At 48.6% G+C, this 57,671-nt stretch carries 51 protein-coding genes and 4 tRNA genes (1 of these 55 running past the window's edge); 35 read left to right on the top strand and 20 right to left on the bottom strand.

Going from position 1 to position 57,671, the window contains the following annotated elements; translation table 11 throughout:
- The first annotated feature begins 491 nt into the window (after positions 1 to 491).
- From CLV25_RS02760 to CLV25_RS02790, 8 genes are all read left to right on the top strand, one after another.
- A complete protein-coding gene (locus CLV25_RS02760; protein ID WP_131838114.1) occupies positions 492 to 1,061 on the top strand; it encodes an RNA polymerase sigma-70 factor in 570 nt (189 codons plus the stop codon).
- Positions 1,062 to 1,073: 12 nt separating this feature from the next.
- A complete protein-coding gene (locus CLV25_RS02765; protein WP_131838115.1) occupies positions 1,074 to 2,075 on the top strand; it encodes a FecR family protein in 1,002 nt (333 codons plus the stop codon).
- Positions 2,063 to 4,048: a peptidase associated/transthyretin-like domain-containing protein gene (locus CLV25_RS02770; protein ID WP_131838116.1), complete on the top strand. Its 1,986-nt coding sequence runs from the start codon at positions 2,063 to 2,065 to the stop codon at positions 4,046 to 4,048. Before CLV25_RS02765 ends, CLV25_RS02770 begins: the two co-directional genes overlap by 13 nt.
- A gap of 77 nt (positions 4,049 to 4,125) precedes the next feature.
- A complete protein-coding gene (locus CLV25_RS02775) occupies positions 4,126 to 5,172 on the top strand; it encodes a hypothetical protein (protein ID WP_131838117.1) in 1,047 nt (348 codons plus the stop codon).
- Complete coding sequence (locus tag CLV25_RS02780; RefSeq protein WP_131838118.1) at positions 5,129 to 7,369, top strand: hypothetical protein; 2,241 nt, start codon at positions 5,129 to 5,131, stop codon at positions 7,367 to 7,369. Before CLV25_RS02775 ends, CLV25_RS02780 begins: the two co-directional genes overlap by 44 nt.
- A gap of 310 nt (positions 7,370 to 7,679) precedes the next feature.
- The gene (locus tag CLV25_RS16105; protein WP_262709456.1) at positions 7,680 to 7,814 is read left to right on the top strand and encodes a hypothetical protein; all 135 of its coding nucleotides are present in this window, start codon (positions 7,680 to 7,682) and stop codon (positions 7,812 to 7,814) included.
- Positions 7,815 to 7,910: 96 nt separating this feature from the next.
- Positions 7,911 to 9,092 (top strand): hypothetical protein, encoded by a 1,182-nt coding sequence (locus CLV25_RS02785; RefSeq protein ID WP_131838119.1) that lies wholly within the window; start codon positions 7,911 to 7,913, stop codon positions 9,090 to 9,092.
- Positions 9,093 to 9,565: 473 nt separating this feature from the next.
- Positions 9,566 to 11,902: a TonB-dependent receptor gene (locus tag CLV25_RS02790; RefSeq protein ID WP_131838120.1), complete on the top strand. Its 2,337-nt coding sequence runs from the start codon at positions 9,566 to 9,568 to the stop codon at positions 11,900 to 11,902.
- Positions 11,903 to 12,116: 214 nt separating this feature from the next.
- Here the strand turns inward: CLV25_RS02790 and CLV25_RS02795 are convergent, their stop codons facing one another.
- Positions 12,117 to 12,518 (bottom strand): hypothetical protein, encoded by a 402-nt coding sequence (locus tag CLV25_RS02795; protein WP_131838121.1) that lies wholly within the window; start codon positions 12,516 to 12,518, stop codon positions 12,117 to 12,119.
- A 526-nt stretch (positions 12,519 to 13,044) separates the two neighbouring features.
- Positions 13,045 to 13,221: a hypothetical protein gene (locus tag CLV25_RS15885; RefSeq protein ID WP_165876966.1), complete on the bottom strand. Its 177-nt coding sequence runs from the start codon at positions 13,219 to 13,221 to the stop codon at positions 13,045 to 13,047.
- An 86-nt stretch (positions 13,222 to 13,307) separates the two neighbouring features.
- Between CLV25_RS15885 and CLV25_RS02800 the strand changes: the two genes are divergently transcribed.
- From CLV25_RS02800 to CLV25_RS02815, 4 genes are all read left to right on the top strand, one after another.
- Entirely contained in the window at positions 13,308 to 14,036 is a 729-nt protein-coding gene (locus CLV25_RS02800; RefSeq protein ID WP_131838122.1) for a DUF6261 family protein, read from the top strand.
- A gap of 136 nt (positions 14,037 to 14,172) precedes the next feature.
- Positions 14,173 to 14,448 carry a hypothetical protein gene (locus CLV25_RS02805; protein ID WP_131838123.1) on the top strand — a complete coding sequence of 92 codons (276 nt, stop codon included), beginning with the start codon at positions 14,173 to 14,175 and terminating at the stop codon, positions 14,446 to 14,448.
- Positions 14,448 to 14,885 (top strand): hypothetical protein, encoded by a 438-nt coding sequence (locus CLV25_RS02810; protein WP_131838124.1) that lies wholly within the window; start codon positions 14,448 to 14,450, stop codon positions 14,883 to 14,885. The genes CLV25_RS02805 and CLV25_RS02810 overlap by 1 nt, the downstream gene beginning before the upstream one ends.
- Before the next feature lie 375 nt (positions 14,886 to 15,260).
- A complete protein-coding gene (locus CLV25_RS02815) occupies positions 15,261 to 15,710 on the top strand; it encodes a cupin domain-containing protein (RefSeq protein ID WP_131838125.1) in 450 nt (149 codons plus the stop codon).
- Between the two features lie 85 nt (positions 15,711 to 15,795).
- Here the strand turns inward: CLV25_RS02815 and CLV25_RS02820 are convergent, their stop codons facing one another.
- Positions 15,796 to 16,146: a winged helix-turn-helix transcriptional regulator gene (locus CLV25_RS02820; RefSeq protein ID WP_131838126.1), complete on the bottom strand. Its 351-nt coding sequence runs from the start codon at positions 16,144 to 16,146 to the stop codon at positions 15,796 to 15,798.
- Between the two features lie 111 nt (positions 16,147 to 16,257).
- Positions 16,258 to 16,330: transfer RNA gene (locus CLV25_RS02825), tRNA-Gln, on the bottom strand.
- 129 nt (positions 16,331 to 16,459) lie between these two features.
- On the opposite strand from CLV25_RS02825, the gene CLV25_RS02830 reads away from it, so the two are divergent.
- Positions 16,460 to 16,759: a hypothetical protein gene (locus tag CLV25_RS02830; protein ID WP_131838127.1), complete on the top strand. Its 300-nt coding sequence runs from the start codon at positions 16,460 to 16,462 to the stop codon at positions 16,757 to 16,759.
- Between the two features lie 73 nt (positions 16,760 to 16,832).
- Here CLV25_RS02830 and CLV25_RS02835 read toward each other — a convergent pair whose 3' ends face one another.
- The gene (locus CLV25_RS02835) at positions 16,833 to 18,527 is read right to left on the bottom strand and encodes a glutamine--tRNA ligase/YqeY domain fusion protein (RefSeq protein ID WP_131838128.1); all 1,695 of its coding nucleotides are present in this window, start codon (positions 18,525 to 18,527) and stop codon (positions 16,833 to 16,835) included.
- A 178-nt stretch (positions 18,528 to 18,705) separates the two neighbouring features.
- Between CLV25_RS02835 and folB the strand changes: the two genes are divergently transcribed.
- From folB to CLV25_RS02850, 3 genes are all read left to right on the top strand, one after another.
- Complete coding sequence (folB, locus tag CLV25_RS02840) at positions 18,706 to 19,059, top strand: dihydroneopterin aldolase (RefSeq protein WP_131838129.1); 354 nt, start codon at positions 18,706 to 18,708, stop codon at positions 19,057 to 19,059.
- An 8-nt stretch (positions 19,060 to 19,067) separates the two neighbouring features.
- Positions 19,068 to 19,283, top strand: a complete 216-nt coding sequence (locus CLV25_RS16155; RefSeq protein ID WP_131838130.1) for a cysteine-rich CWC family protein — start codon at positions 19,068 to 19,070, stop codon at positions 19,281 to 19,283.
- Positions 19,284 to 19,311: 28 nt separating this feature from the next.
- Positions 19,312 to 19,382, top strand: a tRNA-Cys gene (locus tag CLV25_RS02850).
- A gap of 81 nt (positions 19,383 to 19,463) precedes the next feature.
- Here the strand turns inward: CLV25_RS02850 and CLV25_RS02855 are convergent.
- Together CLV25_RS02855 and metK are read right to left on the bottom strand one after the other, a co-directional pair.
- Positions 19,464 to 20,264, bottom strand: coding sequence for a DUF2971 domain-containing protein (locus CLV25_RS02855; RefSeq protein ID WP_131838131.1), 801 nt, complete (start codon positions 20,262 to 20,264; stop codon positions 19,464 to 19,466).
- Between the two features lie 150 nt (positions 20,265 to 20,414).
- Positions 20,415 to 21,671 carry a methionine adenosyltransferase gene (metK, locus tag CLV25_RS02860; protein WP_131838132.1) on the bottom strand — a complete coding sequence of 419 codons (1,257 nt, stop codon included), beginning with the start codon at positions 21,669 to 21,671 and terminating at the stop codon, positions 20,415 to 20,417.
- Between the two features lie 325 nt (positions 21,672 to 21,996).
- Here metK and CLV25_RS02865 point away from each other — a divergent pair, with 325 nt between their 5' ends.
- From CLV25_RS02865 to CLV25_RS02900, 8 genes are all read left to right on the top strand, one after another.
- Entirely contained in the window at positions 21,997 to 23,301 is a 1,305-nt protein-coding gene (locus tag CLV25_RS02865) for a DUF5074 domain-containing protein (RefSeq protein ID WP_131838133.1), read from the top strand.
- Position 23,302: 1 nt separating this feature from the next.
- Positions 23,303 to 23,902 (top strand): amidohydrolase family protein, encoded by a 600-nt coding sequence (locus CLV25_RS02870; protein WP_131838134.1) that lies wholly within the window; start codon positions 23,303 to 23,305, stop codon positions 23,900 to 23,902.
- A gap of 15 nt (positions 23,903 to 23,917) precedes the next feature.
- Positions 23,918 to 24,694 (top strand): radical SAM protein, encoded by a 777-nt coding sequence (locus CLV25_RS02875; RefSeq protein ID WP_131838135.1) that lies wholly within the window; start codon positions 23,918 to 23,920, stop codon positions 24,692 to 24,694.
- Between the two features lie 248 nt (positions 24,695 to 24,942).
- On the top strand, positions 24,943 to 25,686 hold the full coding sequence (locus CLV25_RS02880) for a glycosyltransferase family protein (protein ID WP_131838136.1): 744 nt from the start codon (positions 24,943 to 24,945) through the stop codon (positions 25,684 to 25,686).
- Between the two features lie 129 nt (positions 25,687 to 25,815).
- Positions 25,816 to 26,463, top strand: coding sequence for an alpha/beta hydrolase (locus tag CLV25_RS02885; RefSeq protein ID WP_131838137.1), 648 nt, complete (start codon positions 25,816 to 25,818; stop codon positions 26,461 to 26,463).
- Positions 26,464 to 26,809: 346 nt separating this feature from the next.
- A complete protein-coding gene (locus CLV25_RS02890) occupies positions 26,810 to 27,559 on the top strand; it encodes a DUF6261 family protein (protein WP_131838138.1) in 750 nt (249 codons plus the stop codon).
- Between the two features lie 200 nt (positions 27,560 to 27,759).
- Positions 27,760 to 28,500, top strand: coding sequence for an outer membrane beta-barrel protein (locus tag CLV25_RS02895; RefSeq protein WP_131838139.1), 741 nt, complete (start codon positions 27,760 to 27,762; stop codon positions 28,498 to 28,500).
- Between the two features lie 25 nt (positions 28,501 to 28,525).
- Positions 28,526 to 28,960 (top strand): hypothetical protein, encoded by a 435-nt coding sequence (locus CLV25_RS02900; RefSeq protein ID WP_131838140.1) that lies wholly within the window; start codon positions 28,526 to 28,528, stop codon positions 28,958 to 28,960.
- A gap of 81 nt (positions 28,961 to 29,041) precedes the next feature.
- Here CLV25_RS02900 and CLV25_RS02905 read toward each other — a convergent pair whose 3' ends face one another.
- The 4 genes from CLV25_RS02905 to CLV25_RS02920 all read right to left on the bottom strand — a co-directional run bounded on the left by CLV25_RS02905 (position 29,042) and on the right by CLV25_RS02920 (position 33,916).
- Positions 29,042 to 29,641: a hypothetical protein gene (locus tag CLV25_RS02905; protein ID WP_207895578.1), complete on the bottom strand. Its 600-nt coding sequence runs from the start codon at positions 29,639 to 29,641 to the stop codon at positions 29,042 to 29,044.
- A gap of 13 nt (positions 29,642 to 29,654) precedes the next feature.
- Positions 29,655 to 31,094, bottom strand: a complete 1,440-nt coding sequence (gene rpoN, locus CLV25_RS02910) for an RNA polymerase factor sigma-54 (RefSeq protein ID WP_131838142.1) — start codon at positions 31,092 to 31,094, stop codon at positions 29,655 to 29,657.
- A 26-nt stretch (positions 31,095 to 31,120) separates the two neighbouring features.
- A complete protein-coding gene (asnS, locus tag CLV25_RS02915; RefSeq protein ID WP_131838143.1) occupies positions 31,121 to 32,518 on the bottom strand; it encodes an asparagine--tRNA ligase in 1,398 nt (465 codons plus the stop codon).
- A gap of 129 nt (positions 32,519 to 32,647) precedes the next feature.
- Positions 32,648 to 33,916: a PDZ domain-containing protein gene (locus tag CLV25_RS02920; protein ID WP_131838144.1), complete on the bottom strand. Its 1,269-nt coding sequence runs from the start codon at positions 33,914 to 33,916 to the stop codon at positions 32,648 to 32,650.
- A 149-nt stretch (positions 33,917 to 34,065) separates the two neighbouring features.
- Here CLV25_RS02920 and CLV25_RS02925 point away from each other — a divergent pair, with 149 nt between their 5' ends.
- Positions 34,066 to 34,308 (top strand): hypothetical protein, encoded by a 243-nt coding sequence (locus tag CLV25_RS02925; RefSeq protein WP_131838145.1) that lies wholly within the window; start codon positions 34,066 to 34,068, stop codon positions 34,306 to 34,308.
- Between the two features lie 9 nt (positions 34,309 to 34,317).
- Here CLV25_RS02925 and gltX read toward each other — a convergent pair whose 3' ends face one another.
- The 4 genes from gltX to rnr all read right to left on the bottom strand — a co-directional run bounded on the left by gltX (position 34,318) and on the right by rnr (position 41,080).
- Positions 34,318 to 35,847, bottom strand: a complete 1,530-nt coding sequence (gene gltX / locus CLV25_RS02930; RefSeq protein ID WP_131838146.1) for a glutamate--tRNA ligase — start codon at positions 35,845 to 35,847, stop codon at positions 34,318 to 34,320.
- A 144-nt stretch (positions 35,848 to 35,991) separates the two neighbouring features.
- Entirely contained in the window at positions 35,992 to 36,576 is a 585-nt protein-coding gene (locus tag CLV25_RS02935; RefSeq protein WP_131838147.1) for a hypothetical protein, read from the bottom strand.
- A 252-nt stretch (positions 36,577 to 36,828) separates the two neighbouring features.
- Positions 36,829 to 37,791, bottom strand: coding sequence for an NAD-dependent epimerase/dehydratase family protein (locus CLV25_RS02940; RefSeq protein WP_131838148.1), 963 nt, complete (start codon positions 37,789 to 37,791; stop codon positions 36,829 to 36,831).
- Between the two features lie 934 nt (positions 37,792 to 38,725).
- Positions 38,726 to 41,080, bottom strand: a complete 2,355-nt coding sequence (gene rnr / locus CLV25_RS02945; RefSeq protein WP_131838149.1) for a ribonuclease R — start codon at positions 41,078 to 41,080, stop codon at positions 38,726 to 38,728.
- A 690-nt stretch (positions 41,081 to 41,770) separates the two neighbouring features.
- Between rnr and CLV25_RS02950 the strand changes: the two genes are divergently transcribed.
- Both CLV25_RS02950 and cysS read left to right on the top strand, forming a co-directional pair.
- Positions 41,771 to 42,121 carry a helix-turn-helix domain-containing protein gene (locus CLV25_RS02950; protein WP_131838150.1) on the top strand — a complete coding sequence of 117 codons (351 nt, stop codon included), beginning with the start codon at positions 41,771 to 41,773 and terminating at the stop codon, positions 42,119 to 42,121.
- 340 nt (positions 42,122 to 42,461) lie between these two features.
- Positions 42,462 to 43,934 carry a cysteine--tRNA ligase gene (cysS, locus tag CLV25_RS02955; RefSeq protein ID WP_131838151.1) on the top strand — a complete coding sequence of 491 codons (1,473 nt, stop codon included), beginning with the start codon at positions 42,462 to 42,464 and terminating at the stop codon, positions 43,932 to 43,934.
- A 750-nt stretch (positions 43,935 to 44,684) separates the two neighbouring features.
- Here the strand turns inward: cysS and CLV25_RS02960 are convergent.
- Together CLV25_RS02960 and CLV25_RS02965 are read right to left on the bottom strand one after the other, a co-directional pair.
- Positions 44,685 to 44,757: transfer RNA gene (locus tag CLV25_RS02960), tRNA-Lys, on the bottom strand.
- 171 nt (positions 44,758 to 44,928) lie between these two features.
- Positions 44,929 to 45,001 (bottom strand) — tRNA-Lys (locus CLV25_RS02965).
- 130 nt (positions 45,002 to 45,131) lie between these two features.
- Here CLV25_RS02965 and galE point away from each other — a divergent pair.
- On the top strand, positions 45,132 to 46,169 hold the full coding sequence (gene galE, locus CLV25_RS02970; RefSeq protein WP_131838152.1) for a UDP-glucose 4-epimerase GalE: 1,038 nt from the start codon (positions 45,132 to 45,134) through the stop codon (positions 46,167 to 46,169).
- Between the two features lie 111 nt (positions 46,170 to 46,280).
- Positions 46,281 to 47,333, top strand: a complete 1,053-nt coding sequence (gene rfbB / locus CLV25_RS02975) for a dTDP-glucose 4,6-dehydratase (protein WP_131838153.1) — start codon at positions 46,281 to 46,283, stop codon at positions 47,331 to 47,333.
- Positions 47,334 to 47,377: 44 nt separating this feature from the next.
- On the opposite strand, the gene CLV25_RS02980 is transcribed toward rfbB, so the two are convergent.
- Positions 47,378 to 48,814 carry a DUF4270 family protein gene (locus CLV25_RS02980; RefSeq protein ID WP_165876967.1) on the bottom strand — a complete coding sequence of 479 codons (1,437 nt, stop codon included), beginning with the start codon at positions 48,812 to 48,814 and terminating at the stop codon, positions 47,378 to 47,380.
- Positions 48,789 to 49,601: a glycogen/starch synthase gene (locus CLV25_RS02985; RefSeq protein WP_131838155.1), complete on the bottom strand. Its 813-nt coding sequence runs from the start codon at positions 49,599 to 49,601 to the stop codon at positions 48,789 to 48,791. Before CLV25_RS02985 ends, CLV25_RS02980 begins: the two co-directional genes overlap by 26 nt.
- Before the next feature lie 166 nt (positions 49,602 to 49,767).
- On the opposite strand from CLV25_RS02985, the gene panC reads away from it, so the two are divergent.
- The 6 genes from panC to CLV25_RS03015 all read left to right on the top strand — a co-directional run bounded on the left by panC (position 49,768) and on the right by CLV25_RS03015 (position 57,231).
- Positions 49,768 to 50,610, top strand: coding sequence for a pantoate--beta-alanine ligase (panC, locus tag CLV25_RS02990; protein WP_131838156.1), 843 nt, complete (start codon positions 49,768 to 49,770; stop codon positions 50,608 to 50,610).
- A 5-nt stretch (positions 50,611 to 50,615) separates the two neighbouring features.
- Positions 50,616 to 50,966, top strand: a complete 351-nt coding sequence (gene panD / locus CLV25_RS02995; RefSeq protein WP_131838157.1) for an aspartate 1-decarboxylase — start codon at positions 50,616 to 50,618, stop codon at positions 50,964 to 50,966.
- A gap of 12 nt (positions 50,967 to 50,978) precedes the next feature.
- The gene (locus CLV25_RS03000; protein WP_131838158.1) at positions 50,979 to 52,019 is read left to right on the top strand and encodes a lysylphosphatidylglycerol synthase transmembrane domain-containing protein; all 1,041 of its coding nucleotides are present in this window, start codon (positions 50,979 to 50,981) and stop codon (positions 52,017 to 52,019) included.
- The gene (locus CLV25_RS03005) at positions 51,997 to 52,488 is read left to right on the top strand and encodes an adenylyltransferase/cytidyltransferase family protein (protein ID WP_131838159.1); all 492 of its coding nucleotides are present in this window, start codon (positions 51,997 to 51,999) and stop codon (positions 52,486 to 52,488) included. Before CLV25_RS03000 ends, CLV25_RS03005 begins: the two co-directional genes overlap by 23 nt.
- A gap of 111 nt (positions 52,489 to 52,599) precedes the next feature.
- Positions 52,600 to 53,961, top strand: a complete 1,362-nt coding sequence (gene radA / locus CLV25_RS03010) for a DNA repair protein RadA (protein ID WP_131838160.1) — start codon at positions 52,600 to 52,602, stop codon at positions 53,959 to 53,961.
- A gap of 525 nt (positions 53,962 to 54,486) precedes the next feature.
- Positions 54,487 to 57,231 carry a M16 family metallopeptidase gene (locus CLV25_RS03015; protein WP_131838161.1) on the top strand — a complete coding sequence of 915 codons (2,745 nt, stop codon included), beginning with the start codon at positions 54,487 to 54,489 and terminating at the stop codon, positions 57,229 to 57,231.
- A gap of 373 nt (positions 57,232 to 57,604) precedes the next feature.
- Here the strand turns inward: CLV25_RS03015 and CLV25_RS03020 are convergent, their stop codons facing one another.
- Positions 57,605 to 57,671: the end of an adenosylcobalamin-dependent ribonucleoside-diphosphate reductase gene (locus CLV25_RS03020; protein ID WP_131838162.1), read on the bottom strand. The gene runs 2,504 nt beyond the window's last position; the window shows 67 of its 2,571 coding nt (coding positions 2,505-2,571); the start codon falls outside the window, past its right edge; the stop codon is at positions 57,605 to 57,607.

Consider the following 57,671-nt stretch of genomic DNA (forward strand, 5'->3'; position numbering starts at 1 on the left):
CGCTCCCGTTCCCTTCCGTGCCACTCTTCAGCGGCGCCGTTGTTCCCGATTGCGGATGCAAAAGTACGCCCTTTTTCCGAACCTGCAAGCCCTACACCATACTTTACCGCGTTAACGAACGTTGCACGCCTTAGGAAGAGGGCGTTGGAGGGGAAAGTTTTTTGTTCTGCTACCGCTTATGCCGTTTGGGATGCTGTGGATAGGCTGCTTTTGCAGATTTCTGTAGCGAATTTTGGCTATCGCCCCTACTCTATCTCCTACCTAAGCAAATATATCTGGGATTATTGCTGGATTAAATCGAGCAAATATCCTTCTATAAAGCATGAAAAGTGATGACGAAAGGTTCTCCTTTGTCACATCTTAATAAAAGCACCGTTATAAACGAAGAAAAATATTTTCATCATGAGAGGGGGGATCTTCTCTTTTAGGTGTCATAGAGGTGAATTGGAGGTAAACCGATTATTGATACTTTTGGGATTCAAACGAACTAAGTGAGCGAACAGGAGCTAATAGCAGGTATAGCCAAGGGTAGAGAGGATGCTTTTGAAGTGGTTTTCAGGGCATACTACGCGGCGCTATGCACCTATGCCAACTCGCTGCTGAAGGATCCTGCCGAAGCCGAAGAGGTGGTACAGGGAACTTTCCTTTCCCTGTGGGAGAGCCGTCAAGGGCTCGATATCCACACCTCGCTGAAGTCCTACCTCTACCGTGCGGTGCACAACACCTGTCTGAATAGGCTAAAGCACTACAAGGTACGCCAAGCTCACGGCACAGAATATAAGAGCACGAATAGCGAAGCAGTAGATGCTACTATAGAGCAGGTGCAGGGCAGCGAACTTGAGCGACAGATTGCAACGGCCATTGAGAAGCTTCCAAACCAGTGCCAGACGGTATTTAGGCTCAGCCGCCAGCAGGGATTCTCGTACGCCGAGATTGCCGAGCAGCTGGGAGTTTCGGTTAAGGCGGTTGATAAGCAGATTGTTCGGGCACTTAGAATCCTTAGAGAAGAACTACGGGACTACCTTCCAGCAATACTCATTCTCATCATGTTTAAAAACTAAACCGAAGCAGAGTTGACTGATGATAGCAAACATATCGACTACCTAATAGCCCGCTACCTGAGCGGTGAGGCATCGGCTGAAGAGCGGACGGAGGTGGAGCGCTGGTGCGCCGAATCGGAAGAGCATAAGGCTTACTTCGAGGAACTACGGTTGATCTTCGACCGTGCGGCAACGTTGGAGACAGATACCCAGTTTGACGTTGATGCTGCATGGAACCACATTGCCCCTCAGCTGAAACGATCGAAAAGGATCGACTTTAGGCAGCGATCGTGGATGACGTGGGCTTCGGTGGCTGCATCGGTAGCTATACTTATTGGCGTATGGGTAGGCATTGCCCGATATGAAATGTTGGGTAAGGATGAGCAATCCATTGAGCTAGCTGCAAATAACATTTCTAAGAAGGTGCTTCTCCCCGATAACTCTAAAGTAGAAGTAGAGCCTAACAGCCGCATCATCTACGCCGAGGGTTTTGGCAAAACCAACCGTGAGGTAACGCTGGTAGGCAACGCCTCTTTTGATGTACACCACCAGAGCGGTCCTGCCTTTACGGTTAGGGCAAGCGGAACCTTCATCAAGGATATAGGAACAGCCTTTAGGGTGAAAACGGATGGTGATACCTCTGTTGTGGAGGTGTACGTCAAAACGGGATCGGTGGTGTTCTATACAGAAAACAACCGAGGAATAATATTAAAGCAAGGAGAAACAGGTATCTACAACAAGATTACCAAGGAGTTTACCAAGACTGAGCCTGCCAAACCGGAGAATCCGCCTGCTGTTGTTAAGGCCTTCAACTTTCAGGAAACGCCTCTTAGCGAAGTGATAGATCTCCTGCAAAAGGCCTACAACGTTAGAATTTCCTTGAGCAACCCTAAGCTGGGCAGCTGCACCATCAGCGTAAGATTTGAAAACGAAGATATTGATACCATAATAGAGATCGTAGCCGAAACGCTTAACATGAAGGTTGAACGGAAGAACAAAGGCTACCTGCTAATCGGAGAAGAATGCTCGAAATAATACGCAAAGGGGTAGGATTGGCAATCCTGTCCTTTTCCTTTATTGCCACAACTACAAAGCTGCAGGCCCAGAACCAAGTTCCATCGGCGCTAGAGCGCATCGTATCGGTTAACATCTACAACGAGCCTGCAAAAGGAATGCTCGATCTGATAGGAAAACAGACCAACGTGGTTTTCTCCTACTCTCCAAAGGTATTGGAGAATAGGCCTCCCATTACCCTAGAAGCCGAAAAACAGTCCATTCGTTTGGTGCTGTTTACGGCCTTTGGCGAAACGGTGAAGATGAAGAGCCGCGGCAAGTATATTATCCTTACCGATAACAGAAACGAATTGAAACAACCCTTTGGGGATAAGCCTCAAGTAATCGAGGGGTACATCACCAACCCTAAAACAGGCGAAGCGGTAAGCAACGCCACCGTTTACGACCAGAAGCTGCTGCTGTCGGCCGTTACCGACGAGTACGGCTACTTTAAGGTGGAGGTTCCATACGGTGAACTATCCAAGCAACTACAGGTTAAGAAGCAGGGTTTTGCCGATACCACCATCGTACCAACTTCCAACAGCAGCTTCGTTCTGCTCAAGCTACCAGCTACCGCACTCGATCATCTAAAGGATATATCGAAAAAGGGAGAAACTTTTATTACAAAGACCTTCCCCAAGTGGCTGCTGTCCGATAGACAAAAAACCAACAGCCTCAACGTGGGCGATACCATCTACCGAAACTGGCAGGTATCGCTTTTACCCTACATAGGTACCAATCGCCAGCTATCGGGGAATGTTGTGAATAAGTATTCGTACAACATCTTTGCCGGCTACTCGATGGGCGTTCGCGTGATGGAGGTCAGCAGCGGCGTTAATATCGTTCGGGGTGATGCCCGCTACTTTATGGCCGGTGGTGCCAACTACGTGGGAGGGCACATGAAGGGGGTGCAGCTGGCCAACGTGTTTAACCGTACCCAATCGGTTAACGGGGTACAGGCGGCTGGCCTATTCAACTACGTAGCAGGTAACGTACAAGGCGTGCAGCTGGCAGGCGTATTCAACCATACCGTCCAAACGCTAACGGGTACACAGGTTAGCGGAGTACTCAACAAGGCCGATACGGCCATAGGAACTCAGGTAAGCGGGGTTCTGTGCAGGGCACGCTTTTTAAACGGAACTCAGGCAAGCGGAGTGGCCAACATCGCCAAGGGTACCGCCAAACCGGGTCAGGTGGCAGGGGTGGTAAACTATATCGACGGATCGATATCGGGCGTACAGCTGGCAGGTGTGGCCAATACCGCTAAACAGGTTGTTGGTATGCAGGCAAGCGGAGTGGCCAACCGAGCAGAAACCATCCGGGGTGCGCAGCTTAGCGGGATCTACAATCAAGCCGATACGGTGATAGGCATTCAATCAAGCGGAATCATAAACAGGACAAAAGTTCTAAAAGGAGCACAGTTCGGACTTGTGAACCTAACCGACTCGGGCGATGGAGTTGCCTTTGGACTATTCTGCTACAATAAAAAAGGCATACACCAGTTAGAGGTCGCGGCCGATGAGCTCTTCTACACCAACATCACCTTCCGCACGGGCAGCCGTCGTTTTCACAACCTCCTAACGGTGGGCGTTCGACCCGATAACCTAGGAAGCCATACGCTATGGACGTACGGCTACGGTTTTGGAACCAGCCTTTCGCTATACAAGGGCATGATGCTGGATGCCGACCTGTACTCCAACAACGTGATCGCAGGGGGCAACGCATCCGACGAGAATCAGCTCTACAGGATATACCTAGGCTTCGACAAAAGAATTGGTAGGAAAACATCGCTGGCCTTCGGCATTACCACCAACCTTTTTACCTACAAGGACACTCCGCTTAACAACGGTAAGATGCTTTCTGATGCCGTTCCCTACACCCTTTGGAATAAGATGGGAGATGATGGTCGAACCTTTTGCGGTTGGATTGGCGGACGGGTAGCACTGCGATTCTAGGGAATACTTTGCATCTTGTTCTAAATTCAGATTTAAATTCGGCTACCTTTGCCTTACAGTTAGTAGAATTCGGGATAATGATGAGTAAGGAGCAAAGAAACTATTGGAAATGTCTTTTAAGAAGAGTTGCTATTGCTCTTTTTACTGCCACCCTCCTTGCCTCCTGCAATAGAGAACCACGCCCCGAGGTATCCTTCTACTACTGGAAAAGCCGCTTCACTTTAGGTAAGACCGAAAGGAAAGTCCTCGAGGCCAACAACGTCCAAAAGCTGTACGTTCGCTACTTCGATATCGATATCCACCCATACATTGGCAGCGCAACGCCTATAGCCATCATCAAAGGCGACAGTTTACCCCAATGCTCCATCTTTCCGGTAGTATTTATAAAGAATAGGGTATTCGACAATGCCAGCAACCAAGAAGTGGATACGCTTTGCCGTAAAGTGGCGCAGCTGGTTGCCGACATCAACCAAAACTTTGGCATAAAACCCACAGAGATGCAGTTCGACTGCGATTGGACGGTAAAAACTAAGAATGCCTACTTCTATTTCCTAAAAAAGTACCGAGCGTTAACCGGACAAACGCTATCGGCCACCATCCGCCTTCACCAGGTGAAGTACCCCAACAGAACGGGCGTACCACCAGTTAACAAGGGCGTGCTGATGTACTACAATATGGGCAGGATTAGCTCCGATGGCCGTTGCTCCATCTACGATAGGAACGTTGCACAGAAGTATACCGGCTCGCTAGGCAGTTACCCGCTACCGCTAGACGTTGCGCTACCCATATTTACGTGGGGCATCCAAATACGGCAGAACATGGTGGTGCACCTGCTAAACAAGATGAACGAGGGGCACTTTGCCAACGATCCGCACTTTAAAAAGATGGATGACTATCGCTACCGTGTCGTAGCGCCCTGCTTTAAAGGCGGCTACTACTTTAAGCGGGGCGACGAGGTGAAGATCGAAAGCATCTCGCGCAGCAACCTCCGACAAATGGTAAAGGAAATCGCGCAAAGCCTCAAAGGCCACCCTCAAAACCTAATTTTTTACGATCTAGATTCTGTTAATATCAAGCAATATGAAGTTGAAATCTACCAAAAGCTGGCAAATCGTATGCGCTAGCCTGCTGCTTCTAGCAGCCTCGTACGGTATTGTACGCGCTTGCGCAGGTGGCGACTGGGGCGAAGCCTACACCTCGAACTACACGCCCGAGGTGTTTGTTACCGACACTACCCAAACCCCATTCTTCTACACCTGGCTTTTCTACTATCAGATAGGATTCGATACCCAGCACAACGAGCGCTTCAACGCCACCAACGTGGCCGATTGGAACAAGTACCTAAAGGGTTCGATAGATTCCCCATCGATCGACTACCTTCTAAACAGGGCTAATGATGCCTCCATAGGTAGGTTTGCTGACTTTTTCGATGGTAAGGCGCTGCCCGACTCCCTAAAGCTAAAAGTGAAGGGGTTAAGCAGGAGCAATTCTCAGCACAAAGAGTTCATCCTCTACCTAAGCTACGCCAAAAAGTGCGAACAGTACGCCGTGTTCTACAACGACTACTACTGGGAGGCCAAACGCACGCTTCCTAGCAAGGCAAAGCTGGGCGAACTCGAAAAGCAGCTGCGAACAGGCTTCGAAAAGAGTACCGACCAATTCCTAAAGGAACGATACTGGTTTCAGCTGGTACGCTACTACTTCTTCTACGATTCGGAGAAGTGTATTGCCGAGTTCGAAAATAACCGATCGATGCTTTCGCCAAGCACTATGTACTACCGAACCATGGCGTACGCCGCCGGAGCCTACTACGCTACCGGAAAGTTCAGCATTGCCAACTACTACTACAGCCTCATTTACGATGGCAGTAGCCAGCTAAAGATGGTGGCCCACTCCAGCTTCCACCCTCAAGAAGAAAGCGACTGGAAGCAAACGCTCAACCTATGCAAAAGCAAAGAGGAACGCATTACCCTCTGGCAGCTACTAGGAATAAGCTACGCCGACGAGGTACGCTCGATGAAGGAGATATACAAGCTATCGCCTCGTAGCAGTAAGCTAGACCTGCTGCTAACCCGCTTTGTAAACAAGCAAGAAACCGGAAATCCATACAGTCAAAATAGCGACTCGGTTAAGAAAGCCGTTGCACAGGATATCAGCTGGTGCCAACAGGTTGCCAACGATGGAAAAACCTCGAATCCATTTCTATGGAACGTATCGGCCGGCTACCTGTCGTTTCTAATGGGCGACTACCCAAAATCGGCTCAGTACTACCAAAAGGCTGCTAAGAGCACTCCCAACAATACCCTTGCCCAAAGCCAGCTTCGCCTGCTTTCGTTGCTTACCAACATTAAGCTGCTGCCCAAGATCACGCCATCCAACGAGCAATCGCTATTGGCCGATCTACAGTGGCTGTATGCGCTTTCGGAAAATAGCGTCGATCCTCGCTTCCGCTACTACAACGCGCAGAGTTGGGTAAAAACGGAGCTGTCAAAGAAGTATATGGAGCAGGGAGACTTCGTTAAGGCGGAATGCTTCTCAACCAGCAGCGCCTTCTACGCCAGCAACGATAACGTTGAACGGATGAAAGCCTTTTTCCAAAATCCAAAAGCGAATGCCTACGAAAAATTCTGCATGGAGATGAGCGAAAAGAAGCTAGCCGACCTGTGGGAGTACCAAGCCATACGTGCAGCCTATAGCGACAGCCTCGATAAGGCCATTACCCTGATGGAGAATGCTGGGAAAACTAGCACGCTACCCGGCAACCCATTTGTTGGACGAAAAAACGACTGCCACGACTGCGATCACGCTGCACCACAAAAGGTGACGTACACCAAAATGTCGTTCCTTAAAAGGCTAAAGGAGCATGAAGCTGCCATTGAAGCCGGAAACAACGTGCACGCCAACGCCTTTACTGTGGCCAACGCCTTCTACAACATGAGCCACTTCGGAAACGCCAGAGCCTTCTACGAAGGTAGCGTTATAGGTGCAGGCCACTATGCCCCTTACGCCATTCCAGACGAGTTTATTGCCATGCTTACCTCCAACAAAATGGCCGTGAAGTACTACCAGATAGCTCTAAAAAGCGCAACCAACAACGAGCAAAAGGCAAAATGTCTATTTATGATGGCCAAGTGCGAGCGCAACGAGTGGTACAACTCCACCCTGTACAGCAACAAGGAAAATGAGTACCGCTACGATGCCAACCAGCCCGACTTCATCATGTGGGATAGCTTTAAGGCGCTAAAGGCCTACAAGAATACCAAGTTCTACAATGAGGTAATAAACGAATGCGGATACTTCCGTAAGCTGATTCGCGGCTAGCATTCGTTCCTATAATAGTACTGCCACTCCCGAGATACCCTCTCGGGAGTTTTTTTATCCAGAGATTTCGCTTTTAAAATCAGTCCACTCCAATTCGAAGGTTATCCCCCGCCTGCAGGGGATAACCTTTGTGCTACGAAATACGGATCCCTTTACGGCTACATCTTTTATGGACGATAGATTTATTAAAAGCGCCACCCCTGCTTTTTTATCTACCTAGGTTTACAGATAGCTTAAAATATCTGCTCCTAAAGAGGGGGAGACTCTCCCCTTAAGGTGTCTTAGGAGCAAATACCAAACACAAGTAAACATGCAACACCTATCGCTCACCCTACATCACATCGGCAAACAGATAGACTTTATAGCTTACCAGCTACACCTAACAGCCAGCGTTATCTACACCATTGCCTCCTACTATGCGGCAAAACTCTTCCTAGAATGGTAAAACAAGCCCCTCCTAAACTTTTTTTACGATGGAGGGGGGAGGATAGCCAGCAGAGTTGTCATAGAGCTATAAGAAAAAAACCAAATCAACAGGCTTATGAAGCGTAACACTCGTTTGGCCATCGTGGCCCTAGCAATTATGACGGCAAGCAGCACCAGCGCACTTGCACAATCAGCAACCAACAACCAACCCAAGGATAGCACCACCTACCGCCCATTCCAGATCTCGTTTGTGCCCATGCTCGGTACCAACGGCATCGAATCGCCCAGGATTGCCAACCGGCTTTCGGTAAACATCATTGCCGGCATCTCGAAGGGCGTTGGCGCGGCCGAGTATGCGGGCATTGCCAACATCACCAAGGGTAAGGTGTACGGGTTTCAGTACGCAGGCGTGCTGAACATGACCGAAGATGCTACCGGATGCCAAATGGCCGGCATCGTAAACCTCACCCAAGGTAATGTAACGGGATTTCAGGGAGCAGGTATTGCCAACAACACCCGCAGCGTGAAGGGCGTTCAGGCAGCAGGCATCGTTAACATCGCCAAGGGCGATGTAGAGGGCAGCCAGCTGGCCGGTATCGGCAACATGGCCAAGAACGTAACCGGGGCTCAGCTCTCCGGAATCTTCAACCTAGCCAATGGGAATGCCAAAACCCAGGTTGCCGGTATCTTCAACTCGGCCGAAAGCGTAAAGGGTGTGCAAATCTCCGGATTGGTAAACCGCGCAAAAAGCGTAGGCACCCAAATCGGGTTCGTCAACATTGCCGACAGCTGTAGCGGCGCCTCTATCGGCATCGTTAACATCGTGAAGACGGGCTACCACCAAATTGAGCTGGGTACCGACGATATGCTGATGGCCAACCTCAGCTACCGATCGGGGATTAAGAAGCTGCACACCATTGTGGGCGCCTCCATCAAGTCCGACAACTCCAGCACCGTAGTATGGGGAACCACCTTCGGGTTGGGCACCAGCGTCAACCTATCGCCCCGCACGCTGTTCGACACCGAGCTGCTCTACTCGCAGATCGTTTGCGACGATAAGTTTAGCCACGACAACAAGCTCTTCCGCGCCTACCTGGGCATCGACCGCCACCTCTTTGGTAAGCTGTCGCTGGCTGCAGGCGTTACCGCCAATGCGCTGATATACGAAACCACCAACGCCGGCAACGTAACCCGCATGAGGGAGCTCGTGCCCTACACCATGGTATCCGAAAAGGTGAACGACCGTATGCACCTAGCCGGATGGATTGGCGGACGAGTTGCCCTACGACTCAACTAGTATCACGACGCACGAACTGAAAGTCGGCGAAGCCAACCGAAGCGAAGTGATCTCAACGGAGTTAATCACAAGCTCTCACTTATAGTATTTCGCCTTTAAAAAATCCATCTTCCATGAAAGATGAAGACTTTTAAAAAAAGCAAGTCTAGCACAAAGCGTATCCCCCTTTGGAGGGGGCAGGGGGAGGAAAAAGCACGTTAAATGGTAAAAATGCGATGCTTATGATGACTATACGCTAACTAAAATCCACCCCCTACCCCCGCCAGCGGGGGATAACCTTCGAATTGAAGGTGTACAATTTTTAAAAGCGAAGTCCATAAGCGACGAATAACAAAAAATTCCATACAACCAGACCCACATAATTCCCAAATCGAGCCTATAAGGCTCACCCTTTTTAGTCTTCTCCTACTGCCGCAGATGGCAGTGGGGAAGATCTTCTCCCAACCGAATTGGTCTACAAATCACCACACATCATGAAAAAATTTATTGCACTTATAGCTGCAGCACTACTATGGGTAGGCGCCGCAGACGGCCAAGCCATTGTCCAAACCGTACGCGGTAAGGTGTTCGACATCGAAACCCAAGCCACCATTCCCGGAGCCAACATCTCCATAGCGGGCACGGCACAAGGTACAGCCAGCAGCGCCGATGGCACATTTCGCATAGCCAACGTTCCAGTTGGTAGGCACGACCTTATTGCCTCGTTTGTTGGCTACGAACCCGTAACGCTACCCAACATTCTGGTAACATCGGGTAAGGAGGTGGTCCTCAACATCGGCCTAAAGCAGTCGTCGCGCCAGATAGACGAGGTGGTTGTTAAGGCCAACCAACGAAAGGATAGAACCGTGAATACCATGGCCTCCATAAGCGCACGTACCTTTTCGGTTGAAGAGACCAGGCGCTATGCCGGAGGATTGGACGACCCGGCCCGAATGGCATCGGCATTTGCTGGGGTTACGGTGGGCAACATTCAGGATAACGCCATCATCATCCGCGGCAACTCGCCTAAGGGCGTTTCGTGGAGGGTAGAAGGGGTAGAGATTCCCAACCCCAACCACTTTGCCGGCGGAAATGTTGCCGGTGGCGGCTTTGTAAGCATCCTAAGCAGCCAGCTGCTCAGCAACTCCGATTTCTACACCGGAGCCTTCCCCGCCGAGTACGGCAACGCCCTTGCCGGGGTCTTCGACATGAAAATGCGTACCGGAAACAACGAGAAACGCGAGCATACGGCTCAGATTGGGCTAATGGGCGTCGATTTTGCCTCCGAAGGGCCCTTCGTAAAAGGGAAAAAATCGTCGTACCTCTTCAACTACCGATACGCTACGGCAGGAATTCTATCCAAGCTAAAGGTTATTCCATCCGATCAGGTTCCCATTTACCAGGATCTGTCGTTCAAGATGAGCTTCCCAACAGCCAAGGCGGGCACCTTCTCGGTGTGGGGTGTTGGAGGTATAGACAACCTAAAGGAGCCCGAAGATGCCGACTCCACCAAGTGGAAGGTCGATTTTGATAGGATGAAGTTTGACTGGAACATAAAGACCGGCGCCGCAGGGATTAACCATAAGCTTACGCGAGGCCATTCGCTGATCAGCACCTCGGTGGCGGCATCGGGCACCTCCAACATCCTCGACCAAACCCGCTTCGACGACCTGCTGATGATGCAACCCAACGCCTACATAAAAAGCAATACCGCCGCCATCACCGTAAGCTCGGTTATCAACAGCAAGCTATCGGCCAACCACACCCTACGCGCAGGGGTTACCTTTAAGGAGCAGCTCTACAATTTAGATATCAGCGGAACGGTAAAGGAGGATCCCGATACCTACCAAAATATGGTGAAGGAAAAAGGGAGCAGCCAGGTGGTGGAGGCCTACTGGCAGAGCCGCTACCAGCTATCGCCATCCATCCAAATTAACGGAGGCGTAAACGCCAGCTACTTCGCCCTCAACCAAAACTACTCGGTAGACCCCCGCTTTAGCATCAGGTGGCAGCTGGCCAATAGGCATGCCCTTACGCTGGGCGCTGGCAAGCACAGCCAGCTCGAGGAGCTTAGGTTCTACCTCACCAAGCAGCAGGGCAATGGCAGCAAGTACCCCAATAAAAACCTGGACTTCGCGCAGGCGCAGCACCTCATTCTTGGCTACGACTGGACGGTAAGCGGCAACCTGCGCCTCAAGGTGGAGGCCTACTACCAACAGCTGTCCCGAATACCGGGCATTGCCGACAGCAGCTACTCCATGATCAACTTTAAGCAGGATTGGGCCTTCTACGATAAGCTCATCAACAATACCAAAGGCCAGAATATGGGGATCGACGTCACCCTAGAGCGATTCTTCAGCGGCGGGTTCTACTACCTGGCAACGGCCTCCCTCTTCGACTCGAAGTATAAGGGCGGCGATAACATCTGGCGCAGCACCCGCTTCAACAAGGGCTACTCGCTTAACCTCCTTGCCGGAAAGGAGTACGCCATCAGCCGCAACCGCATTGTGGGCATCAACGGAAGGGTGAACTACCTGGGGGGCGAGCGCAAAACGCCCATCCTCAACGCCGAGTCGATTGCTGCCAAAAGGGTGATATACGACGAGTCGCGCGCCTTCGAGGAGCAGTACCCCGCCACCTGCTACGTAGACTTTACCGTTACCTACCGCACCAACAAGAAGCGCTACGCCGGAACGTGGGCCCTTCAGGTAAAAAACCTGCTGAGCGCCCCAATCTACAGCAGTCCGGCCTACAACTACCGCGACAAAAGGGTGGAGGAGCAAAAGGCATCCCTCATACTGCCCGTACTCAGCTACCGAATCGACTTCTAGCCAACAAAAAAGCAGCCTCTACCGGGGCTGCTTTTGCAGCTTAAAGACGATCAAAAATGATCTCCATATTCTAGTAGGATTCGAAGATTCCTATGCCGCACGAATTCCTCATAAAAAGAAGGGGGCTGTCGCAAAAGCATCGGACAGCCCCCTTTTATATTGCCATCGCTATCGGAGAACCGAACCCCCTGATGCGCACAGCCTCGCGCAACCGCTAGTGGGTGGATAGCGTTGTATCCCTCTGCGCTCTGCGCTCCCGAGCCCTCTCGCGCACCTTCTGCTTTGCGCGCTTCTCCATCTTTTGGTACTTCTCGTACTGAGCTGGATTAAGCACGGCCTTAAGCTCGGCATCCTTTGCCTCGTTGTTGGATTTTAGCTTGGCCATGTTGCGCTTTAGCTGCTCGTTTTTCTCGGCATACTTTAGGTTGATGGCCTTTACCTGCTCCACCTGTTCGGGCGAGAGCAGCAGCTGGCGGCTCATCCCCTGCGTCAGCTTTTCGGCGCGCTGCTGAGGTGTTAGCTTAGCCTTTTGGCCTGTTGTATCGGTTTGAGCAAAGGCACCTGCCGAAAGCATAACAGCAAGGCACACCAGTAAAATACCTGCAAGTTTTTTCATAACCACATCTAATCGTTTAAAGTTTTGAAGCCTATAACAGAAGTAGCATGCAGCATACTACGAGTAGTATACAACCCAACCCGAAAACACCCCATCACGGGAGCTCTGATTTGGGGCATCGATGCGCTGCCCCTCGAAGCGTTGGCGCTCCCAGCACCCCCGTTATACGCCACCTGATCGACCTGTTGATAACTTTTTTTGCAAATCCTTTGTAGGTTAAATTACGTTATTTATTTTAGGAATCGATACGAGATGCTCTTAGCCAGCACTCTGACGCTCTTTGAAAGATCAACACTTGCTTGCTCTTTACGGGATGGACATTGCTTCCCTCCCTTTCAAATCATTTTTTTAATCATACTTCCCCTATTGGGGTCGCTTCCTACTAAGTACGGAAGGTGTTTTAGGTTCCGATTAGTGCTTCCGTAGCAGTACGGAAGGTGTTTGGGGTTCCGATTAGCGCTTCCGCAGTAGTACGGAAGGTGTTTTAGGTTCCGATTAGCGCTTCCGCAGTAGTACGGAAGGTGTTTTAGGTTCCGATTAGCGCTTCCGTAGTAGTACGGAAGGTGTTTGGGGTTCCGATTAGCGCTTCCGCAGTAGTACGGAAGGTGTTTGGGGTTTCGATTAGCGCTTCCGCAGTAGTACGGAAGGTGTTTGGGGTTTCGATTAGCGCTTCCGTACCTAGAACAACCAACCTAAAGGGCAAACAGAAGGTCGATCTTAAAAGATGAAGATGTTGGACAAGAGGTTCTGTAGCTTATAACCTATTATCAACAACCAAAAAATTGTCTTATGAAAAGATTAGGTCTTAGTAAGTTTAGCGTTACCGATTCAGGTAGCATGGCAACTGTAGTGGAAGAAGAAGTGACCAATGCCAACCTTGTAGAGGCCAAGGAGTCGACCGAGTTTAAGGAGGTGGTTGCCGACCACGTAGAGTATCAGGAGAGCTTAGTACGGGTGAGCAAGAGCCAGAACACCGAGGTAAAAGTTGCCTCGGACAAGAATCTGGATGATGCCTGGGTGGGCATCCGGCAGATGGTGTGGGGGCTCACCTACTCGCCCGATCCGACGGTGGCGCAGAAGGCCCACCGCTTCTACGCCCTGCTCGACACCTACGGTGCCGGCGTGGAGGTGCTATCGGCCACCGAGGAGAGCGAGAAGATTGATGCTATTCTGGTGAAGCTCCTCGAGCCAGCCAACCAGCAGCTGGCGGTAGACCTAGGCGTTAAACCCTTTGTCGATCACCTGTCGGCCTGCGCCGAAACCTTCCGCCGCGACTGGGGCAACCTGGAAGCCGATAAGGAGGCCTTCCGCAACAGCACCTCGGCCTCCAACAGCCGCCGTAAGCTCGAGGCCAGCATCGTACGCTTCTTCGGTCTCGTGACCTACAGCGCCCAGTACGCCCCCGCCAAGCGCGAGGAGTGGGCCAAGCTCGAGAGCGCCATCTACAGCCGCTACCTCACCATCCGCCAGAAGTACACCGAACCCAAGAAGAAGGACGACACCACCCCTACCAAGTAGCAGGTAGGTAAACCTATACGGGCAGCCTGCGCAGTAACTGGTGTGGGCTGTTTTTTACAGTTTCCACAGACAGGATTTTTGGCCTCCTGTCAACCGTAAACTCAAACATTAATTTGAAACGAAAAACCGAATTCCTATGAAAGATACATACAATAAATCAATTCAACTCCAATGCATAACATGCGGAGATACTAATTTCGAGTTCAATGAAGACAAATCATGGATAAAATGCAACCGTTGTGGAAAAGAATATCTGGGAGGTTATAATGAACTTGTTGAATTAAATCAAGAGAACATTAATCAGGAATTAGAAGCCACTAAGGAACAAATAGCCAAAGATTTAAAAGAGGATATTACCAAAATGTTCAAAGATGCATTCAAAGGTAATAGGAATATTAAATTTAAAGAATAATGGACACTCTCGCAATTACAATATCATCAGCAGCATTAGCCTTTTCAATCTTCACATATTTGAAACATGACAAGAAGATTAAACAACAATCTTCTCTCTTAAATAAATATCACTTGGAGAAAATTGAAAAGGAAAAAGAAGAAGAAAAAAAAGCAATTATTGAGGCTAATGTTATATCTGGACAAAACGGTTCAAGAATTGTAAAAGTATATAATAAAGGGAAAAGTATTGCAAAAAACCTAAATGTGAAAATTCCCCAAAATGATAGTTATCACATTTTCATTAATCCTTGTCCTATAGATGTTCGACCTCAAAATGGAATCGACATTAGATTAGGAGCCTTAACTGAAAATCATCCCGATAAAATTGAAATTGAATTTGAATGGAGCGATGATTACAGTAAACACAACAATGGAAAACAAATGATTCAAATTTGATAATGCAATAAACACTTTATTGAAACAAAACCGTGTCTGTCCTAATCTATCCTAGACAGGCTATAACCTGCACCTAATTACAAACAGCCCGCACGAAAAGTAAGGGCTGTTTGTAATTGGTTACTCCCGTCAGAACCTAAGCCCCAAAAGAGATACATTCTAGGAGACCTCACCCAAATTCCACGAACAGGTACCGTAACATTTTACTTTCCATTACCATTTCACGTTTTTTAGCATTAACCTTTCGGCTGACAATCAGCAAAAGTTACTTCGAGGTTAGCCGCTTACATCGGCCTCCCTTATTTCGCGCTGCAGCAAGATGGCCTACTTTTACACCCGATAGGACAATTACTAGCTGATATAATCCGATAAAAAATGAAGACAGTTGAAAAAGTAAAAGAAGGGGCCAACTTTACGGCAACCTCCATTGGTAGCCTCAATGACCTTGGCGAGTTTAAGTACCTACACCCTGCAGGAATCGAAGTTCCCGGAAAAGTATTTGTGGGCGATGCACTGCAGTGCACCGGTACCGAAGCTTCGTTTCAGGTAATGCCCGTAGGTCAAGGTGTAGCATTTCTACATACCCATAAGGAGAATGAGGAGCTGTACGTAGTGCTCAAAGGTAGCGGCGAGTATCAGGTCGATGGCACTATCTTTCCAATTGCCGAAGGAAGCCTGGTAAGAGTTTCGCCTCAAGGAAAACGATCGTGGCGAAATACCGGAACAGAACCTATGGTAATGATGGTTGTTCAAAGCAAGCAGGGCTCCCTCAAAAACCTAGGCATTGTTGATGGTGCCAGAGTCGACGAAGAGGTAAAGTGGTAACCCTACAGCATCCGACCAACAAGGCATTCTTCTCCGTTTTTAAAACATGAAGGATGCCTTTTTATTCCATATTCCGAGCAGCGCTCTACTCTCGTCCCTCATAGGCGTTTCTACTTCTGATAATCTCCCCTCTATTCTCACGAGCCCATTCAACCATGTTCCTTATCAAGGGGATTAGGCTCTCGCCCATCGTCGTTAGCTGGTACTCTACCCGAGGAGGCACCTCGGGGTACACCTTCCTTTTCACAAGCCCATCGGCCTCCAACGTACGCAGCGTAACGGCTAGCATCCTTTGCGAGATATCCGGGATGCTCTTCCCAATAGCGCTAAAGCGCAGCACCCTGTGCCGATGAAGCTGAACCATCACCAGTATCGACCACTTATCGCCAAACCTATTTAGAATATCCCTTATCGGACAAGCATCGTCAGGATTCATCGTGAGTTGTTTATTATCTGTGCTGCAAGATCGCACAAAAATATGAATAGAAGATGACAGGTTAGAGCCTCCACCCAAAAAAGAAGGCAGCCCTTCTCAGAGCCGCCTTTGTTGTCCTATCAGGGGTCGAACCTGAACTCTTCTGATCCAGAGTCAGACGTGTTGCCAATTACACCATAGGACAGGATTGATTGTGCAAAGGTAGCAGAGGCAGCTCCCCGATGTTCCCATCCACAAGAAAAATTTAGAGTAAAGCTTGGTGGTTTGCATTTATTAGCTAACTTAGGAGGGTCATAACCTAATACTAACAAGTATGAGTACAATTCAAGTAAACAACGGCAAGGCCGAGATCCATAGGGATGGCATTGTTGTAGGCTCATTTGGACACGGGGAGATTATCTGCGCCGAGTTCAACCACGATCACTCGTTAATCCTATGCGTAACCGATCAGGGAAAAGTTGAGCTACGCAAGGAAAATGGCTCGGTGCACAAGAGCGTTGCCACCAATGCCGTATACGCCACCTTCGAGGGGCACGACATTTCGGTTACCACCATGAAGGGCAAGGTGGAGCTCCGCAAGGAAAACGGAAGCTTAATAAAGGTTGTTGGCTAGTAAATTTTGAGCGAATAAATGAAAGAGGCGAATCGCAGATGATTCGCCTCTTTCTATTTTTTTTGTGTGATGATTACTTTCCGGCAATCTTGGCCCACGAGTCCTTTAGCGTAACCGTGCGGTTGAAGATGATCTTCTCGTCGGTGCTATCGGAATCTACGCAGAAGTAGCCGATGCGCTCGAACTGGAACTTATCACCTGGCTTCTTGGTTGTCAAGTCGGGCTCAACCAGCGCCTCAACCACCTTAAGCGATTCTGGGTTTAGGAAGTCCTTGTAGTCCTCGTCCTCGGTAAGGTTGTCCATATCTTGGCGGGTGAAGAGGCGGTCGTATAGGCGAACGTCTACTTTCTTGGCGTGCTCTGCCGATACCCAGTGGATGGTTCCCTGAACCTTACGGCCATCTGGCGAGTTACCTCCGCGCGATGCAGGATCGTAGGTAGCGTGAACCTCTATGATGTTACCATCGACATCCTTAACCACATCGGTAGCCTTAATGAAGTAGGCGTAGCGCAGGCGAACCTCCTGACCGATGGCCAAACGGAAGTACTTCTTAGGAGCCACCTCCATAAAGTCGTCGCGCTCGATGAAGATTTCCCTTCCAAAAGGAATCATGCGGGTGCCAGCCTCAGCAGCTTCTGGGTTGTTCACAGCCTCCAACTCCTCGGTTTGACCCTCGGGGTAGTTGGTGATAACCACCTTCAGCGGATTGAGCACCGCCATACGACGCTCGGCGCGCTTATTCAAATCCTCGCGAACAAAAAACTCGAGCAGCGAGAAGTCGATAACGTTATCGCGCTTGGCAACACCAATACGCTCGGCAAAGTTGCGGATAGCCTCGGGGGTGTAACCACGACGGCGGATACCGCAGATGGTAGGCATGCGAGGATCGTCCCATCCTGATACGTAATTATTCTTAACCAACTCCAGCAGCTTACGCTTGCTCATAACCGTATAGGTAAGGTTCAAGCGGGCAAACTCGTACTGCTTCGATGGGAATATTTCGAGCGTATCAACAAACCAATCGTAAAGCGGACGATGCACGTCGAACTCGAGCGTACATATCGAGTGGGTAATATTTTCGATAGAGTCGCACTGGCCATGAGCCCAGTCGTACATCGGGTAGATGCACCACTTATCGCCAGTACGATGGTGGTGTGTATGGATGATACGGTATAGGATTGGGTCGCGGAAGAACATATTGGTATGCGCCATATCAATCTTGGCTCGAAGCACCTTAGCGCCATTCTCGAACTCACCATTCTTCATGCGCTCGAATAGGTCGAGGTTCTCCTCAACGCTACGGTTGCGGTAGGGGCTTTCCTTTCCAGGTACGGTTACCGTTCCACGACCAAGGCGAATTTCCTCCTGGGTTTGGTCGTCGACGTAAGCCTTTCCCTTTTTGATGAGCTCGCAGGCCCAAAGATAGAGCTGCTCGAAGTAGTCCGACGCGTAGAACTCGTTAGCCCACTCGAAACCAAGCCACTTTACATCCTCCTTAATCGAATCAACGTACTCCACATCCTCCTTAACGGGGTTGGTATCGTCGAAACGAAGGTTGGTTTGCCCGCCATACTTCTTTGCCAAACCAAAGTTAAGGCAGATAGACTTGGCATGACCAATATGTAGGTAACCGTTAGGCTCTGGAGGGAAACGGGTTAAAACTCGTCCACCATGCTTACCGCTCTTAATATCCTCTTCGATAATCTCTTCAAGAAAGTTCAGCGTCCTTTCTTCGGCACCTGAAACTTCTGGTTTATTGTCGCTCATACGTTTGTAATTTCTGATATCTAAATCGGCCTTACCGATTGAAACTACAAATATATACAAAGTGCCGCTTTACTGCTGTGCTTATCTTTAGAAATCATTCCCCTAAACCAATATAATGCCCTTCCTGCTTCTGAAAATGATGACCGAATCCATTACCTTTGCATAAAAATCGACTGAAATGCACGGAATAATTGAGATAGAGAACATGGAGTTCTACGCCTATCACGGCTGCTTCGAGGAAGAGGCCATCGTTGGCAACAAGTTTTTGGTAAACCTTACCATTGAGATGAACCCCGATGTACCCGCCCAAACCGATAGCATCAACGATGCGGTAAACTACCAGCTGGCCTACTTCATCGTAAAGCGCGAAATGGCCATCCGCTCGCACCTACTCGAGCATGTTGGCGGGAGAATCGTAGATGCCCTATACAAGGAGCTAACCGGCATTCAAAAGGTAGCCGTAAAGGTTTCGAAGATGAATCCACCTATGGGAGGTCCTATCCAAAAGGTAAGCGTAACGGTAGTTAGATAGATACTTTGATGAGCACAGAAAATAAGCAACCCAAACAAGCCATCTGCCCCAAATGCGGCGCCGAGTTTACCTGTAGCACGGCTACCGGCAGCTGCTGGTGCATGGAATTTAAGCTATCCGCAGAAGCACTTAACCAACTGAGGATAAAGTATGCCACATGCCTTTGCCCTGCCTGCCTATCGCAATTTGCCGAAAAAGATGGCCAAAGGTCTTGCAGCATTTAATTTTTTTCTATCTTTGCACTCGCAAAAGGGTTTCGTGGCCGAGTGGCTAGGCAACGGTCTGCAAAACCGTGTACAGCGGTTCGAATCCGCTCGAAACCTCAAAAAAGGCTGAATGATTCATTCGGCCTTTTTTTGTACGATACAAAAGCATATCATTTAACTTAAAAAATGACTCTGTATCTACTTCAGTTTAATACATTGTTTTAAGTGACTATGCTTAATAATTGCATTAGGAGCATATTCTTTAATTAAAGATTGAATCATTATCTCTTGAGATACAGTAGCAGAAGGACAAAGTGTTACTACCAATTTATCCAAAGCAGATTTTTTAATTCCTAGAAAATAATCATCAAAAGGTAATTCTATGTTTCTTTTTAAACTATCTACAACCATACTTGAAAATAAAGGATTAGAAATATCTATATCATACAATTTTGGAATTGCCGTCAAAACAAACCTACTCTCATCTTGGAAAGCCCATCTTTTATGTTTGTATTTTCCAACTTCTCCAAATGAGATCATAATAGCATCCCCCCTTCTTTGAACTACATTTTCAGTTCTGGTAATGATATCATCAACGTATTCTATTGGACGATAAAAAAAGTTGGAATCATTAACGAATGATATAAATATATATTGCTTGTTAAACATCTCCTCAAATGAGAGAATCGATTTTACTGTTTCATCTACAACTGATATTCTATCTGAACTTTTTATATCATACTCTTCAAAAAAATTATTTTCCAATGAAATCCTTACACCACTCTTACCATCTGCATAAAGTTTCCACAAAGGAATACTCTCTTCATCTGATTCTGTCCAACATGACACAAAAACATATTTACTTAGATTAATACCATTTGAAACAGTATTACCTTCTTCTAAATCATCTACCCTATCCAATCTATTAAAACGAATATTCCTATTTCTAAGAATTAAAGCCAAATTCTCTATTGTTGTGTAATGATGTATCATTCCCATTGCAAGTAAGATCTATTTAACACTAATTAGATAGTCCAAATCTAATATATATAATCAATATTGTATAATGTAAAAAATGACCTCTGTATAGAAATAAAAGAAGGGCGCCAATTTATTTGACACCCTTCCTCATATTGATTATGGAATCGTCTACAAACCAAACTCTTTCTTAATAGCATCAACGCTGTCAAGCTTTTCCCAGGTGAAGAACTCCACCTCCTTCTCAGCTTGGCAGTTGATTGGGCCAACAAGTACATTCTTCTTGTAGCACTTGTGCCCGAAGTGTCCGTAAGCAGCGGTTTCTTCGAAAATTGGGTTCTTCAACCCGAACTTCTCGATGATGCGAGCTGGACGAAGGTCGAATAGTTTATCAACCTTTTCGCTGATCTGAGCATCGGTTAGGTTAACCTTTGCAGTTCCGTAGGTATTTACATAGATACTTACAGGACGAGCAACGCCAATAGCGTAAGCCACCTGAACAAGTATCTCTTCGGCAACACCTGCAGCAACAAGGTTCTTGGCAATGTAGCGAGCAGCGTAAGCAGCCGAGCGGTCTACCTTCGACGAGTCTTTACCCGAGAATGCGCCACCACCGTGAGCACCCTTGCCACCGTAGGTATCTACGATGATCTTACGTCCGGTAAGACCGGTATCTCCGTGAGGACCTCCAATAACAAACTTTCCGGTTGGATTTACGTGAAGGATGATATCGTCAGTGAAGAGCTTTTGGGTACGTTCTGGAAGAAGCGCCTTAACACGTGGAATAAGGATGCTCTTAACATCAGCCTTAATCTTTGCCAACATCACCTCATCCGCATCAAACTCGTCGTGCTGAGTAGAAACAACGATAGTGTGGATGCGCTCTGGATGGTTATTTTCGTTATACTCGATGGTAACCTGCGACTTAGCATCTGGGCGGAGGTAGGTCATTTCCTTACCCTCGCGGCGGATCTTTGCAAGCTCCTGAAGCAACATGTGCGAGATGGTTAGCGATAGCGGCATATACTCATCGGTTTCGCTACATGCGTAACCAAACATAAGACCTTGGTCGCCTGCACCCTGTTCGCCTGCACCCTTTTCCTCTTGGGTTACACCACGGTTAATGTCAGGCGATTGCTCGTGAATGGTAGAGATAACACCACAAGAGTCTCCATCGAATTTATACTCAGCCTTGTTGTAACCAATTCGGTTGATAACCTTACGCGCAACTTCCTGAACGTCTACGTAAGCCTCAGAGCGTACCTCGCCGCTGATAACCACCAAACCGGTAGTAACGAGCGTTTCGCAAGCCACCTTCGAGTTAGGGTCTTGGCTTAGGAACTGATCGAGAATTGCATCGGAAATTTGATCGGCTACCTTGTCTGGATGTCCTTCGGATACAGACTCAGATGTAAATAAGTATCCCATTTCTTGTTAAGCTGTTTTTGATTAAACAATAATGAGAAAGGATTTTAGGATGGACAGAAATACTAGGTTTTAGCATTTTTTTCTGTGGTTGCAAGCATCCAAATCTTTCCACATAAGCGCACAAAGGTAGCAATTGTTTTATTTTTTGCTCTATCTCTTGCGTATATTATCTATTTTCTTCAATTGGCTTATAAATTATTATGATAGCCACCGGAAGTGTTTGGGTTCTTTAGCTGGTAGAATCCGAAAAACGGTTCCTCATAACTGTTTTTTAATCGATAGCGATTATCTTTGCTTCTACTATCAACTCAGATATACGAATATAATGCTTAGATTCTTTCGAATAGGTTTGGCTTTAGCCATTGCGACGATTGCTATTGCTGGCGCTACATCGTGCTCGAAAAGCGAGTTCGAAGGGCCAATCCTAATTAATGATCCCGTTAACTTGAAGCGGACCTTTACCATTAATCCAGGCGAATCGGTTACGCTCACCTCCAAATTCGATGTTCCTGAAAGCCTGAACTACGAATGGAGCATCGACGGTGCTAAAACATCGGTCTCCGAAGGTTCATACGTTTTTACCACCAACGAATCTGGCAGCTACATAATCACCCAACGAGTTTTTAACGGCTACGGAGAGGCATTTATAGACTACTACGTGGTTGTTCGTGGCACCTACGACAAGGGTTCCTTTTTGCTGAACAACAACACAACCGAAGCATCGCTTACCTACATCAGCAAGGATCTTACTGCTGTTGACGAAAATGCCTATGCAACCGCCAATCCAGGAAAAACGCTAGGCGCTAAAATAGTATCAGCCCAAGCCTACCTTGGGAAATTCTATATCATCTCCCAAACTGAAGGGCTAATCGTGCTGAACTCCATCACCCTAAAGGAGCTTGGCAGAATTGCGCTTCCCGCCAAGGCTAACTACTTTTTGGGCATCGACCGAACAACAGCCCTGCTGAGTACCGATGACGGCATATACCGAATCAACCTTAACCCGCTTTCGGTTGGCGAAAAGATTCCCGGATTTGGAGGTCGCGCTGGCATGATGGCCAATACCCCTAACTACGTGCTGGCACTTACGCTCGAAAACGGAGTTGTTGCAGTAGACAAGAGCAGGCTAATCGTATCGAAGGTGCTAAGAGTGGGCCGATCGGGGTTAGCTGCCGACATAAGCGGCAACGTGTGGACCTCGCACAAGGATACGCTCTTTAAGATTAGCCCATCGCTATACGTATCGAGCTATAGAATGCCCACTGGTATAACGGTAACCTCGTCGTGGAATCCGTGGAACGAAGGTTCGCTTTGCATATCCACCTCCGAAAATGCCCTATTCTTTATCCGCGCCAACAGCGACGGAAGGCCATCGAGAGAAATATACAAGGTGAACATTAACACCATTAGCAGTAGCAGCCCTGTGCTTAGCACGCTTCCCGAAGGGCGAGCCTTTAGCGGAATAGGGCTGCGCATTGACAACGAAAATAACATTGTAGCCTCGACGGTTAGCACCATCGGCGACAATCCAGAAGTTGTTGTATACCGCGCAGCCGATGCTTCGCTGGTAAAAACAATACCAACAGCTTCGACGGATACCCGATCGATGCTCTTTAATAGCGTAAAGTAGAATGAGAAAGGTTGCAGCACACTACGTATACTGTGGCGAAGACCAACCCGTAAAGTTTGGCATCGTTACGCTCGACGGCAACACGGTGATTTCCGTTAGCCCATCGGCAGACAACCTTGTAGAGGCTGCTCAAACCGAGTTCTACCCTGGGGTGCTCATCCCTGCCATCGTCAACGCTGTTATGGCCACCGGCAGCAGCGTTTGGTTTCCGAAGGATGACGATGAGGTAAACAGCGTGTTAACCATAGAGGAAGAGCTGCCGCTATTTGCCGTTATTGATTCCGAGGCATTAGCTCGACTATCGGCTACTGCACTGGCATCCATCTACGAAAATAAAATAGCAATAGCGCTTGCCCATGCCACCTCCAACCATCCTACCATCCTCTTTAGGATGATGATGCAGCTAACCGAGAAGCTTCCGGATGTTCCATTCCACGAAATTGTGAGGATGGCTACAGCCAACGGCGCCCAAGCGCTTCAGCAAAAACAGCGAGGAGCTATTGCTGCCGGATATCAACCCGGCATTTACCATATATCGGGATTCTGCTTTGCCCGAAAGAGTATAGACCAACACTCGACAATCGAGATTATTGCTAGCTAAAACCACACATTAAACATGGCAACGTTTCTATTCGATAAGATCATATTTGGACCCATAAAGAGCCGCCGCTTAGGCAGCTCGCTGGGCATAAACCTGCTGCCCAACGACAGCAAGCTCTGCTCGTTCGACTGCATCTACTGCGAGTGCGGATGGAATACGCCCGGCGCTCGTAAGGTGTTTCATCCCCGCGAGGAGGTAAAGGCCCGCCTAAGGGAGAAGCTCGAGGAGCTGGGCAGCCAGAACAGCCTTCCCGACGTAATCACCTTTGCCGGCAATGGTGAGCCCACCATGCACCCCGAGTTCGAGGGCATCATCGACGATACCATAGCGCTGCGCGATGCGCTTAGCCCTAAAACCAAGATTGCCGTTCTATCGAACGCTACCCTTATCGGGCGCGAAAAGGTATTCAACGCCCTAAAGAAGGTTGACCAAAACATTCTGAAGCTTGACTCAGCCTTTGAGGAAACCGTTAGGCTCCTCAACAACCCGCAGGGCGAGTACTCCACCGCCGTGCTGGTGGAAAGGCTCAAGAAGTTCGAAGGAAATCTGACCATACAAACGCTCTTCGTGCGCGGCAGCTACAACGGGCAAACGGTTGATAACACAACGCCTGCTGAGCTGGATGCGTGGATGAAGCTGCTGGCCGAGATAAAGCCCAAGGAGCTGATGGTGTACACCATTGCCCGCGACACCCCTGCCCCCGACCTGGTGAAGGTGCCGGAGAAGGAGCTTCGCGCAATTGCCGAAACCGTAAAGCAAACGCTGGGGATACCCGTACAGGTATCCGCATAACATAAAAAGCTATGAAGGTACTGGTAGCACCGCTCAACTGGGGAGTGGGTCACGCCACCCGCTGCATCCCCATCATCCATTTCCTGCTGAATAGAGGAGACGAGGTGCATATTGCCGGCGACGGCCAGTCGTTGGAGCTGCTCCAGAGCTACTTCCCGAAGCTGACGTTCCATGAGCTCCCCCCGCTGAATATTACCTACACCAAGCGCCTACCTCTATATACAGCCTTCCCCCGAATGGCCGCCCGCATGTTCTTTCACTATTTTAGGGATCGAAGGGCCATACGCCGGCTGATGAAGCAGGAGCATTTCGACTGCATCTTCTCCGACAACCGCTACGGCATCCGCAGCGCAGAGGCCAAGTCGTACCTCATCACCCACCAGCTACGGGTATGCTTTGGCTGCAAGAATAGCTGGCTCGAACGCCTTTCGGGGCGCATCATCCGGCGGCTGATAGCCTCCTTCAACGCCTGCCTGGTGCCCGACTACGACAGCGACAACAACCTAGCCGGAAGAATCGACAAGCCCGTAGATGGGCTCAAGGTGCTCTACACCGGGCCACAATCGCGCTTCCCGCTCGACGAGCCCGACATACCGCTCCCCCGCTACGATTTGCTGATTATCCTATCGGGCCCCGAGCCCCAGCGCACCAAGTTCGAGCAGCTGGTAGCCTCGCTGGCGGCGAGCAGCATCAAGCGCATCATGCTGGTTAGGGGTACCAAGACGCCGCCGGAAGCAGCGCTCCCCGCCAACCTCAGCACGCTCGACTTTGTTGGCGACCTCATGCTGCAAACGCTCATCCACAACTCCAAGGCCATCATCGCCCGAGCCGGATACAGCACCATAATGGACCTCAACGCCCTGAGCCGTGGCGCCGTGCTGGTGGCCACCCCACACCAGCCCGAGCAGGAGTACCTGGCCACCTGGCTCGACGGTAAGCGCGGCTTCGTCCGCGCCGAGCAGGACGAGAAGAGCCTGCGGGAGTGGTTCTAGCCAGACGCCGCCTATACACAAGCAACAACACCTCCCGCCATGAGCCCCGTACGACGGACAACCGCAAACCGGCATAGAAGACCCTCAACCATGCGGGTTTATCCAACCCCATAAAGCAGCAGTATCCCGATGAAAACCATCTACTTCCTAAGCGGGCTGGGAGCCGACGAGCGCGCGTTCGTGAGCCTTCAGCAAAACGGCATCACCGGAAAGCCCATTAAATGGATATCGCCCAAAAAGCACGAGAGCCTGCGGGAGTACTGCGCGCGGCTCACCAATCAGCTCGATGCCGATAGCGGCATCGTCCTCGTGGGCGTTTCGTTTGGGGGGATTGTTGCCCAGGAGATATCGAAGCTGGTAAAGGTCGATAAGGTCATCATCCTATCGAGCATTAAATCGGTGCGGGAGCTCAGCTGGCGGCTGAGCGTTGTGCGTGCCCTTGGCCTCTACCGGCTGGCGCCATCGGGGCTGCTGAAGTGGGCCAACCTGCTGGCCCGCAGCTACAGCTTTGGCACCCAGACAAAGGCCGAGTCGGAGCTGCTCGGCCAGATCATTAAGGATACCGATAGCTCCTTCATGAAGTGGGCCATCGGCGAGCTGATGCGGTGGAAGGGCGGTGCGCCCAACCCGGCTGTTGTCCACATCCACGGCGATAAGGACCGCATCTTCCCCATCGGCCGGATTCGTAACGCCATTACCATTGCCGGCGGAAGCCACTTCATGATCGTAAACCGCGCCAAGGAGATCTCCGAGCTTATCGAAAAGGAGATCGGCTAGCGGAAGCAGCCGAAGCCCTGTCTAACACTAGACAGAGTCCATGCGCCCTGCAGGAAGGCTGTCTAATCCTAGACAAGGGCTATGCACACCTCAGGAGGCTTGTCTAACGCTAGACGGCGGCCATGCAGCGCTGCAGGAAGGTTGTCTAGCCCTAGACCGAGCCCATGCAGCCTGCAGGAAGGCTGCCTAAATCTAGGTAAAGGCTACGCAGCCATCCGAAAGCCCTACCGGCGCTGGAGTTGTAAAAAAAAGCAGCCCTGCCCCCTATTTTTTTTCAGATCTGCATCTTGCATTGCATCTATTTTACTATATTTATCAATCATTAACCATTTAACCCGTTCTAAATATGAAAAAAGTAAGGTTTAACAGCTCTCCTGTACCATTCTTAACCTACATGGAGTTCTACCAGTTTGTAGCATCGCAGGCTAACCGCATTCACGATTTAGGCGATACCGTACTCACCGATACCGAGCTCAAGCAGCTGGTTGCCGTGCTAATTGCGCTTTCGGGCGATTTCAACAAGCTGCTGCTGCGCGTTCAGAAGAGCCTGATCACCGACGATATCACCAAGAAGGACAAGGTGCGCGACTTTAGCATCTCGGCGCTACGCGCGGCCATTAGGAATGCCCACTACTCTACGGACGAAGAGGTGGTGCGCTGCTCGGTTGCCCTAACCGTCCTGCTCGAAACCTACGGGGATATCGCTCGCGAGGATCTTGACACCGAAAGCGCCACCATCGACAAGCTGGTGGAAGAGCTCGAGGGCCCAACCTACAAGCCCATGGTGGATAAGCTGCTCATTGGCGCCAACGTGGTACGCCTAAAAACCGACAACGACACGTTTAAGAAGCTGTACAACCAGCGCTCGAACGAGGAGGTTGCCAAGGATGCCACCGACACGCGCCAGCTCCGCAACAAGGTAAACGAGCAGTACCAGCTGCTGTGCGACTACGTGCTGCTAAAGGCCCGCATGAAGGACGAGGAGCAGTACAACCAGTCGGTGCTCATCATCAACCAGGTTCGTAGCCACTACAGCGCCCTAAAGGCCCAGAGCAAGGCCGCCCAAAAGAACGACGAAAGCACTACCAAAAAGTAAACAAGCTGCCCTGCTATTCGAGCGAGTAGCCGCCACTACAACGGGCGCTGCTCGCTTTTTTTATGCCGACAACCAGTATGTTGTTAATGTTTATTTGTACATTTTATGGTTTGGCACCATTTTTGAGAAGAGAGATTTCGCTTTGCCGATACTGTATTGAACGTTAGGTATCGCAACCATTAACCATAATATCAACGCATATGAAACTTTTCTTTTCGACATTTATGCTAATCGCGGTCTCGTCCGTAGCCACAGCACAAAACTTAACGCTGGGCGTTAAGGCGGGTAGCAGCACCACCACCTTTAGGGGCGACTACTCCTACTCTGCATCTAATATGTACGACAATTCCAAAACAAATTCGCTTGTGCTAACCGAGTACCTCAACTATAAGCTGACATCAATGCTCTCGGTACAGGCAGAGCTGAGCTACCAGAAAAAGGGCTTTGAGTATAAAACCAAGCGCACTGTTGTCGATTACGCCGAATTTGGGAACGTCGAATTCGGATATCTACAGATCCCCTTACTTCTTCAATTCAGCTACGGAGGTAAGCTAAAGGTTTTTTCAAATGGTGGTCCATCGGTTAACATCCTTGTATCAGATGGCTACTTCCACTTAAAATCCAACAATAGCGAACTCTCAAATTCCGTTGGTTATGTACCCTTAGATGTAACACGTAATATAAAATCCGACTTCAACAAGGTTACGCTCGGGCTTGTGGGATCGGCAGGGGTATCCTACGACATTACCTCTACCATAGGCATTCTTGGCGAATTTAGGATTGGCTACGACTTAACTAAGTCAGCAAAAAATAAAGAGAAACTCACTATTTATACATTTTTACCCCTTCCTCCAGGCACACCAGAACCCCTCTACTACAAGAACACCCACTTCCTGAGCTACACCGTGCAGGGGGGCGTTTACTTTAAGTTGAGCAAGTAACGTTATATTCAAAATAATAAAAGCAATGAGAACAGCCATTTTACTAATGAGCCTACTTTTCGCCTTTACGGCATGCTCGAAGGATGAGGATAATAGCCAAGACCCAACCATCGACTACCCCAACAGCAAGGTTTACACCAGCACCAACGGAACGATGCTAGTATTGCACAGCGCCGAGTGGTACCTCACCAAGGCCAGCAATGGCGGCGGCGATGTTCACCTAAAAATCTCAGGCCTTACCAACGGCGATAGGCTAACCATCCAAACCCACGGTGATGGACTAATTAGCGACGACAACCTTGAGATGGACACCAATAAGAGCTTTAACAAGGATATTATCATTAGCTTCTTTGCAACCTCACTGCCATCTGGAGAATTCGAGAAGTCTACCACTATAAAGGTTTACCGAGGATCGGACGTGCTGACGGTAGACCTAAAGAGCGGCAAGCTGAAGTTCTGACAGGCAACATCAATTCCAAATACAAGAAGCGCCCCCAAACCGGAGGCGCTTCTGTTTTATCAATTAGGTAGAGGGATGACGCTAAAACAGGTAGATTGCACAAATCATGGTAACCATACCTAGAGCGTACCCCCCAGCAATCTGCTTAATGTTGTGCTCTCCAAGGTATAGCCTCGACGTTCCGATAACCCCGCTAAAGAGAAATCCTACGAGTAGGAAGCCTACAATGCTAGAGAGCAGCTTAAGGATTACCAGAATAATCATGCCCACCAAACCACCGATTCCTACCATATGGATGCTCACCTTCCAAAAGAAGTTGAGCGCAAAGGTGAGCAATACGGCAATGGTGGAGCCCATCAGAAACCCCTTGATTACACCGGGTAACGAAATTCCCCCTATAAAGTAGAAGGTTATCGCGTACAGAACAAAGGTGATAAGCAAAGGGAGCACCCGTTCCTTGCGATCGGAGAAGCTGTAGTCCTTCGCCATTTTCCGCTTAACGAAAATGGGTAAGAGCAGCATAGGGAGCACGAGCGTATTGGCCACAACAACCATCAGCACGTACTGTTTTACCTCCCAAGGGAGAAGGGCCGCCACGCTGCCAGCCTGAAACATGATCAGAATGCCGTAGGTAGGCATAAAAAGGGGATGCAGCAAAAAGCTGAAAGTCTTAGCCAGCACTTTTAACATATCTCTATAGCTCCTTCCGTAACCGCGCAACCGGGATGTTGAGCTGCTCGCGATACTTGGCCACCGTACGGCGGGCAATCGGGTATCCCTTTTCTTTAAGGATGTCCATAAGCGCCTCGTCGGTTAGCGGCTGCCTCTTGTTCTCGCTGGCAACGCACTCCTCCAGTATAGTTTTTATCTCTCTTGTCGAAACCTCCTCCCCGCTATCGTTTTGCATTCCCTCCGAGAAGAAGTGTTTTAGCGGATAAATGCCGAAGTGGGTTTGCACGTACTTGCTATTCACCACGCGCGATATGGTGGAAATATCAAGGTTAGTAACCTCGGCAATATCCTTAAGTATCATAGGACGAAGCTTGGTTTCGTCGCCCTCCATAAAGTAGGCCTTCTGAAACTCCAGAATAGCGTTCATGGTAAGCATCAGCGTATTCTGCCTCAGCTTTAGGGCATCAATAAACCACTTTGCCGAATCGATCTTTTGCTTAACAAAGGTTACCGCTTCCTTATCCTTCTTCGTATTATCCAACTTGCGAGCAACGTACTCCTGAAGCATTGCTTGATATTCGCGACTGATCCTGAGCTCCGGTTGATTCTTTGAGTTGAGCGAAAGCATCAGCTCGTCATCCTTTAGCTCTAAGACAAAGTCTGGAATAATATGCTCGGCATACGCGCTGTGCGGATCGTTATAGCTGCTTCCGGGCTTCGGCGTAAGGCTAACAATCTCCTCAATAGCATCGCGAAGCTCGTCCTCCTCCAAACCTAGCCTACTGGCAATCTTATCGTAGTGCTTCTTGGTGAACTCCTCGAAGTACTTCTCCAAGATTATGGTCGCATTATAAACAGCTTTTACCTCTTGATCTTTATGCCGCAGCTGAATCAACAGGCACTCCTGAAGGTTACGGGCACCAACGCCCAACGGCTCAAAATCCTGAATAACCTGCAGCACCTCCTCAAGCTCCTCCTCAGTAACCTCAAGGTTTAGCGCAAAGGCAATATCATCCACAATATTCTCAAGTGGACGACGGAGGTAGCCATCGTCATCAATGCTACCGATAAGGTACTGCCCAAGGGCCTGCTGCCTCGGAGTGATAGGACGTAGCCCTAGCTGATCCTCCAAACTAGCATGGAAATCGATTCCTACCGAAAACGGAATGGCCGTCTTGGTGCTATCCTTGGAGTAGTTATTAGCATACAGCTTGTAGTTGGGCGTATCGTCGTCGTTGATATACGAGTCGATATTCGACAGCGCATCCTCTTGCGTCTTATCGGCCATTTCGGCCTCATCGCTCACCTGATCGCCTCCCTCTTCGAGTACAGGATTAACCTCCAGCTCCTCCTTGATGCGCTGCTCAAGCTGCATGGTGGGCAGCTCCAGCAGCTTAATCATCTGGATTTGCTGGGGGGATAGCTTCTGTAGTAATCGTTGCTGAAGGTTTAGCTTTTGCATGCTAGCGTATTCCGTTGCTACTTAGGTTAAAACTCTGCAGTATTTGGGGTACGAGGGAATGGAATAACATCGCGGATGTTGCCCATACCGGTAACAAATAGCAGTAGGCGCTCGAACCCAAGTCCGAATCCCGAGTGTGGCGCAGTTCCAAACCTACGAGTATCCAGATACCACCACATATCCTTTTCTGGAATCTCCAGCTCGGTAATACGGTCCATCAGCTTTTCGTAGTTCTCCTCACGCTGCGATCCTCCAATGATTTCGCCAATCTTTGGGAAAAGCACGTCCATGGCACGAACAGTTTTGCCATCGGGATTTTGCTTCATGTAGAAAGCCTTAATCTCCTTTGGATAGTCGGTTAGGATTACGGGCTTCATGAAGTGCTTCTCAACAAGGTAGCGCTCGTGCTCCGATTGTAGGTCGAGCCCCCAGCTAACAGGGAATTCGAACTTATGGCCGCTGGCCATAAGAATATCGATAGCCTCGGTATATGGTAGGCGAACGAAGTCGTTGCTAACAACAAACTTCAGGCGCTCGATTAGCTCCTCATCGTACATCTTGTTAAGGAACTCGAGATCCTCCATGCAGTTATCCAGCGCGTACTGGATGAGGTTCTTTAGGAAGTCCTCGGCAAGGTTCATGTTGTCCACTATCTCGTAGAAGGCCATTTCCGGCTCAATCATCCAGAATTCTGCAAGGTGGCGAGGAGTGTTCGAGTTCTCGGCACGGAAGGTTGGCCCAAAGGTGTAGATCTCCGATAGCGCCATGGCTCCTAGCTCGCCTTCGAGCTGCCCCGATACGGTAAGGTTGGTCGACTTACCAAAGAAGTCCTGGGTATAGTCGATCTTACCATCCTCGGTACGGGGTGGGTTGTTCAAGTCCAGCGTGGTTACCTGAAACATGGCTCCGGCCCCTTCGGCATCCGAACCGGTAATGATGGGGGTATGCAGGTAGAAAAATCCTCTATCGTTAAAGTACTTGTGGATAGCGTAGGCCATGGCATGGCGGATGCGAAGCACCGCGCCAAACGTGTTGGTACGTGGACGCAGGTGGGCAATCTCCCTAAGGAACTCCAGCGAGTGTCCCTTCTTCTGAAGTGGGTAGGTGTTGGCATCGGCCGTACCGTAAATCTCGATCTCCTTAGCGAGCATCTCTACGCTTTGGCCCGAGCCTACCGACTCAACCAGCGTCCCAACAACCTTAAGGCAAGCACCTGTAGTTATCTGCTTAAGCAGCTCCTCGTTGAAATTCGAAACCTCAACAACTACTTGTATATTATTAATGGTAGAACCGTCGTTCAGTGCGATAAATGCTACGTTCTTGTTGCCACGCTTGGTGCGTACCCAACCTTTTGCAGTGACTTCGCTGCCAACGCTGTTGGAGCGGAGCAGATCCTTAATCTTAAGTCGTCCTCCGGGTTGCATAATGATCTTAAATTATAAATTCATTTCGAAACTCGACAAAGTTAAAAAAAAGAGCTTTCTACTGAGTCCGATATCGGGCTCAATTTCCCTTATGTTTATAAAGTAAGTTAATACGTTAGTGGGCTTCAGCTACAGCACATCTTTCAGGATAAACTGAACCTTAATAGGATTACCCTCCCGAAGCACCTCCATGCGAATGACATCCCCCTTTTTCCCGTTAAGAATTCCCATCAGATCGTTCATTTTCATCGTAAGGCAGAACTTTTCGTTTATGGATATTATTTGATCGCCAACTCGCAAGCCGGCCTTATCGGCAGGCGAGTTTTCCCGAACAGTTATTACTTTGTAACCAGGATAACCAGGAGATATTGAGCCTACTTCAATACCGCTCATATCCATAAAGAAAACATTCTTGAAATTCGTATTGGGGCGGAGTCCGATTTTTTTATCGGGATAGTTGAGCACCACGTTAAAGCGCCTCAGGATTTCGGATCCGATGCTCCCATTCCGATAGTTCAAGTTCTCTGCGCTGCCAATATAAGCGGTATCCGGAAAGGCTGCAATAATGCTTTTAAAGCTAAAATCGCCAATTCGAACTTTGGGAATGCGGCTTACCCTGCCGTAGATATCGCCGTTAAGCCCGTAGCCTAGGTAGCTGTAAATGCTATTTGCCGCTGGAACAAGTACCGTTTCGCTACGGGTATCGATCCAAATAGGGTTGCTGAGCCCCGAATCGACAAGGAACTTCATTGGCGAACTCTTTCCATTCGTACTAACGTTGAGCTTTACGAAGCACTTATCATCGGGAATGTCGAGGTCGTACTGCTTGTAACGCCTCATCTTCGAACGCTTGTAGAACTTAGGGTTCCAAATTTTAAGAACACCATTGGGATAGTCTATTTCTACTATAAAATTCTTAAAAAAAACGCCTCCAATTATGCCGTTGATCAACATTCCCGTTCGGATAGAAAAGTCGAAGATATCATCCATCGCCACCAGAATATCCACATTTTCGCCTATGATGTCGGGCATGCGGAAGGTATTTTGCGTACTGGCAAGCGCTTCAATAGACTTGCCCTTGCCCAACCCCTGAAGCATAATTTTACGCGCATAGTTGAGCGTAAGTACGCGGTTATCCTGCAATGCAGTGACCATAACACCGCTAAGCCCTGTGTCTAGGATAAACATTAAGGAGTCGGAGCCATTAACCGAAAAGGGGATGATGATATGGTTGTTGATAAATTTGAACTTTACCTTAGTATACTTTTTTGTGCTATCGACAAACCGGAAGTGATTGTAAAACGGATTGGGTTTTGGAGCAGCCTCTGCGTATAACGGAGACGCTACAACCAACAGAACAACAATAACACCAAGGAAATACTCGACGAAACGCTTCATAGTAGTCCTCCTCTCTTTTACTATAGTAAACAGCAAATGAGGCTCTATGGTAATGGCTGCTTAGCGTAAAAAGCCGCGATTAGAGACCGGGGGACAACCCTCGGAACGTGCAACTCGTCGAGTTTGAAGCGTAGCTCACTAAGCTTGACATGAAGCTCGCCGAGTTTGAAGCAAAACTCGACGAGTTTGAGGTGAAACTCACCGAGTCTGACGTGAAGCTCGGCGAATCTGACGTGAAGTTCGCCGAGGTTAAGGTGAAACTCAATGAGCTTGAAGCGAAGCTCGGCAAACTTCATGTGCGGAACGCCCATCCTAACGTAAAGGAGGGAGCTCCGCTGCCAAGCAAAAAGGCCCACCGGAATTCCTCCGGTGGGCCTCGTATGGTTTATTAAGTGCCTGGCCTATCGTAGCACCTCGATGCCTCGACGGATACGTCCAACAGCATCATCCTTTCCTATTGCGCTGATGATATCGGCAATGCCGGGCCCCTTGCTGCTACCCACTAAAAGGAGGCGAAGCGAGTTCATTACCTGTCCCATCTTTAGGCCGCTACTGTGGATATACTCCTTAATGGTAGCTTCGATAGCGGCGGCAGAAAAGTCGCTAGCGGTCGAAGTCAGCTCGGCAATTTCGGCAGCAGCCTTAGCCATATCGGCATTCCAGAACTTGGCAGCAACCTTTTCGTCGTACTCAGTTGGTGCTACGAAAAAGTACGAAGCCTGTTCCCAGATGTCGTGAACAAACACCAGCCTATCCTTCACCAATCCGGTTACGGTGGCCACAAATTCGTCCGTAGGCTCTACGCCATGCTTTGCCAGTTCGGCCTTTGCAAGAGGGGTTAGCTCCTCAACCGAAAGGCGCTGAATATGCTGCTGGTTGAACCATTTAGCCTTCTCGGGGTCAAAGCGCGCACCCGACTTGCTCACTCTATCGAGCGAGAAGAGCGGAATAAGCTCTTCGATGGTAAACAGCTCCTGATTGGTGCCGGGGTTCCATCCCAAAAGGGCCAGCAGGTTAACAAATGCCTCGGGTAGGTAGCCCGACTCGCGGTAGCCCGAAGCGGTTTCGCCCGTTTTTGGATCGACCCAACGAAGCGGGAATACCGGGAAGCCAAGCTTATCGCCATCGCGCTTGCTGAGCTTACCCTTGCCGCTGGGCTTAAGTAGCAGTGGAAGGTGCGCAAACTGCGGCATCTTATCCAACCAGCCAAAAGCCTTGTATAGCGATACGTGCAGCGGTAGCGATGGAAGCCACTCCTCGCCGCGTATTACGTGTGAGATATCCATTAGGTAGTCGTCCACAATGTTTGCCAAGTGGTATGTTGGCAGCTGGTCGGCCGACTTATAGAGTACCTTATCATCCAAGGTTGATGAGTTTACAATCACCTCACCACGGATAAGGTCGTTCATTACAATCTCCTCGTTTTCGGGCATCTTAAAGCGAACCACGTATTGGTCGCCAGCGCTTATGCGGCGCTGCACCTCCTCGGCCGAAAGGGCCAGCGAGGTTGCCAGCTTCTCGCGAACCTCGAAGTTGTAGGTAAAGGTTTTGCCCTCGGCCTCGTATTCGGCGCGAAGCTTATCGAGCTCCTCGGCAGTATCGAATGCAACATAGGCGTTGCCGCTTTCGATAAGCTGATCGGAGTACTTTTTGTACAGCTCCTTGCGCTCGCTCTGGCGGTATGGCGCATGTGGTCCACCAACCGAAACTCCCTCGTCAATCTGAATGCCACACCACTTCAGCGATTCGATGATGTAGTCTTCGGCTCCTGGAACAAAGCGGTTCGAGTCGGTATCCTCTATTCTAAGCAAGAAATCGCCACCATGCTGGCGGGCAAATAGGTAGTTGAAAAGGGCGGTACGAACGCCTCCCATGTGTAGCGCACCAGTTGGGCTGGGTGCAAAGCGTACCCTTACTCTTCTTTCGCTCATTTTTCTGATGATTTCGTAATATCCTGCAAATATAGAGCGAAAGTTTGAGTTATCGGCAGCTCGATGTGTGCAGATCGTGAACGAATACAGCTCTATCCCTAAATAAAAAAGGAGGCTAAACATTGCCTCCCTATTTCATTTATTCTATTGAACAACCTTGTATCGCTTCAACTTCCATGTTTCCGTGTTCCCATTTTCGGGATTCTTCACCTTCATCTTTACGATCCAGCGGTTACGGGCAATCCAGTACTCGTTTTCATACTTAGTATTTGCTAAAATACCACCAAGACCTTTCACCGTACATTTTACATGTACTACATCCTTTATCTGTTCACTTCCTAAATCTAAAATCTCTTCTTCCGATATGATGCTAAAGTATGGAGCATTTGCTTGGTTTACGAACGACAACGGAAACAGCAATATCATATCTATGTTAGATGTAGGCTGGCTACTTTTATCGTATGTCAATACTTTAAGCGAGTTCCCCCGTGGTAGAACATTTTCGACTTTAGTACTCAGAAATCCCTCGCTACCGGCGAATTTTATATCAATTTGCTGAGCCAAGCACTTGTTTCCTCCATCATCGGTTCCGGAGATTTCTTTTTCGCTATACGAAACTACATAGGTTGAATCGGTAGTTTTCGTTCCCTCCAACTCGTAAACCCAATAGCTACCTTCCTTAAATGCCGTCCACTCTCGAGTTTCCTGCTCTATGCTATACTTTCGCATAGGATCCTCCTTTGTACACATAGTAAGAGCCAAAAGCGGCACGACAACCATTCCCATAAACCCCAAAAAACCCCTCATATCCTAATGAACCTACTTGATTTAACGCCGCTAATATAGCTTCCATTTTTACACTTCAAGCAGATCAAAGTAAATATTTAAAGGCTATTTTGTTAAAAGCGTCATAGGCAAAAACAAAAAAATCCTGCTGCGTATGGCAACAGGATTCTATATAAGCAATATCAATTTAGACTCTTAAAACAGCTTTGCAGCATACTTCTCGGCAATAACCTTAAGCATGTCATCCGTCATGTTTTCGAGATTCCATTTAGGATTCCATCCCCACTCCTCGCGAGCACAGCTATCGTCCATCCAGTTAGGCCAGCTACGCGAAATGGCTTCCTTAACAGGGTCAACGTTGTAGCTCATGGTAAACTCAGGGATACGTTTCTTTATAGCAGCAAATATCTCCTCTGGAGTAAAGTGCATTGCGGTAATGTTAAAGCTATTGCGGTGAACCAGCTTATCCGGATTTGCCTCCATAAGCTGTACCATCGCCGATAGCGCATCGGGCATGTACATCATATCCATGCTTACATCCTTAGGGATAGGGCAGGTAAACGACTTGTCCTTAATGGCAGCATAGTAGATCTCTACAGCATAATCGGTAGTACCGCCACCAGGAAGGGTAACGTTAGAAATAATTCCAGGGAAACGTACCGAACGGGTATCCACTCCAAAACGTGAATGGTAGTAGTCGGATAGCAGTTCGCCGGTTACCTTGCAAACGCCATAAATGGTAGATGGGCGCATCACGGTATCCTGTGGGGTTCCATCGTGTGGAGTGCTGGTTCCAAAGGCTCCAATAGAGCTAGGAGTAAACACCGCACAACCATTTTCGCGACCAATCTCTAGCGAGTTCATCAATGCACCCATGTTGATTTTCCATGCCAGCTGCGGATTCTTCTCCCCAGTAGCAGATAGAAGAGCTACCATATTAAATATGGTATCAATCTTATACTTCTTCACCAGCTGAGCAAACTCCTCACCATTAAGCGCATCGAGCACCTCAAATGGGCCATCATCGCCTAGAGTTCCCTTGCATTTATCGTTGATATCCGTGGCTACAACATTGTTGTTTCCATAGATACTTCTGAAATAGGGCACCAGCTCAGAACCTATCTGGCCGCCAGCACCAACTATGAGAATATTTTTCATTGAAGTAGACTTTTTTTACTTTTTCTTCCATGTGGGTAGGCAAATGTAGGCATTATTTAAAAAACTCTTTAAAGTTGTAACTAAAAAGTATATATAAGCCAAATATTAAAACCTAACGTATGCTAATTCCTTACTTGTGCCAAAAGCTAACCGAAAGCAGTTTAAGAAGTTCAAAAGAATGCATTACCCAATTTGCTCTGAATCTAAAGCTACCAGAATTCGCCACTTAAAGGCAAGATCTATAGTTCCCCATTCGCAACAATTCCGCTAATATCAAAATTGGTAGTAAAAAAAATTTGTACCCCACATTCAACAAAAAGATCTATTTGTTACCTTGAGTGCAAAATCTTAAACAACAAAACATAGCCCCAGAACTTTTAAATCATCGTATGTAAGGTCATGACTGAGTTAAAAAGAAAGAACAGCAGCGTAGTAACCCTCCTATCTTTTATTCTGATCGCTATTTTTACGTCAGCTATTCTGAGCATGCTCTTCTCTACATACAGGTTCAACGATTTCTTGGTCGGTTCTGTAGGACTAATCCTTTTCCTAACGCAAATAATTATAGCTCTTGCAAAGTATAGGAAAAACTATAAAAATGAAGACCGTCCCGTTCTTAGCCCACGAATTCTTAGATACAGAACTAACTACGGAAAACTCCGATTTATTTTATTTGCCGACACCGTTAACACACGGCTTATCGCGATTGTTGTTATCTTGATGATCTTTTATAGCCAAACATTTAATTTGTCGTGGTGGCTTTTCCTAGCAACTCTACTAATTCTGATATTCACCAAAATATTCATAGGAAGTATAGTTTGGGAAAGGTATGGCGAATTTGTGCCTAACAAGAATGCTCACGTAGATCAAAACTAAAAACAAAGGCCACTTACTACAAGATGGCCTTCATTTTTTATATCGGCTGGTATAAGACTTATCGTCTTCTTCGCTTTCCTTTATCCTTCTTATCTCCTTTTGATTTGGATGATGAGCGTCTCCCGCCTCTTTCAGATTTCTTTTCACCTGAGCGTCCTCTCGCTGAAGAACCACGGCCCGAAGAGAATCCGCCTCCGTTTCCACCTCTTGAGCCGCCACCTGCGGGGCGTGGTGCGGCGGGCTCGAAGCTGAGCACCTCATCGCCCTTGCCGATGAGCTCATAGTCGAGCTGCTTGCGCGAGAGGTTGGCGCGTAGCACGCGGATGCGCACCTCGTCGCCCAGGGTAAAGGTGCGGCCGTTGGTTTTGCCCACCAGGCTGTAGGTATCCTCGTCGAAGATGTAGAAGTCGTCGGTAAGGTCGCGGGTCGAAACCATGCCCTCCACCTTGTTCTCCTTTATCTCCACGTAGATACCCCACTCGGTGATGCCCGATACGATACCGTCGAACTCCATCCCGATCTTATCCATCATAAACTCCACCATCTTGTACTTGATGGAGGCACGCTCGGCATCCGAGGCGAGGATTTCCATTTCGGAAGAGTGCTCGCACAGCTGCTCGTAGGTATCCTTGCTCTGCGATTCGGCCTTGCGGTCGTACATGTCGAGCAGGCGGTGCACCATCACATCAGGGTAGCGGCGGATGGGCGAGGTGAAGTGCGTATAGTGGTCGAACTGTAGCCCGTAGTGACCGATGTTCTCCGTAGAATAGCGCGCCTTGGCCATCGAGCGGACGGCCAGCGTTTCGATAAGGTTCTCCTCCGTCTTCCCCTTAACTTCGGCCAGCAGCTTGTTCAACTCCTTCGAGATGCCCTTGCTGTTGGTGGCCTGAAGGTAGTAGCCAAACTTCACGATAAAGCGGCGGAAGGTATCGAACTTATCGGGGTTGGGCACGTCGTGGATACGGTACACAAAGGTTTTTGCAATGCTCTTGCCCCTAGGCTTGCCGATATGCTCGGCCACCTTCTTGTTGGCCAAAAGCATGAACTCCTCGATGAGCTGGTTGCTCTCCTTCTGCGACTTGAAGTACACGCGCAGCGGCTTGCCGTTCTCGTCGAGCTCAAACTTGGCCTCCTCGCGGTCGAAGGCTATAGCACCATGCTTAAAGCGGTCGGAGCGCAGCTTCTGTGCTAGGGTATGCAGCGTAAGAATTTCATCCTTGTAGTCGCCATGTCCGGTTTCGATAACCTTCTGTGCCTCCTCGTAGGTAAAGCGCCTATCGGAGTGAATCACCGTACGGCCAATCCACGTGTTTAGAACGTTAGCATCCTCATCGATCTCGAAAACGGCCGAGTAGGTAAGCTTATCCTCGTTAGGGCGTAGCGAGCAGAGGTTGTTCGACAATCGTTCGGGTAGCATCGGCACGGTACGGTCTACCAGGTACACCGATGTAGCGCGGTCTACCGCCTCCTGATCGAGTATCGATCCGGGCCTTACGTAGTGCGATACGTCGGCAATGTGCACGCCCACCTCGATGTTGCCGTTGGGCATGCGGCGGTACGATAGCGCATCGTCGAAGTCCTTGGCATCGGCAGGGTCAATGGTAAAGGTCACTACATCGCGCATGTCGCGGCGCTTGGCTATTTCGGCAGGGGTAATATCATCTGGAATTTGCTCGGCTGCCTTGGTTACCTCCTCGGGGAAGTGGTAGGGCAAGCCGTAGTCGGCCAAGATGGCGTGCATCTCGGTTTCGTTGTTGCCCGGACGACCCAGCACCTCTACGATCTCGCCAATGGGGTTCTTACCTGCCTTGGGGATCTCAATAACCTTAACGATTACCTTATCGCCATCCTGCGCCTCGCCGGCGCTGCGCATCGGCACGAAGATGTCGAACGGCATCTGCTTGCCGTCGGGCACCACAAAGATGTAGTTGGGCGACATCTGCACCGTGCCCACGTACTGGCGCTTGCCCTGCTCGAGGATCTCCACGATCTCGCCTTCGGGGCGCTTCTTGCCCTTGTACGGGAAGATGAAGACGCGCACCTTGTCGCCGTGCAGCGCCTGGTTCATGTTGTTGGGGGCGATGAACACGTCCTCCTCTAGGTCGGGCGTAATTATAAACGCCGAGCCCGACTGGGTCATGTCTACTTTACCCTCGATGAAGCCGCCCTTGGTTACCACCTTGAACACGCCGTGCTCCACTTCGGTAACCATATTGCGGACCTTCAGCTCGGTGAGACAGGTCATCACCAGATGCTTTTCTCCCTCGGTCTTAAAGCCGAGCTGCTTGGCGATTGCCTTGTAGCTGTAAGCCTTATCGGGGTGGGTGGATATAATTTCGAATATTAGCTTTTCGATGCTCTGCTTCTTAACGGCCTTGCTGCTGGCGCGGCCTTCCTTTTTGATCTTCTTCATTTGGTTGGATCTGTCGTTACTGTATACGGGGGCGGATGATTCCCCCACGACTTTCCGAGATAACCGCTCACAAGTAATGCTGGAGCTGGGGGGTGCACCCGACCGGTCAAAAAAAACAATTCTAATCGGATGGGATGAATTAGTTCCCCAAAGGTACGAAAAAGGATTGACAACCCTCAAGGGGAGGAGGTTTTCCCCTTCGGCTCCGCTCGGGGAGCACTCGGCTTCGCTCGGGAACCTGCTGGGGAAACCCCTTTTTTGTTCCCCGAGCGTAGTCGAGGGGCAAACTCCCGCAGCTTCAGCAACTTCAACCATGAAGGGGCACGATACCGCAGAAATGCAAGTTACAACCACATATATGCAATATACTGCCACAGAAATATAGCTTGATACCACAGCAATGCAATACGGCACCCCATCAATGATGTTTAGCACAGCATAAATAAAATACGACACCACAGATATAAAAGTGGTCGCCACAGCAACGAAATTTGGCACCACAGAAATGATGTTAGCTACCACATCTTTGCAATTCAACACCCCGATATTGTTGATCAGCGCCACATCTTTGTAAGTGGATGCCGCATTAACGAAAGGCTATACCCCATCATCGGGAGATAATATGCAGGGGATTGCAATTATTGATTCCGTTTTTTTGCTAAATTTAACCGAACCAATACTGATACCCCCATGCTACGCTACAACATCGAACGCATGATTCTGATGCGCGGCCACACCGATCCTAAAAGCTACCTGAAGCGGATGGGCTACACCCGATACGTGATTAGCCACCTGCTGGCCAAACCCCGCCATCTAGACATTACGTACCTCGAGCGATTCTGCCACGAGCTGCGCTGCACGCCCAACGAGCTGATGGAGTGGATTCCCTCGGAGTCAGAACCGATCGAAGATAATCATCCGCTTACCAAACTCCGCCGCAACGGCCTGAGCACGCCCGTCTACAGCGCCCTGCTGAGCGTGCCCGCCGAGAAGCTCGACGAGGCGGTGGCCTACCTGCAGCAGCTCGGCGAGAAAGAGTAGCACCATTTCACCGTACTAAATGGCGCTGAATTTTGCTTTTATAAACCGATCCTCCATAAAAGAGGTAGGCTTATAGGAATCAGCCTGTCGTAGCCCAAAGCGTATCCCCCGCTGGCGGGGGCAGGGGGTGGAAAATGCACGTCATGTGGTAAATGTTTGCTGCTTATCAGGGCTATACACTGCCGAAAATCCACCCCCTAACCCCCGCCAGCGGGGGATAACCTTCGAAGTGGAGTAGCCCAATTCTTAAAGGCGAAATCCCTATTTAGTACCCTAAACGTCTTACAATATCATCCGTAAATAGCTAACTTTGCTGCTCGAACAAAAAATTACGAAAGTGATGGAAGGACAACTACAAATCTACAACACCCTTTCCCGTAGGAAGGAAGATTTTACCCCGCTCAACCCACCCCATGTTGGACTGTACGTCTGCGGCCCCACCGTATACGGCGATCCGCATCTGGGCCACGCGCGTCCGGCCATTACCTTCGACCTGCTGTTCCGCTACCTTAAGCATCAGGGGTTCAAGGTTCGCTACGTGCGCAACATCACCGATGTGGGCCACCTGGTAAACGATGCCGATAGCGGCGACGACAAGATCGGTAAACAGGCCCGCCTGCAGCAGCTCGAGCCTATGGAGGTGGTGCAGTACTACACCAACCGCTACCACCAGGCCATGGATGCGCTCAACGTGCTTCCGCCCAGCATCGAACCACACGCCTCGGGGCACATCATCGAGCAGATCGAGATGGTGCGCAAGATTCAGGATGCCGGATTCGCCTACGAAAGCGAAGGATCGATATACTTTGATGTAGAAGCCTACAACAAGAAGTACCCCTACGGCAAGCTCTCGGGCCGCATCCTCGACGATATGATGGCCAACACCCGCGAGCTCGAAGGCCAAAGCGAGAAGCGCAACCCATTCGACTTCGCCCTTTGGAAGAAGGCGCTACCCGAGCACATCATGCGCTGGCCTTCGCCATGGAGCGACGGCTTCCCCGGATGGCACCTCGAGTGCTCGGCCATGAGCACCAAGTACCTCGGCGAAACCTTCGACATCCACGGTGGCGGGATGGACCTGATGTTCCCCCACCACGAGTGCGAGATTGCCCAAAGCACCGCCGCCCTTGGCCACGATTCGGTTCGCTACTGGATGCACAACAACATGGTAACCATCAACGGGCAGAAGATGGGAAAGAGCCTCGGAAACTTCATTACCCTCGAGCAGCTCTTCACCGGTAGCCACGAGCTACTGCAGCAAGCCTACAGCCCGATGACCATCCGCTTCTTCATCCTTCAAGCGCAGTACCGCAGCACGCTCGACTTCTCGAACGAGGCGCTACAGGCCGCCGAAAAGGGTCTACAACGATTGATCACCGCAACCAGCACGCTTGCCAAGCTAAAGCCATCAGATACTTCGACCGTTAATGTTGATGAGCTAGAGAACGGCGTATTCGCCGCCCTCAACGACGACCTCAACAGCCCAATTGCCATCTCGGTGCTGTTCGACTGGGTGCGCAACATCAACTCCATCTACGACGGTAAGGAAAAGATCAGCGCCGAAGATCTCGAGCGCCTTCGCGCCATCTTCAGCGCCGTAGTCTTCGACATCCTCGGCCTCCGCGACGACAGCATCGCCGGAGATGATAAAGGAAAACTCACCGCCGAACTCATCAACATGCTGCTGAACATGCGCCTACAGGCAAAGCAGAATAAGGACTTTGCAACTTCTGATAGGATTCGCGACGAACTCAACAAGCTGGGCGTAATCGTAAAAGATAGAAAAGACGGCTTCGACTGGGAGATAGCCTAGCCTGTACAACATAAACAGAAGAGCCTCTACTTATTACCGTAGAGGCTCTTTTTTTATCTTCTGATTTAACAAAAAAATGGAGCTTGCTAATTAAAAAAATGCAACAAAGAATAATAACCTACCGTAAAAAATAGTGAACAGAGGGGAAAAGAGAAGAGAAAGCACGTCGGTGGGACGTGTGAGTTTAAGAGGTCTTTATAAATAGTAACAGTTGAGGTTTTGGACTTGGATCTTAACTTTTAGGTGAAATGCTTAACGGAATGAGGATGCTACAGAGGGTAAAACCTCTGCCGAGTTTAGTTAAAGCAAGTCCGATTCTAGAAGTTGGTACTTGTAGCCTCAGTTGAGAGCGCAAAATCGTGGTTTCATTCAAGGCGCACACCCGTATTTAGAGTTTAAAGGCAGTAAGCCAAGGTTACGATGAAGTAATGATAACACGCTTGCTCTCAGTAATGATTATCAAACGAGGTATAAGATGCTAATGGAAGAATCCAATTGAGTATGCCGAATTTGCAGGCTGCGATAGATGTAATTTTCAGTAAATGGTTAAAAGTTAATTATCACGGTTAGATTGCAGAATGCAAGTTTTGGTTAACCCTTAAAATTTGTATATGGCAAATTTGAGAAACGAAGAATGTGAAACTTAGCGAGGCTACGATCTTAGACGATGGTAGCCTCAATTTTTTGTGCCTACTGGTAAGTCGACTTATTTGCACAAAACAAAAAGGGAATCCAAATGGATTCCCTTTGTCGGTTCGGTGAGGATCGAACTCACGACCCCATGATTAAGAGTCACGTGCTCTACCAACTGAGCTACGAACCGTTCTTGATTACGGCTGCAAAGGTAACGTCTTTTTTTTAAAACGCAAATATTCGCGCCCCAAATTGAATACTTTAATCGTATAAAAGCTGCTACAGCCTCGCGTACAATCACTATAAGCAGCATTGCTGCCTGCTTAAACGCAAAAAGGGAATCCAAATGGATTCCCTTTTGTCGGTTCGGTGAGGATCGAACTCACGACCCCATGATTAAGAGTCACGTGCTCTACCAACTGAGCTACGAACCGTTCTGATTACGGGTGCAAATGTAGAGCATTTTTCCTCATACACAAACCACCCTAACGTTTTTTTAGAATAAAATGAGCACCATTACTCGTACCCTTTTTTGTACATTAGCTGCTCACAAACTATAGAATAATGAGCAAGAAGATTTTAGTAACGGGGGGAACTGGGTTTATTGGCTCACATACTACCGTAGAGCTCCAAAATTCGGGCTATGAAGTAGTAATTGTAGACAACCTTTCGAACTCGGAGGCAAACGTTGTAGATGCCATTGCACAGATCACAGGCAAAAAACCTGCATTCGAGCAGGTAGACTGTACTGATAAGGCAGCCATGAAGAATGTTTTTGAGAAGCATGGCCCAATAGAAGCAATCATCCACTTTGCAGCCAGTAAGGCAGTAGGCGAATCGGTTGAGAAGCCTCTTCTCTACTACCGCAACAACATCGGATCTCTGATCAACCTTCTTGAGCTCATGAAGGATTTCAAGTGCAACAACATCGTATTCTCGTCGTCGTGTACCGTATACGGACAGCCCGATCAGCTGCCAGTAACCGAACAAGCATCAATCAAAAAGGCTGAATCGCCTTACGGCAACACCAAACAAATTTGCGAAGAAATACTTGTTGATACCACCAATGCGGAACCTTGGCTTCAAGCCATTGCGCTTCGCTACTTCAACCCAATTGGTGCGCACCCCTCAACTCTTATTGGTGAGCTTCCTATTGGTGTTCCTGCCAACCTTATACCATTTGTTACGCAAACAGCCATTGGCATTCGCGAGCAACTTTCGGTATTTGGCGATGACTACAACACCCCTGACGGCTCGTGCATCCGCGACTATATTAACGTGGTTGACCTTGCCAAGGCTCACGTAGTAGCAGTAAACCGCATGTTCGAGAAGAAGAACAAGTCTAACTACGAATTCTTCAATATCGGAACAGGAAGAGGCTTGTCAGTTCTTGAGATTGTAGATATCTTCCAAAAGGTAGCTGGAGTAAAGCTCAACTACAAGATTGTGGGTCGCAGAAGCGGCGATATTGAGCAGGTTTGGGCAGACACCTCCTATGCCAACAATGAACTTGGATGGAAAGCCCAAGAGTCGGTAGAAGACACCCTTCTCTCTGCTTGGAAATGGCAATTGAAGCTCAAAGAAAAGGAAGAAAGCAAATAAGCATTATATTTGCCTCATAGAACAATAACGTCAGTTCGAAAGTATTTTTTCTTATACCGAACTGACGTTAATATTAACTGGATGTTTGAAACGTTACAATCATCATTAGCTATGAGAACAATAGTGGTTACCGGAGGTGCCGGATTCATTGGATCGCATGTAGTGAGGCTACTGGTCAACAAGTACCCCAACTACCGTATCATAAACTACGACAAGCTAACATATGCGGGCAATCTCGAAAACCTTAAGGATGTAGAGAATGCGCCCAACTACCGCTTTGTAAAGGGTGATATCTGCGATGCCCAACTTCTTGAAAAGCTTTTTGAAGAAGAAAATGTGAACGCAGTAATCCATCTTGCTGCCGAATCGCACGTTGATAGGTCGATTACCAACCCAATGGAATTTATCCAAACCAACATCGTAGGTACGGTTACCCTACTCAACGTAGCAAAAAGCAAATGGGCTGATAACTTTGAGGACAAGCTATTCTACCACGTATCCACCGACGAGGTATACGGATCACTTGGCGAAACTGGATACTTCTACGAGACTACCTCGTACGATCCTCGTAGCCCCTATTCGGCATCGAAGGCTAGTTCCGACCATTTGGTTATGGCCTACCACCACACCTTTGGTCTTCCAGTCATAATATCGAACTGCTCGAACAACTATGGGCCAAACCAGTTCCCCGAGAAGCTCATACCGCTTGTTATCAACAACATTAAAAAAGGTAAGCCGCTTCCAGTATATGGTAAGGGAGAAAACGTTCGCGATTGGCTATACGTTGTTGACCATGCAAGAGCCATCGATATGATTTTCCACAACGGAAAGATTGGCCAAACCTACAACATTGGAGGCCACAACGAGTGGAAAAACATCGACCTGATTAAGGTTCTTTGTAGGGTTATGGATAAAAAGATGGGCAACCCCGAAGGTAGTGCCGAAAAGTTGATTACCTACGTTAAGGACAGAGCAGGCCACGACTTACGTTACGCAATAGATGCAACCAAGATTAAGGATGAACTTGGCTGGTTGCCATCACTACAGTTCGAGGAAGGTATCGAGAAAACGGTTGATTGGTACCTTGCCAATAACGAGTGGCTTGAGAATATCGTATCGGGCGAATACGAGAGGTACTACTCTGCCCAGTACGAGAAACGATAACGATTAAAACAGTATAAATAAAAAAGAGGGCTATGCCCTCTTTTTTATTTGCTGTATGTTATTACAAGCTTGATATGGTTGGATTTTCCTGGCTTCCCTAATATTACTTGATTAGGAACAGAAAGGAAATCGCTTGTAGGCTCTGCATAGTTAGTTCCGTAAGAACTTTGACTGCTGTATAAGCTGGCAGGCACACCTGCATATAGGTACAATTCCTTGGGGTATGAAGAATCTCGCATTGCATTCTTAAAGTAGGTTGTAATATTTAAGGAATACAACCTTCTACTACGATTATAGAATGCATTTGTAGAGACATCCTTAAAAGTTGCCATATCAGGAACAAAAAGCATAACATCCTTTTTATCAATCGACTTGGAATAATAAGCTGTTATTGCCATAGGCATCTTAGGATAGCTAAGTTCTCCATTAGGGAAGAAAGGCTCTACAATAAGTTCTGCCCTGTGTATTTTATAGTTTTTATTCTCCCATAATGCAACCGAAGCCTTGTTGAATTTAATCATAGTTCGCAAGCCACCTAATCCTTGAAGATAAACCAAGTCCTGAGGAGTTGGATTGGCATTATTTGAGAAATCAGGGTTGATATTCGTTGGCCTATATGGGCTAGTTCCATTATATACGTGTTCTATAATGCAAAACTTTCGAAGAGTTGTTCCAATTAAGAACGGCATACGCACAGATGAATCCTTATTTACCTTTCCTTCCACTTTGAAATAAAGGTGCATTCTAGAAGATGTATCTGAAAAATCAACACCGTTTAAACCTCCACCTGCAGAGAGTTTACTATTTTCAATATACAAACCTTTAAAATAATCCAAGAACACATCGTAATTTGTAAATTTAGAGGTGTCTATATTGCTGTTAAATAACTTATTGATAAAATCGGTGCTTATTCTTATACGAACAACCCCATTCCCCTTTCTGCTGTATGCTATTGCAGATGGTTTAAGATCTTTATTTACACTTATAGAAGGAACCTCTATGCTATCCTTAATGTTATAGTTAGAGTAGTAAGAAGAGTCGCTACGTACCTTCTTCTTCATCTGGTAAACCGTAAGATACTGAAGAGCTAGCGAGTCTCCAACACCACCTTTCAGTTTAAGGGTAAGTACAAGGGAATCTATTTTTCCACTTATGTTCTTAGCGTACTTTTTATAATCCAGAAGAGATGACGGAACAAATTGAGTTACAACACTAGAGTTTATTTGTCCAAAAACGGGATCATTATACGACCCTAGGTAGCATTTCCCCGATAGGGTGCTAGAATAAATGCTATCCGTAGACACAGTGTAGGCATCTATAGCAAAAGAAGAGTCTATTGACACACCACTCTTTTGGCTTGGATCAATAAAGTCATCACCCAAACTATTATCAACATCCGTACAAGCATTAAAGCTGAGAGCCAACGATGCAAGTACTCCCAAAAAGAAAATCCTACTATGCGTTATCAAAAATTTGATCATAAAAATCTGTATAAGCTTCAACATAATTCTCCATCCCCTGATACTCCAGCACTGGCTTATCGCAGGCTTTAAGGAATTCGGCAACTTCGCCATTAATCGCACTGCTACCTATAATCATCCCATCAGAATACTTATAGGCAAACTTAATAAGATTAACGTAAGTTGGGTCGGTTAATTGTTCTACATCCTTGTTTTTTATGCCTTCGAGGATAACTTTTTTCTTAAAGTTGGGATCGAGAGGTGTTGGAAACTCATCGTTATAGACCGTAAATACCACCTTTGTATTAGCAAAAAGAGGATCTTCTTTAAATAACTTCTTTACGTAGAGCGGAACTAAACAGGTAAACCATCCTTGGCAGTGAATAACATCTGGCGACCAGCGCAACTTTCGAACAGTTTCGAGCACCCCCCTAGCATAAAAAATTGCACGTTCATCGTTGTCATCGAAGAATTTACCATCTTCGTCTTTAAGAGTTTGCTTGCGATGGAAGTAGTCTTCGTTATCAATAAAGTAAACCTGCATGCGAGCTGCAGGAATTGATGCTACCTTTATGATAAGAGGATGGTCGGTATCATTAATTATGAGGTTCATTCCCGATAAGCGAATTACCTCATGTAGCTGGTTACGGCGCTCATTTATAGAGCCAAACCTTGGCATAAATGTCCGAATCTCTTTTCCTTGCTCTTGCACCCCTTGGGGTAGATAACGACATAGTATGGAAATATCGTTCTCTGGTAAATAAGGCGTAATTTCCGTACTCACAAAAAGTACCCTACTGCTTTTCATCTTTTTCAGGTCTAACTATGGAGAAAGTAGCTACAAAGGTAGCTATTTTTCTTGACCTTATAAAGAGGAATGTAAAAGTAGCTTAACCTGCTTTAGCTGAAAAAGAAGCGGCTGCTATTGGAATGTATTGTTGGGATAATGGTATATTTGCCGAAATTTTTTTTCAATGAAGGTTGTTAGGACAGCTGCAGAGCTCGACCAAGAGGTGGCGAATCAAAGAAAGAATGGACAAACCATTGGGTTTGTACCAACTATGGGTGCGCTGCATGTTGGGCATATCTCGCTAGTGAACAAATGCTTGACTGACGGATGCTACACGGTTTGCAGCATCTTCGTGAACCCAACTCAATTTAACGATAAGAACGACCTAAAAAACTACCCGCGCATGCCCGAGCAGGATTTGGCCCTACTCGAAGAGCGTGGAGTTCACCTTGTTTTTATGCCATCGGTAGAGGAAATGTACCCCGAGACCGATACCAGAACGTTTGATTTTGGATCTATAGATAAGGTAATGGAGGGGGCTAAGCGTCCCGGCCATTTTAACGGAGTGGCTCAGGTAGTAAGCAAGCTTTTTACTATGGTTCAGCCCGATAAGGCATACTTTGGAGAAAAGGACTTCCAGCAGGTTGCCATTATCAATGCAATGGTAAAGCAGCATGGGTTTAAGGTAGAAATCGTTCGCTGCCCAATAGTTCGCGATACCGATGGATTGGCGTTGAGCTCGCGCAACATGCTCCTTAACGCGCAACAGCGTAAAAGCGCACCTACTATATATAGAGCGTTAAGTGACGCTAAGTTGCTTGGCACCTCTACCTCGATTGAAGAAATCAAGGAAAAGGTGATGGCTCAGGTAAACGCCGACAGCGAGCTGGAGGTAGAGTACTTCGACGTGGTTGATGCAGACTCGCTGCAGAGCCTTACATCGTGGGAGGAGTCCAACAACATTTTTGGCTGTATTGCCGTAAAAGTAGGTGCAATCCGCCTAATCGATAACATCAGACTAAAGTAAAAACCATGTATATAGAGGTTGTAAAATCGAAAATTCACCGCGTTAAGGTTACTGAAGCAAACCTCAACTATGTTGGCAGCATCACCATAGATGAAGATCTTTTGATTGCTTCCAATATTATCGAAAACGAAAAGGTTCAAATTGTAAACGTAAACAACGGTGAGCGACTTGAAACCTACGTTATTAAGGGGGAAAAGGGAAGTGGCGCCATCTGCCTAAATGGAGCAGCAGCTCGTAAGGCCGAAGTTGGCGATGTGCTCATCATCATCTCATACGCTACCTTGGATTTCGAAGAGGCAAAATCCTTCAAACCTTGGATTGTATTCCCCGATACAGAGACGAACCGCATCATCTAATACACCCATAATTTGAAAAAAGGAGCTCTCCTCAGAGGAATAAACATCATTCTATTCTTTGGGTTAGGCGTAGTGCTCATGTACTTCGCCTTCAAGAATGTTGAGTTTAGCTTTCTGATGGAGGGACTGAGCAAGGCCAACTACTCGTGGTTGGTGATATCGCTTCTGGTGGGCATCGTTGCCTTTTTGGCGCGTGCCCTACGCTGGAGGCTGCTCATCGAGCCGCTCGGATACCGTCCTACGGTGATGAATGCGTTTCACGCCATTACCATTGGCTACCTTGCCAACTTTGCCTTTCCGAGAGCTGGTGAGGTGTCTCGATGCGGCGTTCTTCGTAAAACCGAGAAGATTCCATTTGAATCGTTGATCGGCACCGTTATAGTAGAGCGCACATTCGATCTGCTATGCCTTTTGATACTACTAGTCACCGTATTCTTTCTCAAAGTAGACTTCTTTGGGAAGTTTATATACGATACCGCGCTGCTTCCTATCACCAAGAAGTTTGCGGGTTTTGGCGGCAGCTACCTTGCGTTTCTGATCGTAATACTTCCCATCATTATAGCTCTTTTTGTTGCTTACATCTTCCGGTATAAGCTTATTCGGTTTGGCATTATACGTAAAATGATACGGCTGGCAAGAGGCGTTATCAAGGGACTAAAAACAGGCTTTACCATGGAGCGCAGACTCGAGTTCCTGCTCTTCACCCTACTTATTTGGGCATCGTACCTCACTATGACCTGGGTAATTTTCTATACGCTACCCGCCACTAGCTCGCTCGGTTTTGTTGATGCGCTATTCATACTAGCCATTAGCAGCATTGGTATGACGGTTCCGGTACAGGGTGGTTTTGGAGCGTTCCACATCATTGTAGCAACGGGGCTTACCATGTACGGCATTTCGCGCGAAGATGGACTGCTATACGCAACAATTTCTCACGAATCTCAGACCATCATGACTATCATTATTGGAGTAATTTCGCTATCTTACCTCTTCTTTAAGAAACGAAATAACCCAGTAATAGCCACCAGTCATGAACAAGTTCAAGAACGTTAGCAAAAAGGTGGTAGACCAGCAGGAGCTAAGCCGCTTGGTCGCCATGTGGAACCTTCTCGGGAAAAAGATCGTCTTTACCGACGGTTGCTTTGACATCCTTCATCGTGGACATGTTGAGTACCTAACGCAGGCCGCAAGCAAAGGCGATGTTCTGATTGTTGGGCTACATTCCGATGCCTCGGTAGCTCGTCTTAAAGGAGAAGGACGTCCGATCCAAAGCCAGGAAAATCGCGCACTAATTGTAGCCTCACTCTCGTATGTTGATGCCGTTATCATTCTTGATGAAGACTCGCCTTACAACCTTATCAAGCTGATTAAGCCCGATGTGCTGGTTAAAGGTGCCGATAAGCTCCCCAAGGATATTGTTGGCTATGACATTGTTTCGGCAAGGGGAGGCAGCGTAATTGCACTCGACATCAAGGAGGGTACCACCGAAAAGCTCATCGACCGAATAAAGCTTACCCCATAAAAGAAACTCAAATACCAATCTGACAAAATGGATTTTGCCATCAACGGTAGAATCCATTTTTTTTCGTGTATCTTAGTCGAACTAACGCTCAATTAACATAACCAAACATCCATGGCTAAGGTAAAAAAGGCCTACTTCTGCCAGAGCTGCGGCTTCGAATCGCCCAAGTGGCTGGGTAAATGCCCATCGTGCGGCGAATGGAACACCTTCGTAGAGGAGCTCGTAACCAAATCGAGCGCTGCACCAACCACCTTTGGGCTGGAAACCAGCAAGCCGCTACGCATCGACGAAATTGACCTTGAGAAGACGCCTCGCATCACCCTAAACTCCGGTGAGCTGAACCGTATTTTGGGCGGTGGCGTAGTGCCCGGCTCGCTCATTCTAATTGGGGGAGAACCCGGCATCGGCAAATCGACCCTTAGCCTGCAGATAGCCCTACGCACCCACGGACTTAAAACGCTATACGTATCAGGCGAGGAAAGCGCCCAGCAGATTAAGCTACGCGCCGAACGGCTTGGCGGCAACAACTCCGACTGCCTGATCTACTGCGAAACCCTCGTGGAGAACATCATCACCCAAGCAAAGCATACGGCTCCCGACCTGGTGGTTATCGACTCGATACAGACGCTGCTTACCGAGCGCATCGACTCGTCGCCCGGAAGCGTGAGCCAAATCCGCGAAACGGCAGCCATGCTGCTGCGCTACGCCAAAGAGTCGGCTACACCCATATTTATTATTGGCCATATTACCAAGGATGGCACCATTGCCGGACCAAAGGTGCTGGAGCATATCGTAGACGTTGTACTGCAGTTCGAGGGCGACTCGAACCATATCTACCGCCTGCTGCGCTCGGCCAAGAACCGCTTTGGCTCTACCGCCGAAATGGGCATCTTCGAGATGACCAGCCACGGGTTACGCGAGGTGGACAACCCCTCGGAGATGCTCGTTACCCAGCATGATAGCCAGCTGAGCGGCATCGCCATTACTGCTGCACTGGACGGCAACCGCCCCTTTATGATCGAGGTGCAGTCGCTGGTGAGCTCGGCCGCCTACGGTACGCCTCAACGCTCGACAACGGGCTTCGACATCCGCCGCCTGAACATGCTGCTGGCCGTACTCGAAAAGCGGGTGGGCTTTAAGCTGGGCGCTAAGGACGTGTTCCTGAACATCGCCGGGGGCATTAAGCTATCCGACCCCTGCATCGACCTTGCCGTTATTAGCGCCGTACTCTCGTCGAACCTCGACATTCCCATATCCACCGACATCTGCTTTGCTGCTGAAGTTGGCCTATCGGGTGAGATTCGCCCAATCACCCGCCTCGACCAGCGCATTGCCGAGGCACAGCGCCTTGGATTCAAGAAAATATACGTATCGAAGTACGGGCAAAAGGGGCTCAACATCCCCGATGGGATAGAGGTAAAGTTCGTGAGCAAGGTAGAGGAGCTGTTTAGAAGCCTGTTCGGAAAGGGATAGCAGCAAAGAAGTTAAAGGTAGCTAGACGGAGGATCTCTAATTCTATTTGTGATGTGTAATGTGAGATGTGTGATGTGAGATGTGTGATGTGCGATGTTTTAAAAAATAAGACTACTCCATTTCGAAGGTTATCCCCCGCTGGCGGGGGTTAGGGGGTGGATTTTCGGTAGTGTATAGTCACCATAAGCTTCGCATTTTTACCATTAACGTTCATTTTCCACCCCCTGCCCCCGCCAGCGGGGGATACGCTTTGTGCTACTACATGCTGATTCCTTTACGTCTACATCTTTTATGGAAGATGGTTTTTAAAATGTAAAATCCCTAGGGATATGTAATTTGAGATATGAGTTCATCTTTGTTCCTTAAATAATATCCTACATACTACCCATTTAAAGCTGTTTAGAGCCGTTTTTGAAAATAAATGCCCCTATTCTGCCTCTTATTAACTAAATAAATAGTAGAACGGTACCATCTCTTAGTATTTTTCATACCTTTCGTTTCGTTAACATAACATATACTAAAAGTATGAGAAAGAAGATCATCATCGGACTATGTATGCTTATAGCCTCCTCTGGTCTATTTGCTCAGTCCAAAAAGTTCGACGTAAAGGATATCGATATCCCTTACAAGAAGTTTGTCCTCGATAACGGTCTGACGGTTCTTATCCACGAAGACCACAAGGCTCCGGTTGTTGCCGTGAACATTTGGTACCATGTGGGATCGAAGAACGAGAAGCCCGGAAAGACCGGATTTGCTCACCTATTCGAGCACCTAATGTTTAACGGTAGCGAGCACCACAAGACCGACTACTTTAAGGCCGTTGACAAGATTGGTGCTACCGATATGAACGGTACCACCAGCAACGACCGCACCAACTACTTCGAGACGGTTCCCACCTCGGCCTTCGATCAGGTGCTTTGGCTGGAGAGCGACCGCATGGGCTACATGGTGAACGCCATCGACCAGAAGACGCTCGACGAGCAGCGCGGCGTTGTTCAGAACGAGAAGCGCCAGGGCGAGAATACCCCATACGGCCGAACTGAGGATGCCATCTGCAAGGCAACCTATCCGGCAGGTCACCCCTACTCGTGGACGGTAATCGGCTCGATGGACGACCTGAGCGCTGCAAGCCTCGACGACGTGAAGGAGTGGTTTAAGACCTACTACGGCCCCAACAACGCCGTACTGGTTGTTGCCGGCGATGTGAAAACCGAAGAGGCCCTCGAAAAGGTGAAGAAGTACTTCGGTGGCCTACAGGCTGGACCTCCGGTAACCAAGTTTACCTCATGGCCCGCCAAGCGCATTGGCACTCAACGCGAGGTTATGCAGGATCGCGTTCCCCAATCGCGCCTATACATGGTGTGGAACATGCCCGAGGATGGTAGCAAGGATGCCAACATGCTCGATATCGCCTCTAGCGTACTTGCCGGTGGAAAAACTTCGCGCCTGTACAAGCGCTTGGTGTACACCGATCAGATTGCTTCGAACGTATACGCTTGGGCTGGAACCAACGAAATTGGCGGACAGTTTGAGATTGTAGCTACCGCTAAGCCTGGTGTTGAGCTTTCGAAAATAGAAGCCGTAATCAACGAGGAGATGGAAAAGTTCCTAAAGGAAGGCCCAACCGAGCAGGAGATGGAAAAGGTTAAGGCTAAAACCTACTCGTACTTCGTTCAGGGATTCGAGCGCGTGGGCGGATTTGGCGGCAAATCGGATATCCTTGCCACCTACCAAACCTACCACAACAACCCCGACTACTACAAGGTGGTGCTCCAGCAGCAAATGGATGCTACCCCTGCCGACGTTAAGAAGGTAGCCAACGAGTGGCTAACCGATGGGGTATACATCCTTAACGTTGTTCCATTCACCGATCCTAAGCCTACTACGGCCGATGCCGACCGCAGCAAGCTTCCCGAGCTGAACACCCCTCCTACCCCTACCTTCCCCAGCTTCCAAAGGGCAACGCTTAGCAACGGCTTGAACATCATCCTTGCCGAGCGCCACGCTATTCCGGCCCTAAACATGGAGCTGCAGTTTAACGCTGGTACCGCTGCCGATATCCTCGCCAAGCCGGGTACCGCCAAGCTATTTGGTAGCGTACTCGATGAGGGTACCAAAACCCGCTCGTCGATGGAGATTAGCGAGGAGATGGAGATGCTGGGCAGCTCCATGGGCGCCGGATCGGGGCTCGACCGTAGCTACCTCTACCTGAACACGCTTAAGGGCAACCTCGACAAGTCGCTCGAGGTGTTTACCGATGTGCTGCTCAACCCAACCTTCCCCCAGAAGGAGTTCGACCGCCTGCGCAAGGATCAGCTCGTGAGCATTAAGCAGGAGCAGGCGCGCCCCAACAGCATCGCCTTCCGCGTCGTTCCACAGTTCCTATACGGCAGCGGCCACCCCTACAGCAATCCGCTAACCGGATCGGGAAACGAGAGCAGCGTAAGCTCCATCACCCGCGACGACCTGGTGAAGTTCTACAACGATTGGATCACCCCAAATAACGCCACCCTAATTGTGGTGGGCGATATCACCATGGGCGAGCTCAAGCCTAAGCTCGAGGCCGCCTTCAAGGGATGGAAGAAGGGCACCAACCCCAAGAAGCACATCCCTAGCGTTGCGCTTCCTGCCAAGCCCACCATCTACTTCGTTAACCGCCCACAGGCCCAGCAGTCAGTGGTTATGGCGGCCAACCTTGCCCCCGAGGCCAACAAGCTGAACGATGCGGCCGCAGATTTGGCCAACAGCATCATTGGCGGCGAGTTTACTTCGCGCATCAACATGAACATCCGCGAGGATAAGCACTGGAGCTACGGCGCCGGATCGGGCATCTACGAAACGGCCGCCCAGCAGCCCTTCTTTGTGAGCACCTCGGTGCAGTCGGATAAGACCAAGGAGACCATCCAGGAGATCGAAAAGGAGCTTACCGGCTACGTGGGCAGCAACCCCGCCACCGCAGAGGAGTTTGCCAACAACCAAAACAACAAGCTGCTTCAGATACCCGGTACCTACGAAACCGGCGATGCCGTGCTGAACACCATCAGCCGTATGGTGGCCAACAACCTGAAGGATACCTACCCACAGGATAACGCCAAAAACCTAAAGAGCGCCAAGCTCGCCGACATCCACCAGGCCGCCAAGGCCATCATTAAGCCTGCGCAGCTTACCTGGGTGATCGTGGGCGATAAGGATAAGGTGCTCGACAGCGTGAAGAGCCTCGGCTACGAGGTGAAGCTGGTTGACGCCGACGGCAAGCCCGCAACCGAGTAGCTTTCGATGAACAATTGAAATACGCGATTTGAACAAAAAGAGAGCCCGGGGACGATTCCTCGGGCTCTTGTGTTTTATGCCTCTCCTGAAACCATACTATTTTGCCCCACTCCTACTAGTATCTCATCGAAAAATCTAAGCAAACCCTCCCTATCTCCTACAAGAACAATTTAAAAGCCCAGCCAATGATAGTGAAGTTATTGGAGTATCCTACCGTCATTCTTTATCGTAAAACTGTCAACTTTTTAAGGATGAGACAGATCCTTCAGTAAACCCAAATAGTATCTAAAGTCTAAGTTTATCTCACTAATAAATAAAAAAGGCTCGGAGTACTCCGAGCCTTTTTCTCTTCAAGTTGTAAATATAAGAAGCGCTATCCGCACTTAGATGTTCCACAAGATGTACAAATAAGGCAACCTTCTTGGTAGATAAGGGTTTCG

The sequence above is a fragment of the Acetobacteroides hydrogenigenes genome (assembly GCF_004340205.1).
GTDB lineage: Bacteria > Bacteroidota > Bacteroidia > Bacteroidales > ZOR0009 > Acetobacteroides > Acetobacteroides hydrogenigenes.

Coding starts and splice junctions, on each gene's coding strand:
- CLV25_RS02920 (WP_131838144.1), bottom strand. CDS start 33,916: ATGAAGCGTTTCGTCGAGTATTTCCTTGGTGTTATTGTTGTTCTGTTG.
- CLV25_RS02885 (WP_131838137.1), top strand. CDS start 25,816: ATGAAAACCATCTACTTCCTAAGCGGGCTGGGAGCCGACGAGCGCGCG.
- gltX (WP_131838146.1), bottom strand. CDS start 35,847: ATGAGCGAAAGAAGAGTAAGGGTACGCTTTGCACCCAGCCCAACTGGT.
- CLV25_RS02805 (WP_131838123.1), top strand. CDS start 14,173: ATGAAAGATACATACAATAAATCAATTCAACTCCAATGCATAACATGC.
- CLV25_RS02940 (WP_131838148.1), bottom strand. CDS start 37,791: ATGAAAAATATTCTCATAGTTGGTGCTGGCGGCCAGATAGGTTCTGAG.
- CLV25_RS02925 (WP_131838145.1), top strand. CDS start 34,066: ATGAAGCTCGCCGAGTTTGAAGCAAAACTCGACGAGTTTGAGGTGAAA.
- panC (WP_131838156.1), top strand. CDS start 49,768: ATGAAGGTTGTTAGGACAGCTGCAGAGCTCGACCAAGAGGTGGCGAAT.
- galE (WP_131838152.1), top strand. CDS start 45,132: ATGAGCAAGAAGATTTTAGTAACGGGGGGAACTGGGTTTATTGGCTCA.
- radA (WP_131838160.1), top strand. CDS start 52,600: ATGGCTAAGGTAAAAAAGGCCTACTTCTGCCAGAGCTGCGGCTTCGAA.
- CLV25_RS02870 (WP_131838134.1), top strand. CDS start 23,303: ATGAGAAAGGTTGCAGCACACTACGTATACTGTGGCGAAGACCAACCC.
- CLV25_RS02785 (WP_131838119.1), top strand. CDS start 7,911: ATGAAGCGTAACACTCGTTTGGCCATCGTGGCCCTAGCAATTATGACG.
- CLV25_RS02890 (WP_131838138.1), top strand. CDS start 26,810: ATGAAAAAAGTAAGGTTTAACAGCTCTCCTGTACCATTCTTAACCTAC.
- rpoN (WP_131838142.1), bottom strand. CDS start 31,094: ATGCAAAAGCTAAACCTTCAGCAACGATTACTACAGAAGCTATCCCCC.
- CLV25_RS02865 (WP_131838133.1), top strand. CDS start 21,997: ATGCTTAGATTCTTTCGAATAGGTTTGGCTTTAGCCATTGCGACGATT.
- CLV25_RS02770 (WP_131838116.1), top strand. CDS start 2,063: ATGCTCGAAATAATACGCAAAGGGGTAGGATTGGCAATCCTGTCCTTT.
- CLV25_RS02835 (WP_131838128.1), bottom strand. CDS start 18,527: ATGAGCGACAATAAACCAGAAGTTTCAGGTGCCGAAGAAAGGACGCTG.
- panD (WP_131838157.1), top strand. CDS start 50,616: ATGTATATAGAGGTTGTAAAATCGAAAATTCACCGCGTTAAGGTTACT.
- folB (WP_131838129.1), top strand. CDS start 18,706: ATGCACGGAATAATTGAGATAGAGAACATGGAGTTCTACGCCTATCAC.
- rnr (WP_131838149.1), bottom strand. CDS start 41,080: ATGAAGAAGATCAAAAAGGAAGGCCGCGCCAGCAGCAAGGCCGTTAAG.
- CLV25_RS02830 (WP_131838127.1), top strand. CDS start 16,460: ATGAGTACAATTCAAGTAAACAACGGCAAGGCCGAGATCCATAGGGAT.
- rfbB (WP_131838153.1), top strand. CDS start 46,281: ATGAGAACAATAGTGGTTACCGGAGGTGCCGGATTCATTGGATCGCAT.
- CLV25_RS03005 (WP_131838159.1), top strand. CDS start 51,997: ATGAACAAGTTCAAGAACGTTAGCAAAAAGGTGGTAGACCAGCAGGAG.
- CLV25_RS02795 (WP_131838121.1), bottom strand. CDS start 12,518: ATGAAAAAACTTGCAGGTATTTTACTGGTGTGCCTTGCTGTTATGCTT.
- CLV25_RS02985 (WP_131838155.1), bottom strand. CDS start 49,601: ATGAAAAGCAGTAGGGTACTTTTTGTGAGTACGGAAATTACGCCTTAT.
- CLV25_RS16155 (WP_131838130.1), top strand. CDS start 19,068: ATGAGCACAGAAAATAAGCAACCCAAACAAGCCATCTGCCCCAAATGC.
- CLV25_RS02815 (WP_131838125.1), top strand. CDS start 15,261: ATGAAGACAGTTGAAAAAGTAAAAGAAGGGGCCAACTTTACGGCAACC.
- CLV25_RS02900 (WP_131838140.1), top strand. CDS start 28,526: ATGAGAACAGCCATTTTACTAATGAGCCTACTTTTCGCCTTTACGGCA.
- cysS (WP_131838151.1), top strand. CDS start 42,462: ATGGAAGGACAACTACAAATCTACAACACCCTTTCCCGTAGGAAGGAA.
- CLV25_RS02820 (WP_131838126.1), bottom strand. CDS start 16,146: ATGAATCCTGACGATGCTTGTCCGATAAGGGATATTCTAAATAGGTTT.
- CLV25_RS02980 (WP_165876967.1), bottom strand. CDS start 48,814: ATGATCAAATTTTTGATAACGCATAGTAGGATTTTCTTTTTGGGAGTA.
- CLV25_RS02935 (WP_131838147.1), bottom strand. CDS start 36,576: ATGCGAAAGTATAGCATAGAGCAGGAAACTCGAGAGTGGACGGCATTT.
- CLV25_RS02810 (WP_131838124.1), top strand. CDS start 14,448: ATGGACACTCTCGCAATTACAATATCATCAGCAGCATTAGCCTTTTCA.
- metK (WP_131838132.1), bottom strand. CDS start 21,671: ATGGGATACTTATTTACATCTGAGTCTGTATCCGAAGGACATCCAGAC.
- CLV25_RS02775 (WP_131838117.1), top strand. CDS start 4,126: ATGATGAGTAAGGAGCAAAGAAACTATTGGAAATGTCTTTTAAGAAGA.
- CLV25_RS02800 (WP_131838122.1), top strand. CDS start 13,308: ATGAAAAGATTAGGTCTTAGTAAGTTTAGCGTTACCGATTCAGGTAGC.
- CLV25_RS02790 (WP_131838120.1), top strand. CDS start 9,566: ATGAAAAAATTTATTGCACTTATAGCTGCAGCACTACTATGGGTAGGC.
- CLV25_RS02880 (WP_131838136.1), top strand. CDS start 24,943: ATGTTCTTTCACTATTTTAGGGATCGAAGGGCCATACGCCGGCTGATG.
- CLV25_RS02875 (WP_131838135.1), top strand. CDS start 23,918: ATGGCAACGTTTCTATTCGATAAGATCATATTTGGACCCATAAAGAGC.
- CLV25_RS02780 (WP_131838118.1), top strand. CDS start 5,129: ATGAAGTTGAAATCTACCAAAAGCTGGCAAATCGTATGCGCTAGCCTG.
- CLV25_RS02855 (WP_131838131.1), bottom strand. CDS start 20,264: ATGGGAATGATACATCATTACACAACAATAGAGAATTTGGCTTTAATT.
- asnS (WP_131838143.1), bottom strand. CDS start 32,518: ATGCAACCCGGAGGACGACTTAAGATTAAGGATCTGCTCCGCTCCAAC.
- CLV25_RS02895 (WP_131838139.1), top strand. CDS start 27,760: ATGAAACTTTTCTTTTCGACATTTATGCTAATCGCGGTCTCGTCCGTA.
- CLV25_RS03015 (WP_131838161.1), top strand. CDS start 54,487: ATGAGAAAGAAGATCATCATCGGACTATGTATGCTTATAGCCTCCTCT.
- CLV25_RS16105 (WP_262709456.1), top strand. CDS start 7,680: ATGCAACACCTATCGCTCACCCTACATCACATCGGCAAACAGATAGAC.
- CLV25_RS02950 (WP_131838150.1), top strand. CDS start 41,771: ATGCTACGCTACAACATCGAACGCATGATTCTGATGCGCGGCCACACC.